Annotated in this window: 48 protein-coding genes (1 of these 48 running past the window's edge); 25 read left to right on the top strand and 23 right to left on the bottom strand. The window is 35.7% G+C overall.

Going from position 1 to position 57671, the window contains the following annotated elements; all coding sequences use genetic code 11:
* The 5 genes in view from Q0465_RS00240 to Q0465_RS00220 are tightly spaced (at most 42 nt apart) and all read left to right on the top strand, a layout consistent with a single transcriptional unit that may run on beyond the window.
* On the top strand, nt 1–722 hold the 3' portion of the coding sequence (locus tag Q0465_RS00240) for a 1-acyl-sn-glycerol-3-phosphate acyltransferase (protein WP_298611166.1). Its footprint begins 424 nt before the window's first position; only the last 722 of its 1146 coding nucleotides appear in the window; the start codon falls outside the window, past its left edge; it ends in the stop codon at nt 720–722.
* A 42-nt stretch (nt 723–764) separates the two neighbouring features.
* Nucleotides 765–947, top strand: coding sequence for a hypothetical protein (locus tag Q0465_RS00235; RefSeq protein ID WP_298611165.1), 183 nt, complete (start codon nt 765–767; stop codon nt 945–947).
* A gap of 9 nt (nt 948–956) precedes the next feature.
* A complete protein-coding gene (locus Q0465_RS00230; RefSeq protein ID WP_298611163.1) occupies nt 957–1232 on the top strand; it encodes a hypothetical protein in 276 nt (91 codons plus the stop codon).
* Nucleotides 1233–1259: 27 nt separating this feature from the next.
* Entirely contained in the window at nt 1260–2780 is a 1521-nt protein-coding gene (gene gltX, locus Q0465_RS00225) for a glutamate--tRNA ligase (RefSeq protein ID WP_298611161.1), read from the top strand.
* A 9-nt stretch (nt 2781–2789) separates the two neighbouring features.
* On the top strand, nt 2790–3140 hold the full coding sequence (locus Q0465_RS00220; RefSeq protein ID WP_298611160.1) for a DUF4870 domain-containing protein: 351 nt from the start codon (nt 2790–2792) through the stop codon (nt 3138–3140).
* A 27-nt stretch (nt 3141–3167) separates the two neighbouring features.
* Here Q0465_RS00220 and Q0465_RS00215 read toward each other — a convergent pair whose 3' ends face one another.
* Complete coding sequence (locus Q0465_RS00215; RefSeq protein ID WP_298611158.1) at nt 3168–3674, bottom strand: YdcF family protein; 507 nt, start codon at nt 3672–3674, stop codon at nt 3168–3170.
* 226 nt (nt 3675–3900) lie between these two features.
* On the opposite strand from Q0465_RS00215, the gene Q0465_RS00210 reads away from it, so the two are divergent.
* Nucleotides 3901–5094: a hypothetical protein gene (locus Q0465_RS00210; protein ID WP_298611156.1), complete on the top strand. Its 1194-nt coding sequence runs from the start codon at nt 3901–3903 to the stop codon at nt 5092–5094.
* Here the strand turns inward: Q0465_RS00210 and dusB are convergent.
* Nucleotides 5070–6059 (bottom strand): tRNA dihydrouridine synthase DusB, encoded by a 990-nt coding sequence (gene dusB / locus Q0465_RS00205; protein ID WP_298611154.1) that lies wholly within the window; start codon nt 6057–6059, stop codon nt 5070–5072. The two genes, Q0465_RS00210 and dusB, sit on opposite strands and share 25 nt — an antisense overlap.
* 205 nt (nt 6060–6264) lie before the next feature.
* Between dusB and Q0465_RS00200 the strand changes: the two genes are divergently transcribed.
* From Q0465_RS00200 to Q0465_RS00185, 4 genes are all read left to right on the top strand, one after another.
* On the top strand, nt 6265–6777 hold the full coding sequence (locus tag Q0465_RS00200) for a hypothetical protein (RefSeq protein WP_298611152.1): 513 nt from the start codon (nt 6265–6267) through the stop codon (nt 6775–6777).
* A 266-nt stretch (nt 6778–7043) separates the two neighbouring features.
* The gene (locus tag Q0465_RS00195; RefSeq protein ID WP_298611150.1) at nt 7044–7529 is read left to right on the top strand and encodes an RNA polymerase sigma factor; all 486 of its coding nucleotides are present in this window, start codon (nt 7044–7046) and stop codon (nt 7527–7529) included.
* 39 nt (nt 7530–7568) lie between these two features.
* Complete coding sequence (locus Q0465_RS00190) at nt 7569–8444, top strand: hypothetical protein (RefSeq protein WP_298611148.1); 876 nt, start codon at nt 7569–7571, stop codon at nt 8442–8444.
* 51 nt (nt 8445–8495) lie between these two features.
* Nucleotides 8496–9452, top strand: coding sequence for an outer membrane beta-barrel protein (locus tag Q0465_RS00185; protein ID WP_298611146.1), 957 nt, complete (start codon nt 8496–8498; stop codon nt 9450–9452).
* A 145-nt stretch (nt 9453–9597) separates the two neighbouring features.
* Here Q0465_RS00185 and Q0465_RS00180 read toward each other — a convergent pair whose 3' ends face one another.
* Genes Q0465_RS00180 through Q0465_RS00165 form a run of 4 tightly spaced genes read right to left on the bottom strand, consistent with a single transcriptional unit; the run spans nt 9598 to nt 13660 of the window.
* Entirely contained in the window at nt 9598–10692 is a 1095-nt protein-coding gene (locus Q0465_RS00180) for a bifunctional 3-deoxy-7-phosphoheptulonate synthase/chorismate mutase type II (RefSeq protein ID WP_298611144.1), read from the bottom strand.
* Nucleotides 10693–10726: 34 nt separating this feature from the next.
* On the bottom strand, nt 10727–11566 hold the full coding sequence (locus Q0465_RS00175) for a prephenate dehydrogenase (RefSeq protein WP_298611143.1): 840 nt from the start codon (nt 11564–11566) through the stop codon (nt 10727–10729).
* 43 nt (nt 11567–11609) lie between these two features.
* The gene (locus Q0465_RS00170; RefSeq protein ID WP_298611141.1) at nt 11610–12803 is read right to left on the bottom strand and encodes an aminotransferase class I/II-fold pyridoxal phosphate-dependent enzyme; all 1194 of its coding nucleotides are present in this window, start codon (nt 12801–12803) and stop codon (nt 11610–11612) included.
* A 32-nt stretch (nt 12804–12835) separates the two neighbouring features.
* Complete coding sequence (locus Q0465_RS00165) at nt 12836–13660, bottom strand: prephenate dehydratase (protein WP_298611139.1); 825 nt, start codon at nt 13658–13660, stop codon at nt 12836–12838.
* A 432-nt stretch (nt 13661–14092) separates the two neighbouring features.
* Here Q0465_RS00165 and polA point away from each other — a divergent pair, with 432 nt between their 5' ends.
* The 9 genes from polA to Q0465_RS00120 all read left to right on the top strand — a co-directional run bounded on the left by polA (nt 14093) and on the right by Q0465_RS00120 (nt 28017).
* Nucleotides 14093–16780, top strand: a complete 2688-nt coding sequence (polA, locus tag Q0465_RS00160) for a DNA polymerase I (RefSeq protein WP_298611137.1) — start codon at nt 14093–14095, stop codon at nt 16778–16780.
* Nucleotides 16781–16813: 33 nt separating this feature from the next.
* On the top strand, nt 16814–17578 hold the full coding sequence (locus Q0465_RS00155) for a DUF4271 domain-containing protein (RefSeq protein ID WP_298611135.1): 765 nt from the start codon (nt 16814–16816) through the stop codon (nt 17576–17578).
* 32 nt (nt 17579–17610) lie between these two features.
* The gene (locus Q0465_RS00150) at nt 17611–18372 is read left to right on the top strand and encodes a uroporphyrinogen-III synthase (protein ID WP_298611133.1); all 762 of its coding nucleotides are present in this window, start codon (nt 17611–17613) and stop codon (nt 18370–18372) included.
* 93 nt (nt 18373–18465) lie between these two features.
* Nucleotides 18466–18858 (top strand): ribonuclease P protein component, encoded by a 393-nt coding sequence (gene rnpA, locus Q0465_RS00145; protein WP_298611131.1) that lies wholly within the window; start codon nt 18466–18468, stop codon nt 18856–18858.
* Between the two features lie 55 nt (nt 18859–18913).
* Nucleotides 18914–19114: a membrane protein insertion efficiency factor YidD gene (gene yidD / locus Q0465_RS00140; RefSeq protein WP_298611129.1), complete on the top strand. Its 201-nt coding sequence runs from the start codon at nt 18914–18916 to the stop codon at nt 19112–19114.
* 140 nt (nt 19115–19254) lie between these two features.
* The gene (locus Q0465_RS00135; RefSeq protein WP_298611127.1) at nt 19255–20904 is read left to right on the top strand and encodes a S41 family peptidase; all 1650 of its coding nucleotides are present in this window, start codon (nt 19255–19257) and stop codon (nt 20902–20904) included.
* A 301-nt stretch (nt 20905–21205) separates the two neighbouring features.
* Complete coding sequence (locus Q0465_RS00130) at nt 21206–24190, top strand: glycoside hydrolase domain-containing protein (protein WP_298611125.1); 2985 nt, start codon at nt 21206–21208, stop codon at nt 24188–24190.
* 24 nt (nt 24191–24214) lie between these two features.
* Nucleotides 24215–26173, top strand: coding sequence for a DUF3857 and transglutaminase domain-containing protein (locus Q0465_RS00125; RefSeq protein WP_298611123.1), 1959 nt, complete (start codon nt 24215–24217; stop codon nt 26171–26173).
* 50 nt (nt 26174–26223) lie between these two features.
* Nucleotides 26224–28017: a DUF3857 domain-containing protein gene (locus Q0465_RS00120; RefSeq protein ID WP_298611121.1), complete on the top strand. Its 1794-nt coding sequence runs from the start codon at nt 26224–26226 to the stop codon at nt 28015–28017.
* Nucleotides 28018–28132: 115 nt separating this feature from the next.
* Here the strand turns inward: Q0465_RS00120 and uvrC are convergent, their stop codons facing one another.
* From uvrC to argR, 13 genes are all read right to left on the bottom strand, one after another.
* Nucleotides 28133–29944, bottom strand: a complete 1812-nt coding sequence (gene uvrC / locus Q0465_RS00115) for an excinuclease ABC subunit UvrC (RefSeq protein WP_298611119.1) — start codon at nt 29942–29944, stop codon at nt 28133–28135.
* Nucleotides 29945–29977: 33 nt separating this feature from the next.
* Complete coding sequence (ade, locus tag Q0465_RS00110; protein ID WP_298611117.1) at nt 29978–31618, bottom strand: adenine deaminase; 1641 nt, start codon at nt 31616–31618, stop codon at nt 29978–29980.
* Nucleotides 31619–31697: 79 nt separating this feature from the next.
* Nucleotides 31698–33581: a tRNA uridine-5-carboxymethylaminomethyl(34) synthesis enzyme MnmG gene (mnmG, locus tag Q0465_RS00105; protein ID WP_298611115.1), complete on the bottom strand. Its 1884-nt coding sequence runs from the start codon at nt 33579–33581 to the stop codon at nt 31698–31700.
* Nucleotides 33556–34011, bottom strand: a complete 456-nt coding sequence (ybeY, locus tag Q0465_RS00100) for an rRNA maturation RNase YbeY (protein ID WP_298611112.1) — start codon at nt 34009–34011, stop codon at nt 33556–33558. The genes mnmG and ybeY overlap by 26 nt, the downstream gene beginning before the upstream one ends.
* A 10-nt stretch (nt 34012–34021) precedes the next feature.
* Nucleotides 34022–34420 (bottom strand): ATP-binding protein, encoded by a 399-nt coding sequence (locus Q0465_RS00095; protein WP_298611110.1) that lies wholly within the window; start codon nt 34418–34420, stop codon nt 34022–34024.
* A 984-nt stretch (nt 34421–35404) separates the two neighbouring features.
* Nucleotides 35405–36595 (bottom strand): peptidoglycan DD-metalloendopeptidase family protein, encoded by a 1191-nt coding sequence (locus Q0465_RS00090; RefSeq protein ID WP_298611108.1) that lies wholly within the window; start codon nt 36593–36595, stop codon nt 35405–35407.
* 13 nt (nt 36596–36608) lie between these two features.
* On the bottom strand, nt 36609–37469 hold the full coding sequence (locus Q0465_RS00085; RefSeq protein ID WP_298611106.1) for a DUF4292 domain-containing protein: 861 nt from the start codon (nt 37467–37469) through the stop codon (nt 36609–36611).
* A gap of 19 nt (nt 37470–37488) precedes the next feature.
* Complete coding sequence (locus Q0465_RS00080) at nt 37489–39216, bottom strand: tetratricopeptide repeat protein (RefSeq protein ID WP_298611104.1); 1728 nt, start codon at nt 39214–39216, stop codon at nt 37489–37491.
* 33 nt (nt 39217–39249) lie between these two features.
* Complete coding sequence (gene dut / locus Q0465_RS00075; RefSeq protein WP_298611102.1) at nt 39250–39684, bottom strand: dUTP diphosphatase; 435 nt, start codon at nt 39682–39684, stop codon at nt 39250–39252.
* A gap of 34 nt (nt 39685–39718) precedes the next feature.
* Complete coding sequence (locus Q0465_RS00070; RefSeq protein ID WP_298611099.1) at nt 39719–41212, bottom strand: polysaccharide biosynthesis C-terminal domain-containing protein; 1494 nt, start codon at nt 41210–41212, stop codon at nt 39719–39721.
* Nucleotides 41213–41750: 538 nt separating this feature from the next.
* Nucleotides 41751–42101: an aspartate 1-decarboxylase gene (gene panD, locus Q0465_RS00065; RefSeq protein ID WP_298611097.1), complete on the bottom strand. Its 351-nt coding sequence runs from the start codon at nt 42099–42101 to the stop codon at nt 41751–41753.
* A gap of 15 nt (nt 42102–42116) precedes the next feature.
* Complete coding sequence (panC, locus tag Q0465_RS00060) at nt 42117–42956, bottom strand: pantoate--beta-alanine ligase (protein ID WP_298611095.1); 840 nt, start codon at nt 42954–42956, stop codon at nt 42117–42119.
* Nucleotides 42957–43093: 137 nt separating this feature from the next.
* Entirely contained in the window at nt 43094–43570 is a 477-nt protein-coding gene (gene argR, locus Q0465_RS00055) for an arginine repressor (protein WP_040611428.1), read from the bottom strand.
* Between the two features lie 190 nt (nt 43571–43760).
* Between argR and carA the strand changes: the two genes are divergently transcribed.
* The 6 genes from carA to Q0465_RS00025 all read left to right on the top strand — a co-directional run bounded on the left by carA (nt 43761) and on the right by Q0465_RS00025 (nt 53433).
* Nucleotides 43761–44849: a glutamine-hydrolyzing carbamoyl-phosphate synthase small subunit gene (gene carA / locus Q0465_RS00050; RefSeq protein WP_298611090.1), complete on the top strand. Its 1089-nt coding sequence runs from the start codon at nt 43761–43763 to the stop codon at nt 44847–44849.
* 48 nt (nt 44850–44897) lie between these two features.
* Nucleotides 44898–48113, top strand: a complete 3216-nt coding sequence (gene carB, locus Q0465_RS00045; RefSeq protein WP_298611088.1) for a carbamoyl-phosphate synthase (glutamine-hydrolyzing) large subunit — start codon at nt 44898–44900, stop codon at nt 48111–48113.
* Nucleotides 48114–48189: 76 nt separating this feature from the next.
* Complete coding sequence (locus Q0465_RS00040; RefSeq protein WP_298611086.1) at nt 48190–50415, top strand: TIM-barrel domain-containing protein; 2226 nt, start codon at nt 48190–48192, stop codon at nt 50413–50415.
* Between the two features lie 603 nt (nt 50416–51018).
* Nucleotides 51019–51645, top strand: coding sequence for a hypothetical protein (locus tag Q0465_RS00035; RefSeq protein ID WP_298611085.1), 627 nt, complete (start codon nt 51019–51021; stop codon nt 51643–51645).
* A gap of 77 nt (nt 51646–51722) precedes the next feature.
* The gene (locus Q0465_RS00030) at nt 51723–52055 is read left to right on the top strand and encodes a DUF1904 family protein (RefSeq protein ID WP_298611083.1); all 333 of its coding nucleotides are present in this window, start codon (nt 51723–51725) and stop codon (nt 52053–52055) included.
* Nucleotides 52056–52161: 106 nt separating this feature from the next.
* Complete coding sequence (locus Q0465_RS00025) at nt 52162–53433, top strand: MFS transporter (RefSeq protein ID WP_298611081.1); 1272 nt, start codon at nt 52162–52164, stop codon at nt 53431–53433.
* Nucleotides 53434–53498: 65 nt separating this feature from the next.
* Here Q0465_RS00025 and Q0465_RS00020 read toward each other — a convergent pair whose 3' ends face one another.
* The 4 genes from Q0465_RS00020 to Q0465_RS00005 form a co-directional block, all read right to left on the bottom strand.
* Complete coding sequence (locus tag Q0465_RS00020; RefSeq protein WP_298611079.1) at nt 53499–54524, bottom strand: BACON domain-containing carbohydrate-binding protein; 1026 nt, start codon at nt 54522–54524, stop codon at nt 53499–53501.
* Nucleotides 54525–54550: 26 nt separating this feature from the next.
* Nucleotides 54551–55840, bottom strand: coding sequence for a DUF4302 domain-containing protein (locus tag Q0465_RS00015; RefSeq protein WP_298611077.1), 1290 nt, complete (start codon nt 55838–55840; stop codon nt 54551–54553).
* A 13-nt stretch (nt 55841–55853) separates the two neighbouring features.
* Nucleotides 55854–56756, bottom strand: coding sequence for a putative zinc-binding metallopeptidase (locus tag Q0465_RS00010; RefSeq protein WP_298611075.1), 903 nt, complete (start codon nt 56754–56756; stop codon nt 55854–55856).
* Between the two features lie 31 nt (nt 56757–56787).
* On the bottom strand, nt 56788–57671 hold an 884-nt coding region (locus Q0465_RS00005; RefSeq protein ID WP_298611073.1), incomplete at its 5' end, for a RagB/SusD family nutrient uptake outer membrane protein.

The raw sequence follows: 57671 nt of genomic DNA, 5'->3' as shown, positions 1-57671 counted from the left end.
ACTCCTGTTTTATAATTGAAAGGGATATCCCTGTAAGAGAAATGATCGTCAGTTCTGCACTCCGTTCCAAATATATACGGACAACGATAGAAGAAGGAAAAAATTCGATATGGATTGCCCAAAAAGAAGGAAGGACGAAAAACGGAGACGATAAAACACAACCCAGTTTACTGAAAATGTTTAAAATGAGCGGCCCTAAAGATTTCGCAGAAAATTTCCGGCAGCTCCGGATTGTGCCCTTATCTATCTCTTATGAATGGGAACCTTGTGATGATCTGAAAACCAGCGAATTATACACAAAAACAGTCAGCGAATACATCAAAACTCCTGAAGAAGATATGAAAAGTATGCAAACCGGACTGGCGATGTATAAAGGAAGAATTAGTTTTGTTATAGACAAACCCATTGATGACGAACTGGATGCAATAGCCAGTTTGCCATCCAATGGGGAACGCTTAGAAGCCCTTGCCCTGCTGATTGATTCAAAAATCCATAAAAATTTTAAATTGTGGCCGAATAATTATATCGCTTACGACCTTTTGCATTCCGTCAACAAATTTTCTAATTTCTACAATGAAGCGGAAAAAGAAAAATTTATTTATACGATGACCCAGAAAATTGACAAAATTGAAGGAAATCGTTCCCTGTTAAATAATATTTATCTGGAAATCTACGCTAACCCTGTCAAAAACTGTCTACAGCTCACAGACGTAGAGAAATAAAATTCATGCTGTGTTTAAAACTTAAACGAAAAACGAAAATCTATGAAAACAGCCCGTTTACTGATTATTCTTGGTGCATTTTTAATCATGATTTCCAGTGTATTCAGTCTAATGACAACGACAGACCGGACTCCGGTATATATCAATATCTTTGCGATGCTAAGTTTAGCAATTGCCGTTTCAGTCATGAATTTCCAAAAAAACAACAAAAAAGACCGAAGATAAAACTTTGAGATGTATAAAGTAAAACGTACGATATACCTGAAAGATCGTAATGTAGATATTTGGTTAGGATTGGTAAGCAAAACGAAAAATGGAAAAAACGGGAAGTATACAGTTTATCTGCTTACAGACAACCCGGACAATCCTTTTAATCATGCAGAACCGATCCTAAGCGGCATTACATCGAAAGAAACAGCAATCCGGAAAGGAATCGAATTTACTAAAAATTTATTGCAGAATATTTCAGATAATACCCTCACTTCCGGTAAAAACGAACGGAAATTATAAAGTGATTTTACATCAAAATTTGCCATAATGGAAAGAAAAGTAAGAGTCAGATTTGCTCCCAGTCCGACAGGGGCCCTTCACTTAGGCGGGGTAAGAACAGCCCTTTTCAATTATTTATTCGCCCGTCACCATAAAGGGGATTTTCTTTTGCGTATAGAAGACACCGACCAGACAAGATATGTACCCGGGGCAGAGGAATACATCATAAAATCCTTAGAATGGTGTGGTTTAAAGGTGGATGAAGGGGTCGGAGCCGGGGGAGAATATGGTCCTTACCGCCAAAGTGAAAGAAAAAACTTATATAAACAATATGCATTACAATTGGTAGCATCCGGTCATGCATACTATTCTTTCGATACGGCAGAAGAGTTGGATAATTACCGGAAATCTTGTGAAGCCCAAAAAGAAACGTTTATTTACAATGCCGCTACACGGGTAAAACTCCGGAATTCCTTAACCATGGATACAGATAAGGTCCAAAAATTGCTGGAAGCAGGAGAGCCTTATGTAATTCGTTTTAAAATGCCTGAAAACGAAGAGCTTCATTTAAAAGATATTATCCGGGGAGAAGTACGCTTCAACACGGCCTTATTAGATGATAAGGTTTTGTTTAAATCCGATGGAATGCCTACATATCATTTAGCCAATGTAGTAGACGATTACTTAATGAAAATTACTCATGTCATCCGGGGTGAGGAATGGCTTCCTTCCCTTCCGCTGCATGTCCTCTTATACAGAAGTTTCGGCTGGACAGAAGTAATGCCTGAATTTGCCCATCTTCCGTTAATCCTGAAACCGGTAGGAAATGGAAAATTGAGTAAAAGAGACGGAAATAAAATGGGCTTTCCTGTATTCCCCATGCAGTGGACAGACCCTGAAACCGGAGAAATATGGCACGGATATAAAGAAGACGGATATTTTCCGGAAGCCTTTCTCAATATGCTTGCCCTACTCGGCTGGAATGACGGAACGGATAAGGAAATTTTTTCCATGGAAGAATTGTGTCAGGCCTTCTCATTGGAAAGAGTTCACAAAGCCGGCTCCCGATTTGATCCGGAAAAAGCGAAATGGTTCAATCATAAATACCTGATCAATAAACCGGATTCAGAACTTGCCAGCCAATTAAAAGAGATACTGAAAAGGAACGGAATTTTTACAGACGATACCAAAATAGAAAAGGTATGTGGTTTGATGAAAGAACGGGCAGACTTTGTAAAAGATATTTACAAGGATAGTTTATTTTTCTTTGTTACTCCGGAAGAATACAATGAAAAAGACGTAAAAAAATACTGGAAAGAAGAATCGTTACCCCTTATGCAGGAGTTATACAACCTGCTCAGCAATATTGAAGATTTTTCTTTTGCCAATACAGAAAGAATTATATCTGAATGGATTACGACAAAAGAAATCGGTTTTGGTAAAGTCATGAACCCCTTTAGAGTTGCTATTGTAGGAGCTGCAAAAGGACCACATATGTTTGATATTATCGAAATTATTGGTAAAGCTGAAACATTAAAACGACTGGAAAAAGCATTAAATACACTTTAACAAACAAATATGGAAAATACAATCTCTGATGCTGAAAAACAATATGCGATGTTCATTCATATTTCACAATTTGCAGGAGTAATTATTCCTGGATTAGGATGGATTTTGCCCTTAGTACTGTGGTTGACAAGGAAAGATACTTCTTCCTATATTGACGCTAACGGGAAAATAGTAATGAATTGGATCATTTCTTGTTTTCTTTATGCGATAGGAGCCTCTATTCTGATATTTATACTCATTGGAATACCTTTGTTAATTGCCTTGGGAGTATGTAGCCTCGTATTTACAATTATTGGTGCAATACGCGCTAATGAAGGTATACTCTGGGCATACCCTTTAAGCATTAAATTTATAAATTAAAGGATTATATCTTGTATTGACGTTTCGTTAATACAAGATATAATTATTCGCCTGTAATTCCCGGAGGGCTTGTTGTTCATGCTGTAAAAAAGGAAGCAGTTCCTGAGCAGTCAAACTGGAAAGAGCAGGAATAAAGATGGTAGCCGGGTAGTGCATTATAATATCGTGTAAAATTTTCACCCGCTTCATATGAAAATCGGAAGTAACAATTAATAAAACATCAGGCTGTTCCTTTTCAATTATTTGTTTTGACATCCTGAGGTCTTCCACCGTATTAGAAGACAATACAAACTCAAGAAAAGCTTCTTCTTTCACCCCTTTACGTAAAAGATACTGTTTACTGTAATAACCATGCGGAAAAGAAGTCGTATTGAATTGTTCTCCAAATCCGCCGGTACAGATGAAACGAACATTTTCGTTATAAGTATACAGATTCAAAGCACAATCCAAACGATCTAAAGCCATTGGACTTAAATTTCCGTTTTCATCATTAGGTGCTCCTAATACCAAAATAATATTCTTCTTTGTTATCATTTCATCCCTTTCATTTATATGTCCAGAAGGAAATCCCATTCCGGATGTTTATACAAAAATAATTATAAATAAATGGTTCATTACCGATAGTCTGTTTAAATATCAAAAGAAAACCTATAAAATCATCTTTTTTAAGTTATCAAAAAATTACCCGTTTAAACAGTTACTTTCTATTTTATTTGTAACTTTTCTGCCCGTTTGTACGTCATTTATAAAATGAATTTTTATGAAAAATCTTTTTCTTTGCTTTGTGTGTCTGTTTTTAACCCTGTACTCTCTTACTTTTGCTCAGGCTGGTGAATACCGAATATACGGATATATCTCTACAGTAGAAAACAATGTACTTTCCGGTTATATTACCTGGGGAAATAATCAATTATACTGGACAGATCTTTTTCAAGCTCAAAAACCTGTAAATCCCTATGCACATTACTTCAGCCCGGAAGATGGTGTGACATTCTTCAATGAAGGCTCGATCTCTACTGTACCTCCCCAGCATCTGTTTGCTTGCAGATTCGGAAATATCAAGTCTATAATATTGAGCGGTTTTAATCAAATAACTCTTCAAACGCAGAAAGGTTATGAATTTTTTTTGGAAAAGGGGCATTTTAACGATATAAACATACCGCTCATTGTTCAAATATCAGAACAAGAAACAGTAAAAATCCCCTGGGAAAAAATAGCCAAAATTGAATTTACTTCCTCTCCTGATTCTTTTTGCCCGCCGCTCTCCGTTCCGATAACCGGAATCCTCCAAACCAAACAAGGAATTTATAAGGGACTTATCAGCTGGAATAATAAAAAGACGATCACAGACGTATTTAAAGCCAAAACGAAGCAGGGAGAAATCAATATACCTTTCGCCCAAATCAAAAAAATAGCCAAAATCCCGGATCATTATCAACTTATTTTAAAAAACGGAAAAGAATTTGATTTACAGACAATAGACAATTTAAAAAAAATTACAGTGAATATGCCCAATACAGGTATGGTAACCATTTCTGCCACCCAATTAGAGGCATTGACTATAGAAGAAATACAGTTGCCTTCCTATTCTGATTTTTCCGAACAAACGCTTCTTTCTGGAGAAATTTTAACTCGTAAAGGAGAAAAAGTAAAAGGACAAATGGTTTATGATCTGGATGAAGGGATGAATTTTGAATTATTGGACGGAGAAAACGACAATATCGAATATAAGATTCCATTCAAATATTTAAAATCCATCGAACCGAAAAATTATAAATATTCTTATATCACTCTTACGAACGGAGCTGCCCTTAGCTTGGGAGACTCAGCGGATGTAAATTCAGAAAACAGCGGTGTTTTAATAATTCCGGAAAAAAGTATACCCGTTTATATTCCCTGGAAAGAAATCAGTAGAATTACGTTTGAACATCAGCATTTTTCACCCTCCAGATAGCGTTGCCGGATCAATTCAAAAATACGCCAAAGTTCTGATATCGATTCGGCCCTCAGCATTTGTATCCGTAAATCCCGGAAATGAGGCAAACCCTTAAACATGGCAGCCATGTGCCTGCGCATATGAAGAATACCTCTTACTTCATCTATCCAGTCAACGGATAATAATATTTGTTCTTTCAAAATGTCAATTTGCTCCGATACGGATAAATCCGGTAGTATTTCTCCGGTCTGAAAATAGTGTTTTATCTGTTTAAAAATCCATGGATGTCCTATAGCTGCCCGCCCGATCATCACAGCATCCACTCCGTATTTCTCAAAAGCTTCTTTAGCTTTTTGTGGAGAAACGATATCCCCGTTTCCAATAATCGGAATCCGGATTCTCGGATTATTCTTCACTCTCCCAATAGGCTCCCAATCCGCCTCTCCCGAATACATCTGGGAACGGGTACGTCCGTGTATGGCCAAAGCTTGTATTCCCACATCCTGCAAACGTTCGGCAATGTCTTCTATAATAATATGTTCACAATCCCATCCCAAACGGGTCTTAGCCGTAACCGGAATCTTCACAGCTTTTACAATCTGTTCAGCCATCTCTATCAAAAGGGGAATATCTTTCAACAAACCCGCACCCGCTCCCTTCTGAGCCACCCTTTTCACAGGGCAACCAAAATTTAAATCAATAAAATCCGGTTGCACTTCCTCAACAATCCGGGCAGCTTCAACCATAGAATCAATATAGCGTCCGTAAATCTGAATCGTCACAGGACGTTCCGCTTTTTCTATAGTCAATTTCTTCAAAGACTTATTGACCGAACGTACCAATGCATCCGCAGAAACAAACTCTGAATATAACCAATCTGCCCCAAACTCCTTACAAAACTTCCGGAACGGAGGGTTGGTCACATCTTCCATGGGTGCCAACACCAAAGGATATTCTCCCATTTCTTTTCCCGCTATCTGCATATATAAATGAATGTATTGGATTAAATATTATCTTTCAATTCTTAACCTTTAAACATTTTCCCGGTAAAGATGCTCTTTGCAAAGCAAAGAATAAATATGTTAAAGCATCATAAAATCAATAATTTATAGGCTTAGAGTATTTGAATACATCTGATTATTAAATAAGTTTGCTGCAAAAATAACAAATTATACTATTCCGAAAATCATGCTTATAATAAAATTACTTTTGTTTTTTCTCAGCCTTTTGCCTACGGATGCCCGTTGGCAAAGAATTCAAACAGATCAGCATATCTCTTTTCTATTCCCCAATAATGTACAGAAATTACACAAAGAAACAAATGAAATTCATTCTTACATCTATCAAACCAAAGACCTGACTTGTGTTTTCGGAGTGGTATGTTCTGATTTTTCAAATCAAAAAATTTCTTTTTCAGATCCGGATAACACATTGGCCATATATGAACAACTGAGAAAAGGATCTATAGATATGGAGACAGCTATTTTAAAAAATGAACAAACAGTTCCATACGAAAATATGCTGATTAAAGAAATTGAATACTCCATTATTAAAGACAAATATGAGATGACTTACTTTAAACGATTTATATTCAGGAATAATATGGTCTATCAAATTACAATCGGAGCTAAAACCCGGCATCTTGATATATTAAAAGAAGAAAGGGAAATCTTTTTTAATTCCCTCTCTTTTACAGACTGAATAAAATGTCCTCAACTACCTGTCTATGAAAAAACTTCAGTATTCCAGGCAATCTTACATTTGCAAGGAGCCGGAATTATCAATTTATATTTACACCTATAAAGGAAACCGATATTCAGAAGTAGGGAAATACCTTTCCCCTTTAACATTTTCATGGGTCGCCTTATTCTTGTAATGTATTATCAATATTTTTTCCCTTTTTAAATCCCTTAAAAACGCAAAATAATCTGTAACTTTTCCTTATATTCGTTCGTCTCATACATGTTATGACAAGGAATGAATATAACCTAAGTGTAGATAAATTTTCGGACGATGTATTTCGCTTCATTTATAAAACCTGCCGTAATAAAGAGTTAGCTGAAGATATCATCCAGGATAGCTATATGGTGTTGTGGGAACATGTCAGGGAAATTACATTCGAAAAAGCAAAAGCTTTTCTTTTTACTACTTCTTATCACAAAATGATTGATACATTCCGTCGTGAAAAAAAGAGTGAAGATATCGAGAATATAAATCCAGAACAGTATTTATCCACCACACAATCTCCCGATTTACAAGAAATTTTAGAAATTGCATTAAATAAATTATCTCCGGTTCAGAAAACTGTTATTTTATTGAGAGATTACGAGGATTATTCTTATCAGGAAATTGCAGACATCACTCATCTATCTGAAAGTCAAGTAAAAGTTTATATTTTCAGAGCCCGTAATTATATGAAAAAATTCATACGAAAACCGGATTTAATACTGTAAAGAAGAAATATGTCTATTGAATCGCCTAATTGATTTAAAATGATTACTCAAGAAAATTATGAAGTATATTTTACCGATTATCTGGACGGTATATTGAAAGAAACGGAAATAGCAGAATTAAAAGCTTTTCTGTTGGCACATCCCGAATTATCAGAACTTTTAGAGGATATTGAAAATATAAAACTTCAAAAACCCGCTCTTACTTATTCACATAAAGAATTACTGAAAAAAACAGAAATCCAGGAATGTCCTGATTATTATGCTATCGCAGCTGCCGAAAAGGTATTGACCAAAAGTGAAAAACAACAATTGGGAAAACGATTAACTGAAAAAAGTTTCCGTACGTCTGTTCTCTTTTACCAAAAGCTACGCCTGAAACCGAATTTAGATATTCAGTTTAATCACAAAAACAAACTTTACCGGAAGAAAAACAAACATTTTATTTTTATCCGGTTAAGTTCTATAGCAGCTCTGTTAATCGTATTTTTCCTCATTCGTTTATACACCCCTCAATCCATAGAAAAGAGTTCTGTTATCAGTAATAAACGGGTAACAATACTTCCTTTAGTCGTTTCACCCGCTTACACCACCTCTTTACCTATAGTATGTCACAAACAAACATTTGAATTAGCTGACGTAAGAACGGTAAAAAGGATAAGGCCAGGAATCCCTCCCATTCCTTCCTCTACGGAAATTCCCGCCCTTCTTCCCCTCCCGGCAGAGGCAAAACTTCAAGAAATAGCAATGAACAATTCTCCGGAAATGATCCTTACAGAATCTGCCAAAGCCTGGAAATCTTCTTCCAACAATGTCGAAACCAAAAATATATTTACGTCAGTCGTTCACGCCGGCCGAAACCTCACCCAAAAGATCAAAAAAACAGGTAAAAATAGAGATACCTCTGTAACAAATTAAAATCTCCATCCGTCCTATATTAAAATAATAGAATTTAAGAAATATAATAAGATGAAAACACTTTTATCCTTTTTTACAATTTTTCTGACATTAAACGTAATGGCTGCTAAAATTCAAGATTCTGTCATCCTTGAAGAAGTAAGACAAACAAAAAAAACAATTAAAACGACAGCTGATCTTCAGGATTCCCTGAGATCGGACAGGGAAATGCAAATTACTGATACTTCAACTTCATTAAAAAAATCTAAAATACGGATCCTTTCTTCTTCCCATAACGGTCTGTCTATTATTAGTTCAGGGAATGACACAGAAATTGAGATTCTGGGAAATCACAAATATAAAAACAGAAAATCCAAAAGTCATCAAAAATTTAACGGTCACTGGTGTGGCTTCAATTTTGGATTTGTAAACTTTACCCATACAGATTACTCTGATTATCCTGTGGGAGAACAAAATTTTATGGAACTGGATTATGCAAATTCCTTTGTCATGCAATTCAATATTTTGCAACAGAGCATCAATTTAGTTCCCCGTAATAATTTTGGATTAATTACAGGATTAGGGCTTGAATATCAGCGTTTGCGTTTTGAAAATAAACACCAGTCTATTACATTGGATGAAAACAAAAGAGTTGTACCTTATGCTATTCATCCGGACTGGAAAGTAAAAAGAAATTCTTTTAAAACACTTTATCTGACTGTTCCCCTCTTAATGGAAGTACAATTTCCGGCAAGAATCAGAAAAAAGATACATATTTCCGCTGGTTTTATGGGAGGAATCCGACTTCACTCCAAAACAAAAATCGTGTACAATAATCTCAATGGCAATAAGAAAAAAGAAAAAAATTCCGGCAGTTTTAATATGGTACCTGTAAAAGCAGATGTAGTTGCACGAATCGGTTATCACAATTTAAATATCTGGGGAAGTTATACGCTGACCCGTATGTTCCAATCCAACAAAGGACCAGAATTGCATCCTTACAGCTTAGGGTTAGGAATTAGTTTTTAAGGCATTGATTTTTTGCGAAATATCCCAAGGGATATTTCGCAAAAAATTAAATTAGAAAGAACGGCTGAAAGAAAAAAAGAAGAAGAATACAAAAAAGAAAACTGACCGAAAATTTTACTTTTCGGTCAGCCTCTTTTTTCGTAATTTATTGATTCATAATTTCTGTTTGACGGTCGATAGAAGCCTGGTGAATTGCTTTAAAGACTTTTTCCAGAAATTCTTCATTTAATCCTTTTTCTTTTCCTTTTTGGAACACTTTCTCCAAAATTTTATCCCAACGTCCGGGCTGTAGAATAGTGATATTATTTTGTTTTTTATATTTTCCGATTTCAGCAGATACACTCATACGACTTGCTAAAATCTGCAGTAATTCATCATCCAGTTCATCAATACGGGCCCGTAATTCGTCAATATTTTCTTTATATTCCATATTTTCACTATCTATATTCCGAATAATCAAACGGGATAAAATTTCCGAAAGGGAAGAGGGTGTAACTTGCTGCGCTGCATCACTCAGAGCAATTTCCGGACAAATATGCGATTCTATAATTAAGCCGTCAAAACCTAAATCCATAGCTTGCTGGGAAACTTCCTGTATATATTCCCTTTTACCGGAAATATGACTCGGATCACAAATCATAACGATATCCTTATAACGACGTTTAATCTCTATCGGGATCTGCCACTGAGGAGTATTTCTGTATTTTGCTTTTGTATAAGTAGAAAAACCCCGGTGTATGATTCCAATTTTCTTTAACCCTGCCAGATTCAAGCGTTCCAGAGCTCCGATCCAAAGTTCTACATCAGGATTTACCGGATTTTTAACTAAAACAGGAATATCTGTCCCTTTCAGCGCATCAGCAATTTCTTGCATAGCAAAAGGATTTGCCGTTGTACGGGCTCCGATCCACAACAAATCGACCCCTGCCTTCAATGCTTCATATACATGCTTTACATTCGCTACTTCGGTTGACGTTTTCATTCCCAATTCCCGCTGTACACGGCGCATCCATCCTAAGCCATCTGATCCAACACCTTCGAAACAATTCGGACGGGTCCGGGGTTTCCAGATACCGGCCCGCAAAACATTTACCCCTCCGTTTTTTAATGCCTTTGCTGTTTCAAACAATTGCTGTTCGCTCTCTGCACTACAAGGTCCTGCAATGATCAAGGGTTTTTTCGTATCCGGAAAAATTCCCCATTCATTTACTTTTACTAAATCCAATTGAATAGCTGCCATAAAATTTATTGTTATATGTTTTTAATTTATATTCTTAACGGATAATTCTCTTTATCTTATTAGCTTTATGTATCAACTCTCTTACTCCTCCTTCATTATAATCGGATATATTTTTTTTAAATTCCTGCAATTTTTCAATATAAGTATCCAATACTGTCAATACATTCTCTTTGTTTTGAGAAAATATGGGAGCCCACATATCAGCATTGCTTTTGGCCAAACGTACTGTGGAAGAAAAACCTCCTGAAGCCAAATCAAAAATGTTCTTTTCATTTTTTTCCTTCTCCAAAACCGTCAAAGCCAGAGCAAACGAAGAAATATGAGAAATATGAGAAATATAAGCTGTATGCACATCGTGATGAGCTGCCCGCATATATATAATTCTCATATTCAGACAATCATACATACTTTTTACTAATTCTACAGCCCGCATATCGGAATCCTCCGCATTACAAATGATCCCTGCACGCCCATCGAAAAGTCCGGACAAAGCCGCCCAGGGGCCCGAATACTCAGTACCAGCCATAGGATGAGCAGCTACGAAATTTTTACGGTTCGGATGATAATGGACCATCTCATTGATTTTTTCTTTCGTAGAACAAACATCGGTAACAATTTGTTTCTCAACTTTATCCAGAATCTGTGGGATCAAACGGATAGCAGCACTGACCGGGGTCGCAACGACAATAATATCACTTTTTCCGATACAATCGTCCAAATCTACTATTTCATCTACTAATCCGATCTCCTTAGCTGCTGCTGCATGTAAATGATCGTTTTCTACCCCCACTATCTTATCTGCAAATTTTCTCTTTTTTAAATCGATGGCCATAGAACCTCCGATCAAACCTATTCCTATTATTCCTACTTGCATAAATTTTTTCTTTAATTTTTATGATTTATACCGCTTCATAAAACTAACACCAGGAACCGTGGCATAATTCTGCATGGTATAAATTATTTTTTATCCGTTCATATGCCTCTTTCAAAACAGGACGCTTGGCACAAAGAGAAATACGAATGTAGCGTTCTCCGTTACTTCCAAATATAAAACCAGGAGTAATAAACACCTTTGCTTTTTGCAATATAAAATCCGTCAATTTTTCTCCACTTTCCCATTTTTCTCCTATTTTCCCCCATAAAAACATGCCGCTGCTATTTTTGTCGTATGTTGCACCCAATAGATCTAAAATATCGCCTGCAAGCTGTTTACGCGCCTTATATTCTTCATTTAAAGCCGTATACCAGCTGGCATCCAGAGACAAGGCCTTCACTGCCGCTAATTGCATCGGCTTAAACATACCTGAATCCATATTGCTTTTTACTTTCAATACGTTGGCAATAACTGCCGGATCCCCTGCAATCATTCCAATTCTCCAACCGGCCATATTATGGGCTTTACTCAAAGAATTTAATTCAATACAACATTCTTTAGCCCGGGGTACACTTAAAATACTCAGTTGTTCCTCATTGAGAATAAAACTGTAAGGATTGTCATTACAAATTAAAATTTTATGTTTTAAGCCAAATTCCACCAACCGGCGATACAAAGCTTCCGTTGCCCTCGCTCCAGTCGGCATATTCGGATAATTTACCCACATCATTTTTACTCCGCTTAAATCCATCCGTTCCAAATTTTCGAAATCAGGCATCCAATCGTGCTCTTCTTTCAAATCAAAAGGAATAATTTCAGCTTCTGTCAATAAAGAAGCGGAAGAATACGTCGGATATCCCGGATTAGGCACTAAAACTTTATCTCCCTTATTTAAAAAAGCCAGGGATAATAACAAAATACCTTCTTTAGAACCCGCTAACGGCTGAATTTCTTTTTCAGGGTCTAATTCTACACCATAATATTTTTGATACCATTCTGCAAAAGCTCTCCGAAGCTCCGGAATACCTTTATAACTTTGATAAGCGTGATTGTCGGGATTCTCTGCCCCATGTATCAAGGAATGAATAACCTCATATGCCGGAGCCATATCAGGCGATCCTATTCCCAAACTGATTACTTTTTCTCCCCGCCGGTTCATCTCATCTATTTCCCGGAGTTTACGGGAAAAATAATATTCACTTACGTTATTTGTTCTGTTTGCTGGCTGAATAATCATATCCTAAAGTATTATATTTTACAATTCCATTTTTATCCATTACAACTTTTATACTCTCCCATAATTTTTACATCTTCCATCAAAGGCTGTACCGCATTCATGGCTTCCTGATAACGGTTATATTCTTCAAATTTAAGATCCACATAGAAAAAATACTGCCATTCCTTACCCGGAATAGGTAAAGATTGAATTTTTGTCAGGTTCAGATCGTAAAAAGAAAAAATTGACAAAATCTGCGAGAGCCTTCCTTTTACATGAGGAATAGTAAAACAAATCGAAGATTTATCAATATCTTCTTTTTCCACACTCAATTTATCATCTAAAATTAAAAAACGGGTAAAATTCTGCTTATGCGTTTCTATACTCTCCCTGAGAATTTCCAAACCAAATAATTCCGCTGCCAGACTGGAAGCGATCGCTCCGACCCCCATCTGACGGTTAACTGCTATTTCAGCAGCACTTTTTGCCGTATCTTCCGATTCTATTAAACGGATATACGGATACTCCTGAAAAAAATTCCGGGTCTGGGCAATAGCCATATAATGAGAATGAACCTCCCGTATCTCTTCTATCTTTTGCCCCGGCAAAGCCATAAGATTTTGTTTTATACGCAAAAAAACCTCTCCCTTTATCTGTCTCCCGTATTTATGTAAAAGAGAATAATTCGGTAAAAGTCCCCCCGAAACTGTATTTTCAATAGCCATGACAGCTCCATCCGCTTTTTTCTTTTCTAAACTGGTAAACAAATCTTCAAAATTCAGGCATTCTACCACCTCAATTTCTTCTCCGTAATACAGACGGGCTGCCTGTTCATGAAAACATCCGTGTACCCCTTGAATCGCAATTTTCTTTTTCATTTTATTTTTGTTTCGTGTGTATCAGCTAAAAACCCCCGACTGTAAGCCGGGGGTTTATATAATCTTTCTTTTAAATCCAAGACAATTACAGGGCTACCGGCTACTCTTCATACAATAAAAGTAGAAATGAAAATAATAACCGTTGCTAAATCGAAATTCTATCATCTTGTTTTAATAAAAAAGCCCTGAAAAATCAGGGCTCTGTTTTATATTTATTATAATATTTATCACACCAAAGCCCTCTTACCTTTTGCTAAAAAAGTAATAATAGAAAAAAGAACAGGCAAAAGAAAAAGACTTTATCATATCGCTACTTATCTTATATGTATTGGCTGCAAAAGTAAAAACATTTTCCTTAAGTCCAAAACATTCGGTCTTTTTTCTCCATTTTATTTTTAACTTTGCCGATATAAACACACAAAAAACAATTTCATGTCAGAAAACAACACTTTATATCTTTTAGATGCTTACGCTCTTATATACAGATCCTATTATGCATTTGTCAATAATCCCCGTATCACCACGACCGGTATAAACACATCTGCAACTTTTGGTTTTTGTAACTTTCTGCTGGAATTACTGGAACTTGAAAAACCCACCCATATTGCAGTCGTATTTGATCCGGAAGGGCCTACATTCCGGCATGAAATGTATGCACCCTATAAAGCCCAGCGTCCAAAAATGCCAGAAGACCTGCGAAAATCTATTCCTTATATTAAAGAAATTATTAAAGGTTTAGGAATAAAATGTGTTGAAATTCAGGGTTTTGAAGCAGATGACGTAATCGGGACCATTGCCCGCAAAGCCGAAAAAGCCGGATATACCGTATATATGATCACTCCGGATAAAGATTATGCTCAATTAGTAAGCGAAAAAGTATTTATGTATAAACCCGGACGCTCCGGAAATAAATCAGAGGTATGGGGTATCCCGGAAGTATTGGATCATTTCGGGATTGAAAAAATCAGTCAGGTAATAGACATACTCGGATTAATGGGAGATGCAGCGGATAATGTACCCGGCTGTTCAGGAATCGGTCCTAAAAGCGCAGCTAATCTGGTATACAAATATGGAAATATCGACGGTATATACGCGCATATTGACGAATTAAAAGGGAAACAAAGAGAAAACCTTCTCGCCTGCCAACCTACAGTACACCTCTCCAGGACTTTAGTAACAATAAATGCTGACGTTCCCCTGGAATGTACAGTCGATGATCTGAAAAAAGAGCATATTCATGTTCGGGTACTGGAACCTATTTTCAAAGAACTGGAGTTATTCTCTCTCTCCAGAAGATTAATTGAAACGGACCGGGAAGAAGAAAAAACAGAAAAATTATCGGATGTAAAGGTAAAATACAGGGACCGCAGCAAAGACATAGAAAATTTGATTAAGGAATTGGAAAAAACCAGAGAATTTGTTTTTCACTCTGTTTTCACTTCCGGTACAATTTATGATTCCTACCCAACATGGATTTGTTTTTCCGTAGAAAAACACTGTGTAGATTTTATCAAACTACCGAAATCCAAAGAAGAAGTAAAAGAAATAATTCACTTATTCCAACCTTTACTGGAGAACCCGGAAAAAACCCTGATTTCTCCGGATGTAAAGGACGATATCATCTGGCTTAAAAGAGCAGGTATTTTATTAAAAAATACTATTTTTGATATAAAAATTGCTCATTATGTGTTACACCCGGACATGTCGCACGAACTGACACGCATTGCTTTACAATATCTCCATTACACTTTAGCAGAACCTCAGAAATCAAACCGTCAACTTTCTCTTTTCTTCGAAGAAGAAGCCCCGGAAGATCATGACTTTGCAGAAAAAGCCGATGTTTTATTCCGTTTAAAAGAAGCTTTGAATGCAGCCCTTATGGAAACAGGATTAATCCGGCTCTTCAACGATATAGAAATGCCGCTGGTGTTTGTTCTGGCAGATATGGAATACGAAGGAGTCAGTATCGATACTGCAGAACTACAACGTATTTCAGACGGGTTAAAAATCCGGATAGAAAATTTAGAAAAAGAAATTTATGATATCGCCGGACATCCCTTCAATATTGGTTCTCCCAAACAACTAGGGGAAGTTCTCTTTGATGAAATGAATGTCGACGGGGGAAATAAAAAGACCAAAACCGGTCAATACAGTACTTCTGAACAAGTATTGGTAAAATTAGAAAGCGAACACCCTATCGTGGGTAAAATTCTCGATTACCGGGGCTTAAAAAAACTTTTAAGCACCTATGCCGAAGCTCTACCTACCTATATCGATGCGGAGACAGGCAAAATACATACCCATTTCAATCAAGCTGAAGCCGCAACAGGCAGGCTAAGCAGCCTGAATCCCAATCTCCAGAATATTCCTATCCGGACCGAAGAAGGGAGAGAAATCCGTAAAGCTTTTATAACCGGGGATGATCATTATTTATTCTTTTCTGCAGACTATTCCCAGGTAGAATTACGCCTTATGGCCCACCTCAGTCAAACCCCTCAATTAATCGAGGCATTCCGGCACGGAGAAGACGTACATACAGCAACCGCTGCCAAAATATACCATATTCCGGTAGAAGAAGTTACTCCGGAAATGAGACGCAGAGCAAAAACAGCCAACTTCGGGATTATATACGGAATTTCTGCATGGGGACTGGCGGAAAGACTTCATATCAGCCGCAAAGAAGGGAAAGAACTCATAGAAGGGTATTTCAGACTCTACCCTGGAGTAAAACAATACATGGAAGAATCTATAGAAAAAGCCCGGAAAAAACAATACGTGGAAACCATTATGGGAAGAAGGCGTTACCTGCGGGACATAAACTCCAGAAACGCAGTAATCCGGGGTATGGCAGAAAGAAATGCCATAAATGCTCCGATTCAGGGATCTGCTGCAGATATCATCAAAATGGCAATGATCTGCATTCATAAACAATTACAGGAAAGAAAAATGAAATCTAAAATGATCCTCCAGGTACACGACGAATTGAATTTTAAATGTTATAAAGAAGAACAAGAAGAATTGTGGCAACTGGTAACAGAGTGCATGGAAAATGTTGTGAAACTTTCCGTACCTTTAACTGTTAGTACCGGATTCGGAGAAAATTGGTATGAAGCTCATTAAAGAAATGATCTGTTAATTTTACATTAAAGATATATGGATACTTCCGATACAATCTTTATCGCTACACCAATATTTACAGACCAAAATAATTCTTGCTTTATTTCTCAAAAAGAAATACAGGATACAGTTATCTACCTTCCACTCAAAACCTTTAATCCGATTCTCCCTTTGAACAAACCGGGGCATGTTGCAGGTAGCCTTATATATACCTTGGTTTTCCTCAGTATCTTTGCCTTTTTACGTATACGTAGCAAAGGCTTATTTTCACTTATGCTAAATGTTTTAGTCAAGAGAAAGAAATACGAGCTCATTTTAAATGAAGGAATCAGCTCTAACTTAGGTTATTATATTTTAGCGCTCTTTCTTTCTTTTTCTATACTAGCTACCGGAATAGAATATTTTTCCTTTCATGATTTTTACCTCAAACCTATTTTCTCTATATTTTGTTTTTTACTCCTTTATCACTTATGCATTTTATGTATTGTACATTTGTTGGCCTGGACATTCAATATTCGAAATATTAAAGAAGAAGTGATTGTAAATCTTTGGACCTTTAATATCCTGATCGGATTATTTATTTCTCCTCTTGTGCTGTCCCTTTTCTTCGTCAAATTATTTGCTCTTCCCTTACTGGTAAAAATTATTACAATCTGTTTAGTAATGTTTTATCTTGTTAAATTAGTACGGTGGTTGGAAATATTATTTGCTTATAAGGTTTCAATTTTGTATATGATTTTGTACCTTTGTGCCCTCGAAGTAATACCTATACTTATGCTATATAAGTATGTGGCATTATAATAAGTGAGTATTAATATTTAAAACTTACAAAGTTGAAGATCAAAAAGGTACTTGTTTCACAACCTAAGCCGGCAACAGAAAAATCTCCTTATTTTGATTTAGCAGAAAAATACAATCTGAAATTAGAATTCAGGCCTTTTATAAAAGTAGAAGGAGTTACGGTTAAAGAGTTCAGACAGGAGAAAGTCAACATTCTGGATCATACTGCTATTATTTTTACTAGTCGCACTGCTATTGATCATTTTTTCAGAATTTGTGGAGAATTAAGGATCACAGTACCCGACACGATGAAATATTTTTGTATATCCGAAGCAACAGCCTTCTATTTACAAAAATATATTGTTTACCGGAAAAGAAAGATCTTTTATGGAGATAAGAAAGTTGATGATATGACCAAGATTCTGTTAAAACACAAAACAGAAAATTTTTTGGTACCTCTTTCAGATATCCATAAAGAAAATATTCCCGGCCTTCTGGATAAATTGCGTTTGAAATATACAAAAGCCATTTTATATAAGACGGTTGCCAGCGATTTAAGCGATATCAAAAATCTGAAAGAATATGATATCATTGCATTTTATACACCTTCCGGAATTAAATCTCTCTTTCAAAATTTTCCGGATTTTGTACAGGATACAACTATTATCGCAGCATTCGGACCCGCTACAGCTGAAGCAGTAGAAGAAGCCGGATTGCGTCTGGATATACAGGCTCCGACTTCCAAATGTCCCTCCATGACAATGGCCATAGAGGAATTCATCAAGAAGTATAATAAAGACAATAAGATTAAATGAAAAGTCTTTAGAAAACTTTTACGCGAACCGGATATTGAAATTTTTCCTATTAAATTAAAAGAGGCCGTCCGCAGGGACAGCCTCTTCCATAGTATGAATACATTTTGTAAATCTGAACACCTCTGCAATAAAATTCTATTTGAAGAATTACTCCATTCAGATTTTAGTTTTGTAAAATTTCCCTTCCGGGTTCTTGTCAAAAAATCTTCTGTACAAGGAGAATTTCCGGCAAGGATTGCTATCAGTGTCAGTAAAAAAAAGTTTAAACGAGCTGTTAAAAGGAACCGGATCAAGCGCTTGACACGGGAAACATATCGTTGTCACAAACAAGAACTTTATCGCTATAGCCAAGACTCCGGAACATTGGATATTCTGTTTATTTATATGGATCACACCGTACTGGATTATAATAGGATTGAAAAAGCCATGCAAACAGCAATACAAAAAATTATTACACATTTCTACCGTGTTCCTGAAAAAATGTAAAATATCCCGTTTCTATTTTTCTTTCAGCGTCTGCTTCAGACGTAGTATTATTTTTATGCTTTTACTACCTATTCGTTTCTATCAATATTGTATTTCTCCTTTAAAACCTCCCACTTGCCGATACACTCCGACCTGTTCACAATATGCAATCGAAGCGCTCCGGAAACACGGACCGCTGAAAGGATTATGGCTGACAGTGAAACGAATTCTTTCCTGCCATCCCTGGGGGGGTAGCGGCTATGATCCTGTCCCCTGAATTCCAATCGTGAAAAGTGAAAAAAACTTCTTTAAAACAGTAAAAGACATTGATTATAATGGGTAATAATTTTCAACTTTCCTGAGAAAAGTGTACTTTCGCTTAATTAAAGGAGAATTTACAATTGTAACTTATTAGTAATGAAAACGAGAAAATTCCTAATTATCATTTTCGGGATAATCACTATCGGGCTGGGAATTGTTGCACTTAAAAGTGATGACCGCAATTTTGAAATCAGCAAACAACTTAATATTTATGCAACATTGTTCCGGGATATTAATATGCTTTATGTAGATGATACCGAACCTGAAAAGTTAGTTACTGAAAGTATCAATGCTATGCTCAATTCGTTAGATCCCTATACTGTCTATTATCCTGAATCTCAGACTGAGGATGTCAAATTGATGACTACAGGAGAATACGCAGGCATTGGTTCTGTAATCAGTAAAAAAGGAGATGAAATAATCATCCGCGAACCCTATAAGAATTCACCCGCAGACAAAGCTGGACTTCTGCCCGGAGATATCATTGTGTCAATAGATGGGAAATCCGTAAAAGGTAAAAATACTCAGGAAGTGAGTGAATTACTAAAAGGCCAGCCGGGAAAAGAAATTCTGATTAAAGTTAAAAGAGAAGGCTTTGAAAAACCATTGGAGAAAAAAGCCATACGCGAAAAAATACAATTGCCGAGTGTCCCCTATTATGGATTGATCACAGACAGTATCGGTTATATTTATCTAAACAGTTTTACAGATAAAGCTGCAGCAGACGTACGCAAAGCGATCATTGATCTCAAAAACCGGGGAGCAAAATCCCTTGTTTTTGATTTAAGAGGAAATTCAGGAGGACTTTTGGACCAAGCGGTAGAAATCAGCAATTTCTTTCTTCCCAGAGGTTCTAAAATACTTGAGACGAAAGGAAAAGTAAAACAATGGGACAAAGAATATATAGCCAACAAAAATCCGATTGTACCGGATATGCCTCTTGCCGTATTAATCGACCGGGGCACCGCCTCTGCAGCAGAAATTGTTTCCGGGGCTTTTCAGGATTATGACCGGGGAGTATTGATCGGAGAACGTTCTTTCGGGAAAGGTTTAGTACAAAATGTAAGGGATTTAGCTTATAACACAAAAGTAAAAATTACAACTGCCAAATATTATATTCCAAGCGGACGCTGTATACAGGCTTTGGACTATTCCCACAGAAATCCGGACGGAAGCGTCGGTAAAGTACCCGATTCTTTGATTACAGCTTACACAACAAAAGGAGGACGTACGGTATATGACGGAGGAGGTATCAGTCCGGATATTCAGATGGAAGCTGAAAATTTTGCTCGTATTACTCAAGAATTGGTCCTCAGAGATTTATGTTTCGATTTTGTAAATTCTTATGCACTTAAAAATCCGGAAATTCCTTCTATTCAGGATTTTGTCATTACTGACGATATTTATTCTCAATTTAAGAACTATTTAAAAGAAAGAAATTTCTCTTATGAAACGGAATCTCAACGCACATTAGAAAAACTGATTAAAATAGCAAAAGCTGAAAAATACTACGATATTGCTAAAAGCCAATTGGATAGCCTTCAAAAAGACTTTACACATTCTATCGATCGTGATATGGAAGCTTTCCGGAATGAGATATCTTCTTTTCTGGCTGAACAATTTATGCAACGTTATTATTATTTAGGAGGAATCATTGAATATAAAGTATTGCACGATAAGGAAGTAAAAAAAGCAATTGAAATTTTGGAAAATCCGATAGAATACGAAAATTTGCTAAAAAAGTAAAACCCTATTGGCATTTTAAAATAAATGTCGTAAAAGCCACTTTTCAGACAACCAATGAATATTTCCCTGGGAAGTGGTTTTATATTTGTATATAAAGGATCCAAGCTTCAGGTTCGGTAGTCAGAAACGGAGATGTATTGACTGAGGCGATTCTCTGAAAATAGGAATCAGATATAAAGTGTTGCTGAAAGAAAAAATAGTTTTTAAGATTCCCTTTTTTATTAAAATATATTTATTTGTGTTTGTTTTTGTGCTAATGAATTCCCAAATTCGTGGGCTATAAAAATTTAATCCCTCATATATGAAAAAGTTTTTCCTTTTTTTGACTGTATGTTTTAGTTTGCCTGTCATAGCTCAAGATATCCGGCCAGACGAGTCATTATACGGCACAGCTTTCTGGGAAGCTGATACCTTGGGAAATCACAGAGCTGTAGTACGTGTAAATACTTCTGCTGACATTGCTAAAATTTATCTTCCCTGGAGGAGAAGAGATCATCAACCTGACCAAAAAGGATTGATTATTGTCGATGCCCAAACAGGAAAACAAGTTGTAAATTTCTACAGAAAAGAAATCAACCGGGAATTTGGCATTATATTTTTTCAACCTCAAACTGTACCCGGAAATTACTATATTTATTATTTACCTTATCATTCTTCCGGCGGCCCTTATCCAAAAGTCTTTTATACCCGGGAACAAACGATTCCGGATTCAAATTGGGTAACAATGGCAAAGGTCCAGGAAACAACAGCCATAGAAGCAAATCTGGTTCAATTTCAATCCAGAGGCTCGTTTAATAATTTCTATCCAATGGAAATTATAGCAACAGCCAAAGAAAAAGAAAAGCTGATTCAAAATAATCCGGATAAAAAATACCTCATCTTTGCTGAGGACCGTATGCATCCCATAAAAATGTTCCATGATATACCCTATCGTTGGACCACAAAAGGAGCGGGTAATCTTTTCTTTGCAGAAGCCGACCAAAACGAATATTTTGTATTTCAAATCGGATTATGGGCCGTTCAGCAAGATATAAAAAATATAAAAGTAAAATTCAGTGATTTAACCGGAGCTCAAAATACCATTCCGGCTACTGCTTTTACCTGTTTTAACACCGAAGGCAAAGACTGGTTACAACGTCCCATGCAAATTGATTATCAGATTCCTCAAAATCAGGTAAGACCTTTATGGGTAGGGATTCAAATGCCTAATGGAATTCATGCAGGATTATATACAGGAGAAATCACCATTTCTGGAGATAATGCAGAAACTCAGAAATTGAACTTACATATTTTAGTCAGCGACAGAATATTAACAGATAAAGGAGACAGTGATATTTACCGCTTGTCCCGTCTGCGCTGGTTAAATTCAGACATCGCTTTCAATGATAATATAGTAAAACCGTTTATTCCTCTTTCCCTTTCGGATCATACGATAAATTGTCTGGGACGTTCAGTTACTTTAAATACTTTCGGCTTTCCTGCTTCCATACAAAGTTTCTTTACGGATGAAGTGACGGAAATAGGGGAAGACCCCGTAGAAATCTTAAATGCTCCTTTCCGTTTTATTATTGAACAAAATAGAAAAAGCCTGCCTTGGAAAAATAAATCTTTCCAATTCACCAAAAAAGGGAAAGGAAGGATCAGCTGGGAATCATTTAATACAGCCGGAAATTTTGATATCTACTGTGAAGCTTTTATGGAATTTGACGGATTTATAGAATATAAAATTAAAGTAAAAGCTCTTACCAATACAGTTGTAAATGATATGCGTCTGGAGATACCGATGAATGGTTCAGTGGCGACTTATTGGTTAGGAATGGGAGAAAAAGGTTCCCGTCTTCCCAAAGAATACAGCTGGAAATGGGATATTCAGAAAAACCAAGAAGGATTTTGGATGGGAACAGTCAATGCAGGCTTGCATTGTGTGTTCAGGGATGAAAATTATATCCGTCCGCTCAACACTAATTTTTACCATTCCAAGCCTTTAGTTATTCCCGAATGTTGGAATAATAAAGGAAAAGGCGGTATAAAATTTAACCGGAAAGGGAAAGAGATGCTTATCAAAACGTATAGCGGGTCCAGAAGCATAAAAGCGGGAGAAGAACTGACATTTATTTTTAAAACCTCTGTAACCCCTTTTAAACCAATAGATACCGAAAAACAATGGACAGATCGTTATTTACACAGCTATGAGCCTGTTGACAGCGTTATTGCCCAAGGCGCAAATACCATAAATATCCATCATGGAACACCGATTAACCCGCATATTAACTATCCTTTTTTCCGGCCGGATTTTATGAAAGCATATATAGATGAAGCTCACACCAAGGGATGCAAAGTAAAAATTTATTATACTGTACGGGAACTGGCAAACCGGGCTCCGGAATTATGGGCACTTCGTTCTTTGGGACACGAGATTTTTTCTGCTGGAAAAGGAAACGGCTTTTCCTGGTTACAGGAACATCTGGAGGAAGACTATATAGCTGCCTGGTTTGTCGAAAAATACACCGATGCAGCCATTGTCAATTCAGGAGTTTCCCGCTGGCATAATTTTTATGTTGAAGGTCTGAACTGGCTGGTTCAAAATGTCGGAATAGACGGACTGTATATTGATGACTTGGCATTTGACCGTACTACGATGAAACGTATCCGGAAAGTGTTGGATGCAGGATGTGCTGCACCTCGTATAGATCTTCATTCTGCTAATCAATTTAACGCAAAAGACGGTTATATCAATAGCGCATGCCTTTATATGGAACACATGCCTTATTTGGACCGTTTATGGTTAGGGGAATATTTTGATTATAATGCCGGGCCTGATTACTGGTTGACAGAAGTTTCAGGAATCCCTTACGGTATGATGGGCGAAATGCTTCAGGACTGTGGAAATCCCTGGAGAGGAATGATTTATGGGATGACCTCCCGACTCCATTGGGAAGGATGTGAAGTTGCCCAATACTTATGGAAAGCCTGGGATGAATTTGGAATTAAAGGCAGTCGGATGATTGGTTATTGGTCTTCTCATAATCCGGTCCAAACAAACCGGAAAGATATCCTGACAACGTGTTATATCCAGAAAAATAAAATTATGATTGCTATCGCCAGCTGGGCAGAAAAGGATAGTTCCGTAAGTCTGGAAATCGATTGGGAAAAATTAGGTCTTTCTCCTGAAAAAGCAAGATTATATGCTCCTGAAATTCCATTATACCAGGAAGCGAATGAATTTGACCCTTTGCAACCGATAAAAATAGAAAAAGGGAAAGGTTTCCTTTTAATTTTAGAATAATAATCATCCTAAAAATAAAATTATATGTATCGTTTTTTTCTACTTTTAATTTCCTTCTTCCTGATCGCTCAAACACAAGGTCAGGAATGGAAAAAACTTTTAAAATTTGCTGACGACCAGCCAGATCTAACCAAATATGACGTTATCAATTTACTGGATAGCACAGGAGTAAATGTTTCCGAACAAGGATCCGGTTCTTTTACTATTCACCGGATTGTAAAAATACAGAATCCTTCAGGAGCTTTAAAATACAGAATTATTAAATACGATTACGATCCTCTTACCGCTTTTGCAAAATTTGAAAGTGTAAAAATCCACAAAACCGATGGGAGTACGAAAGAAATAGATGTAAAAAAAGCTTGCGATTATGCAGCTCCCGCTCGGGCTATCTATTGGGGAGCCCGCCAAATTATGCTGGAACTGGGACGCCTGGAACCAGGAGATATTGTCGATTATAAAATTGATAAAAAAGGTTTTACTTATGCACTACTCGCTTCCGACGAAAACGAGGATCGTTTTGTCCCTCCCATGCGCGGACAATTTTATGACATTGTCCCTTTCTGGAGTAATGATCCGACAATAACTAAAATTTATAAAGTATCTATTCCCAAAGAGAAAGACATGCAATACCAATTTTACCAGGGTGAATGTGCCTCTTCCTTACGTTTTGAAGGGAATAAAAAAGTCTATACTTTTAGCATGCATAATATGAAACCCTTTGAAAAAGAACCCAATATGGTGGATTTATTTGACGTTGCTCCCAAGTTGATGATGTCTACCACTCCTGATTGGGAAGCGAAATCCAAATGGTTTTACCAGGTCAATGAAGGTTATGGGAGCTTTGAACCTACCCCTGAAGCCCAAAAAAAAGTAAACGAACTGATTAAAGGGTGCAAAACGGAAATGGAAAAGATTTCCGTATTAACCCATTGGGTAGCCGATAATATGCGGTATTCCGGTATCTCTATGGGAGAGGGAGAAGGCTATACGTTACACAATACCCAAATGAATTTTACAGATCGTTGCGGAGTTTGCAAAGATAAAGCTGCTCTTCTGATTTCCATGCTTCGGATGGCAGGTTTTAAAGCTTATCCTGCAATGACGATGGCGGGTTCAAGGGTTGAATCTATCCCTGCGGATCATTTTAATCACAGTGTAGCTGTTGTAAAATTATCCGATGGAAATTATATGCCTTTGGATCCTACCTGGGTACCTTTCCTCCGCGAACTATGGTCTAGCGCTGAACAACAACAAAATTATCTCCCCGGCATTCCTGAAGGTTCTGATCTTCTTTTGACTCCTGTATCTGCTCCTGAAAATCACTATTTTAAAATAAATGCACAAACGAATCTTAGCCCGGATGGGACGTTGAACGGTAAATTTATTGTTGAAGCAGAAGGACAATCCGACGGGAATATCAGACGTACTTTTACTACCGGGTTTATGAACGACTGGAAAAACGCTTTAGAAAAAGAATTATTAGCAATCTCTCCCCGGGCACGTTTAATAAGCGTAGATTACGGCAAAGATCCTAAAAACTATACTGCTGCTCCTATTAAAATAGAAATGAAATTCAGTATTCCCAACTATGCCCTAAGCGGCGAAGGCGTCTTAATATTCAAACCGCTAGTTATGAACAATTTATATAATAGAGTCCGTTCTTATCTACGTATCAATACCGACATAGCAGAGAGAGAATACGGGTTTAAAGATGCTTGTTCACGACTGGTCTTACTGAAAGAAACCATACAGCTTCCTTCCGGTTACCATATGCTTGGGGAAAACAGAGCTGACGAATACAGTAGTAAGGTAGCTGATTTTACTGGATCATTAAAACAGGAAAATAATCGTCTCCTCTTAAATCAAAAATTAGCGTTGAAAAAAAGAGTATACGAAGCAGAAGATTGGAATGACTTCAGAACGGCAGTTAATATGCATAAATCTTATGGAACAGAAGCTATCGTTCTAGAAAAAAATAAATAAATGCATGTTTCAACAGAATGAATTAATGATCATAAGTAAATAGAAAAAAAATGAAACAGATCAGATATATCTTATTTTTACTCATCAGCACACTTTATTTCCTAAATAATGGATATGCACAGTCAGAGGCAGAATTTATTAAACTGGTGAAAGAATATACCTATAAGCCCGGCGGAGAATTAGAATTTCATTATAATAAAATTTTAAAATTACATACACATAAAGCTTTTAATAATCTTTACGGAGAAACCTTTATTGTATACAATCCGGATTTTCAACAATTAAAAATCAATGATTGTTATACCATCCAGGCGGACGGAACAACTATTAAGGCGCCTCAAAATGCCTTTAATGAAGTTTTACCTTCAGCTGCAGCAGATGCACCGGCATTTAACCAAATAAAAGAAATGGTCATCACGCATACGGGTCTCGAAATTGGAGCAACTGAATATTTAGATTATACTCTAAAGAGTAAACGCTCGTCTCTAAATAGACTTGATATAGATGAAGTTTTACAAGAACTTAGTCCCGTAAAGGAATATATCGTTATCGTCAATATTCCGGAGAATCAGGAATTTAGTTATAAGCTGACAGCCAGTAAAATAAAACCCGAAATCAGTATAAAGGACGGAATGAAAAGCTATCGCTGGAACTTCAAAAATATTTCTGCCGCAGTAAATGAACCGTATCAATCTGTCAATCTCTATGATGTACCTCGACTGACGGCCTGTACTTATACTTCGACTGAGCAAGCTCTTAACTTTTTTCAGAAATATTTGTCTGCCCCGGTAGATACAGAAATCCAAAAATTTACTCAACAACTCGTTCAAAATACGACTACGGAAAAAGAAAAAGTAATCGCTATATATAATTATATTACTAAAAATATTTCTTCCATTGGACTCAGTTTAGAAGATATAGATTTTGTTTCCCGCAACCCTCTGCAAGTACTGGAAAGTGCTTACGGAACAAAAATTGAAAAAGCAGATTTGCTTATTTCCATGCTTAAAAGTGTTGGACTTAAACCGGCTTTCGTAATTGTTTATCCGGAAACCCTGAAAAATACAATGAAAGGTTTAAAACCGATACAAGATTTTTTTGTAAAAGTGGATGCCGATCATCAAAGCTATTATTTGTCTCCGGTTTTGCCAATAGCTGCTTCTTTTGAGAAAATTGCTCAGTATAAAGATTTATGGCTCATTAGCCAAGCCCGTATTGAACCGATTCCTTCTGTTACTCCTGCAGAAATGGTATTGAATTGTAATACACATATTCATTTTACCGGGGATTCAGCTTATTTAACAGCAACGATCAATACTTCAGGAAATACGATGAACGATTTAATGCCTGTTTTTTTTAACAATTATAAATCGGCTCTTACGCGTAACTTCGGAACCCTTACTTCTTCAGAAATAATTCATTCACATCCGGATCAAACCGAAATAAAAATTTCAGCTGAAAAAAACCTTCAAAAAGCAAATGATTACTTTGTTTATCATTTGCCGGTCCTTTCTGCAGGTATTGCTTCCTGGCAATTAAATGCCCTCAATACCAGTAGAAAAACAAAAATGGAAATACCTTATCTGTTACAAGAAAACTACGAATATACTATTCAACTTCCTGTAAATAAAGCTTTAAAAAATAAAAATACAGAGATTCACCTAAAGAATACAGCAGGTTCGGTTGATATATCTTTACAGCAAAAAGATCAAACCCTACTTATAAGAAAGCATCTCGCATTAATTAAAGGGATTTATAAACCTTCTTCTGCTGAATACGGGAATTTAAGAGAATTAATCAATTTATGGCTTTCTAACGGAACAGAGAACTTAATTCTTCGTTAAATATTATCATATGGTCTGCCTGACAAGATTCAGGCAGACTTTTATGTTTAAAACAGACAGACTCTTCTGCCGAAAATTTGCCCCGGAATATAGCATTTGTATATATTCCGAAATTTTATTCAAACTGTTGATCCGGATGAAAATATTCGTAAACAATCCGTGCTTTTGCTAAACCGACTGCTGCTATTAATTGATCTAAATTAGCAGTTTTAATATTTTCAACCGATTTAAAATGTATCATTAATTGTGTTTCACTTTTCATTCCTATTCCCTTTATGTCATTTAATACACTTTTCGTAAGAGGTTTTTCCCTTAATTGCCGGTGAAAAGTAATTCCAAAACGGTGAGCTTCATCCCGAATATGCATCAATGTTTTTAAAGTTACCGAATTTTTAGCTAATAAATAAGGATCTTTATCACCCGGATAATATATTTCTTCCATTCGTTTGGCTAATCCAATGACCGGAATTTTCCCATATAAATCCAGTTTTTTTAAACTATTTACTGCTGAATGTAACTGCCCTTTCCCTCCGTCAATAATTATTAGATCAGGTAATTCTTTTCCCTCATCTATCATTCTTGTATATCTTCTGAGAATAATTTCTTCCATGGAAGCGAAATCATCGGGCCCGGTTACTGTTTTCACGTGAAACTTTCTATATTCTCTCTTTGCAGGTTTTCCATCAATAAAAACGACACAGGAAGCAACCGGATTAGTCCCTTGTGTATTGGAATTATCAAAACATTCCATCCGATGCGGAATTGTAGGTAATTTCAATTCTGCCTTTATTGTTTTTAACAGATTAAACTTTGAATCTTCTTTTATTATTGCTCTTTGCCGATCTTTATCCAGTTTAAAATAAGCAACATTTCTTTCTGATAATTCCAATAGCTGTTTTTTATCTCCTATTTTAGGTACGACATATTGTATACCATTTAATTGAATATCAGGATAAAAAGGTACAATTATTTCTTTGGAATGACTATTTACCAGCTGTCGTATTTCCAGTATGGCAAACGAAAGTAATGCTTCCTTTTCTTCTTCTACCTTTTTTTCCAGAGCAATTGTATGAACTTGATTTACAGCCCCATATATTATTCTCAAATAGTTGACATAAGCATAGTGTTCATCCTCTAAATAAGAAAATACATCTATATTATTTAACGTTGAATTTACGATAGTAGATTTAGCCTGATAATTTTTCAAAGCAACCAATGCCTCTTTCATTTCATTTGCTTTCTCAAACTCCAGTTCTTCAGCAAATTCGTTCATCCTCTGTGTCATCATTTCAATAACGAGAGACACATTTCCCTTTAATATATTGCGAATATGTAATATATACTCATTATAGTCCTGTTCAGTTATTTTTCCTACACAAGGACCTAAACAGTTTCCAATATGATATTCTAAACATACTCTGAATTTACCAGCCAAAATAGCCGGAGTTGTCAAAGGGAGATTACAAGTACGTAATTTGTATAAGCTATTTATCAGGGTCATGAGCGTATTGGCAAAACGGGCCGAAGTATAAGGACCGAAATATTCTGATCCGTCCCGAACTACGCGTCTGGTGGTATATACTTTTGGGAAAGGCTCCTTTTTTATACAAATCCAGGGATATGTTTTATCATCTTTTAAAAGAATATTATAGCGGGGTTTATATTTCTTTATCAAATTGTTCTCTAATAAAAGAGCATCTTGTTCCGTTTGAACCACAATATAACGCAAATCAGCTATATTCCGGACCAATATTCGTGTTTTATTTGATTGATTAGTTTTATTTAAATAAGATAGAACTCTATTTTTCAGATTCTTAGCTTTACCTATATATATAATATTTCCCGATGAATCAAAATACTGGTAAACTCCCGGAAGGGTAGGAAGTTTACTTACTTTCTCTCTCAATTCATCATCATATAAAGCCATATTATTTTATTATTGTTTTAAACCTAATCCATTTTACGGAATAAATGAAAACTGATCGTAATCAAACAAGCCTTTTTCCCCTATTTTCAGTTCGGGAATAACAATTAATGACAAAAACGCCAAAGTCATAAACGGCGAACTCAACTTTATTCCGTTTTCAGAAAGTTTATAGTTCAAATCCTTATAATTTTTGATTACAAAATTTGACGGTTGATCACTCATTATTCCCGCTATAGGCAGTGGCAAAGAAAATATTCCTTCCTTATTTTTTACTACAAGTCCTCCTTTATATTTTATAATTTCATTTATGCATTCCACCAAATCCTCATCTTTACATCCGATTGCTAAAATATTATGGGAATCATGAGAAATACTGCTTCCAAAAGCCCCTTCTTTCAAACCTGTCCCTTTTACAAAAGCTATTTGCGGCTCTCCGTTTTGATATCTATTGAGATATACTATTTTTAAAATATCTTCTTTTACGTCCGACTCAAAATTTATTATATCCCTTTCAATAGGTATTATTCTTTTCTTGGTCCATATCATTCCGTCTTTTACTTCAATTACAGGTAAACTTCCCTTTTTTAAAGTATAATGTAACTGTTCTACTGAAACTAATTGATGGCAGAAGTTATTAATAATACATCTTCTTTTATATTCTCTATCTATTGCTTTAAAAACAGATTTTTTATAATTATATTTTTCTATTCCATCAATATAAACTGACAAAATTCGGAATGATTCTAAGTCTTTTACTTCTATAAAATCTGCCTTATCTTTTTCCCGCAGGCATCCTACTGTTAATTGATAATGCTCTATCGCATTTACAGAAGCAGCTTTTAGTACATCAAACAGATCGTATCCTTTATTTAGAGCCAAACGTACAATTTTATCAATATGTCCTTTTTCAAAAATATCATCGGGATGTGCATCATCTGTACAAAACATTATTTGTTGCGGATGTAAGGCTATCAATGGATGCAATGCATCAAAATTTCTAGCAGCACTTCCTTCCCTTATAATAATTTTCATCCCCTTTTCTATTTTTTCCAAAGCTTCTTCCAAGGTTATGCACTCATGATCTGTCGTAATTCCTGATTCTATATATTTTTTCAAATCTTCTCCTTTTAAACCGGGAGCATGACCATCAATTTTTAAATGATTTTCTTTTGCAATTTCCAATTTTCTTACTACTTCTTTATCTCTTTTCAATACTCCGGGTATATTCATCATTTCTGATAAAACTACAAATGACTTTTTTCTAGCTAATTTTTCAATCTTCTTTGCATTTATAATTCTACCCGCTACATCAAACGGAGTGGCCGGTACACAAGATGGGATACCAAAAAATATCTTTATATCTGCTTCTTGAGCATTGTTTATCATAAATTCTATTCCTTCTTCTCCTAATACATTAGCTATTTCATGAGGATCATTTACAATAGCGACTGTTCCCTTTGTCAGGATCAGACGTGAAAATTCTTCCGGTATTAGCATTGAGCTTTCAATGTGTACATGAGCATCAATTAAAGGCGGGCAGATATAGGTATTATATGTTTGGCTTTTCCGGATTATTTTATCTATTCTTCCTTCTTCTGTAATCCAGATTTCTCCGGGATATATTTCTCTTTTATAAACATCTACAATATTGCCTTCTACCTTTTTCTGAATCATTTCTATTTGCACTTATAGGTTGAGAACTTATATGTTCCACGTGAAACAATACCTTTTCTTCATTCAAATCCGGATCAGATTATCTTCCCAATAAAATCAAAAGAACATTTATATCAGCAGGAGAAACTCCACTTATACGGGAAGCCTGACCTATTGTACGGGGTTGAATTTTAGAAAGTTTTTGTCGCGCCTCAATAGATAAATTAGTCAATTCTTCGTAATCAAATTTTCCACTTATCACTAAATTTTCCAGGCGGGATAGTTTATCGGCTATCATTTTTTCCCTGTCAATATAACCTGCATATTTTATCAATATCTCTGCCGATTCTACAATTTCATCCCGGATTTTATTTTCCTCAATAAATGTTTTAAGAGGAGAAAAATGAGAAATAATTTCAGCTAAACTGACTTGAGGACGCACTATAACATCAATAAGCTTAATGCTTTGTTTTAAAGGAGCAGAACCAACGGAAATAAGAAAATCATTTATGTTTTCAGGTCTTACACTAGAATCACGAATAAAACCTACCAACAAATCCCGTAGTCTTATTTTATCCAAATATATATTATGTCTATTACTATCTACCAATCCTATATGTACTCCTTTCGGAGTCAAACGGGCATCAGCATTATCTTGACGTAATAAAATACGGTATTCCGCCCTTGAAGTAAACATACGGTATGGTTCATCGACACCTTTCGTTACCAGATCATCAATTAAAACACCTATATAAGCCTCATCTCTTTGTAAAATAAAGTCTTTTTGTGAATGCAAAGATAAATGTGCATTGATACCTGCCATCAATCCCTGAGCCGCAGCTTCTTCATAACCTGTAGTCCCATTGATTTGGCCAGCAAAATAAAGTCCTTTAATCCGTTTTGTTTCTAAAGTATGATATAATTGTGTAGGCGGAAAAAAATCATATTCAATAGCATAACCTGGCCGGAATATTTTTACATTTTCAAAACCATCAACTAACCGAAGTCCTTTTAACTGTACATCCCAGGGTAAAGAAGACGAAAAACCATTTAAATAATATTCTATAGTAGATTCTCCTTCCGGTTCTAAAAACAAATGATGACTGTTCCGTTCTGCAAAAGTAAAGAGTTTTGTTTCAATACTAGGACAATAACGGGGGCCTATACTCTGAATTGTACCATTAAATAACGGGCTATCTGCAAAACCTTCGCGCAAGGCATTATGCACCTTTTCATTAGTATAAGCAATATAACAGGATCGTTGTTTAAGCGTATTTTTATAATCAATATCTATATAAGAAAAACGATGAAAATCATCATCCCCTTTCTGTTCATTCAATTTAGAAAAATTGATACTACGCCCATCAATCCGGACAGGCGTACCAGTTTTCATTTGACCCACTTCAAACCCAGCTTGTTCCAACTGAGCAGATAAACCGAAAGAAGCAGGTTCTCCTATCCTTCCCCCAGAAAAATGAACTTTACCAACATGCATTAATCCATTCAAAAAAGTGCCGCTTGTCAAGATCACACGGGGAGCTTTAAATTCCACCCCTAAAGAAGTATAAACACCTTCCACTCTACCATCTTTCAATAAAAGACGAAGTACATCATCTTGCCATAAATCAAGTAAAAAAGTATTTTCTAAAGTAAACCGCCAATTTTGAGAGAATTTCATCCGGTCGCATTGGGCACGAGGGCTCCACATCGCAGGCCCTTTAGAACTATTTAACATCCTAAATTGAATGGAACTTTGATCCGTAATCAAACCGGTCTTACCACCTAATGCATCTATTTCTCTGACAATCTGACCTTTAGCAACACCACCGATAGCTGGATTACAAGACATTTGGGCAATCTTGTTCATATCCAAGGTAATTAACAATGTTTTTGAGCCCAGATTTGCCGCCGCACAAGCAGCTTCACAACCTGCATGACCAGCACCGACAACTATAACATCATAATTGGGTAACAGGTTTGTCATTTTGAAGTGTTTTAAGAAGTTCTAAGCAAAGATTTTCATTTTTACGCATCACAATACTGTCAGCTTCTGTTTTATCCTTAAATCCGATTAAATGAAGTATAGAATGACAAAAGACTCTATAAAATTCCTCCATAAAAGAGGTATGGAATTGAAGGGAATTTGATTGAACAGTATCCAGGCTTATAAAAATATCTCCGGAAAGAAGCATACCTTCGCAATAATCAAAGGTAATTACATCTGTAAAATAATCATGATTCAAATATTTCTGATTAATATTCAATATATAAGAATCATTACAAAAAATAAAAGATAAGGAACCAATTTTTTTAGAATAGTAATGAGCAATATTATCCAACCATTTATTCAATAATTCCTCAGAAAAGAAATCAGGAAAAGTTATTCCCTCCACATAAAACAACACTTCTCTCATAAAAGTGAGTTTATAAATAAAATACTAAGATCACTTTAGCTCCGTTTTTTTCAAAAATGAGCTCGTCGGTCAAGGTTTTCATTATATACAGACCCCGTCCCGCATCTTTCAAAATATTATCAGGCAAAGTAGGATCCGGAATGTGATTAAAATCAAATCCTTCTCCTTCATCCTCAACTGAAACATAAAATTTATTATTTTCTTCCCAAGCTTCTAAATGGACTTGTTTACTTGCATCCAATTTATTTCCTGATAAAATAGCATTATTTACAGCTTCTATAATCGATAAGCTTATTTTACCAAAAAGATCAGGAAATAAATGGAAAGTTTCAGTAAAACTCTCAATAAAATTTTCGACTTTTATAATGTTTCCGACTTCGGAAGAAATTGACAAAACTGCTTTATTCATCACCAAGCTTAATATAATAATTGTTATACATTATTTTCAATCAGAAGTTACACACAAAGACATTTAATCTACCAAACTAGTCTATACAAAGTGATCTATATCCCATTTTTCTATAGATTACTTTAGATAGATATAAAATATTTATTTATCCCATAAGAAATTTATCCACTCCTCTTTTAACCTTAAGCGTAAATTATATTAACGAACACACTAATTTCAATTCAAAAATCTTATCAGTCACCGATTATATTAAATTTACGCAGTTATTCATCGTTCCTTTAAAATCCGAAACTATCTGCTTAAAGCAATCATAAATATTATTTATGCCTCTACTTTAAATCGTCTTAATTCAGTTTACAAACAAAATAAATATCCATACAAATATATTTATTCTCTGTAATTTTTCCTACTTTAGAATAAATACAAAAATAAAGCCGTTATATATTCAGACGTACACAAATTATGTCAAACTGCTTCTCTACATCAGCATTCATTCTTATAAAACGGCTTCATTATGCTTCTACACTCTATTTTTCAAGTAAAACTATTATTATACTTTTACCAACCAAAATGAACCTGAATTATCTAATAAACTAAATCATTTAAATAAAATTTTCTACGATAACGAAATTAGTAAATAATTTTGAATTACCAATTCCTAAAATTTTGCAGGAAAAAATATTTATGTAAAGATATTTTCATTTTTCCATATTATTTACCAATATTAATGACCTGCTTATCTTATTCCCTTATAAACAAATGATCCAATAAATAAATAAATCATTATTAATCAAAATATTAAATAGAAAAAAAAACAAGAAAATTCAATATCTTTCCGGCTCACTACTGAAAGTTTGCCTTTTTCAAAATTTATATTTTATAAATTTACATAAGTATTTTTAATACTTCAAAACACCGTTTGAAAGTTTAATATTAAAAAATATAGGATCAAACATTTCAAATAAAATAAGTATTTTTGAAGTATTAATGAGCCAGCCAACTTTCTGGATCCAGTTTATCCATGTTCTTCCATACCTGAAAATTTAATACACTGCCATTTTCATTATCATAAGCGATCTTTCCGATAATTTGTTTCGTACTGACTTTCTGGCCTTTTTTTACAACAATATCTGCTAAATTAGAATATACGGTAAAATAATTTCCATGCTGGATAATTATGACATTATTAAAACCAGGCATAAACAAAATTTCGGAAATTACACCATTGAAAACTGTACGAATTTCCGCATTCTTTAAAGTAGAAATATTTATCCCATTATTCAGCATTTCTACTCTCTTATAAATCGGATGTACATTCACACCAAATTTTTCAGAAATTACACCTTGATTTACTGGCCAGGGTAATTTACCTTTATTTTTGGCGAAATCTTCTGAAACCAGTTTTTCTTCCGGAGTCATTTTATAAGCAGATGTAGAACTACCTGATTTTTTGGTCTGTGAAGCAATTAATTTATTCAGCTCTTTTGCCAAGCGATTCCTGTTCTTTTGTTCGTTTTGAAGTTTACGAATAATATTCTTCTCTTTGCTTTGGAGTTCCCGGACAAATTGTCTTTCATTTTTTTGCTGCACCAATAAATCAGCATTCTTTAAATCAATTTCTTTTAAAGCTGCATTTTTTTGATTCACATATTCTTTTAACTGCATATTACGTACATATAAAGAATCATTTAAACGCGATATTTGAACCAATTGCCGCTTAGAATAAGATTGAATCTGTTCAAAATATTTATATCTGTAATAAGCCTGATTAAAATCGGAAGATGAAAAAATAAACATCAGTTTAGTTGTGTTATCTTTTTTCTTCCAAAGATTGTAAATAAGCTTGCTATATAAGTCCAACATAGATTCGCGGGTACGGGTCAATTCAGTAAGCCTGATTTCATTTTCTTTCATTTGTCCTTCAAAAAAAAGTACTTCTTTCTCCAAAGATGAAATTATTTCCTTACTTTGAATAATCTTTTTTTGAATGATATTCAAACGAGTTAAAGAAACATTTTTATTGTTTCTGGCTTCGTTCAACAATTTATTTAAATAAGCTATTTCTTTTTCACTCTTTTCTTTTTCTTTTTTTATATCCTGTATAGACTGAGCAAAACCAGAACCAGTAAAAGAAAAAAAACATACTGCCAATACGAAAATATACTGAATTTTCATTCTTATCTGGATATTAATTCTCAGGTAAAATATTTTTATACTTAGACGGTATCCGCAAGTTTGAATTCACCTTTATATTAAATTCTAAGCGAGTAAATCCCAATTCTAATTTTATCTTGTTTTCTTCAAAAAATAATTCAAAAACTAATTTTTCGGGAAAAATTTTATTTTCATAAGCTTTAAAATGACTATAATCAGCACTGATTTTCATATCCTCATCTAAATCTTCTACCGTTAATTTGTATGGCCTAAAATAATCAGGCTCAATATGTAGTTTTTGTAACACCAAAGCGAAATCTTTATTTTTACTTTTCTTCTTGAAAAACTTTTTCAATTTCCGATTTAATGTCCTTTTCTGTACATTCGAAAGTACATAATCCCTGTCTGTTTTTTCAAATTTGAATTTTCCGGACTTCAAGTTATTTTGATTACAATCATCTAAGTTCAAATAAGCATTTGTCAGAATACGCTGTATACAGTTAAAACCTAAGTTAATACCAAACTCGTTATAAAAAAAACCGTAATCTGTCAGTAAATATTTTTTATTATAAGAATCTACAAATTTAACGCTATCCTGGGTCAATAATACTCTTGCTATTTCAATACCTAAGGGAGCAGTAACGGACATCCAAATGAAACTGTCTCTTTCTATTTTCAGTATTCCTTTTAAATTATTTCTTTTCCCGTTAATGTCTATGGAAACGTCAACTTTCTTAGCGTATAATGTACTGTAATCCAATTCGTTTAACTCTAAATTTTTATAAAGTTTCCCTTCCGATATATTCATCACTTCCTTCTCAACGACAGTCTCTTTTATTGAACGGCAGGAAGAAAGAAAAACGACTAAAAGACCAAACAAAAAATATTTAAACATGAAGCTACTATTCAGAATTTTAATTTTCAAATTCGTATTCCCCGGAAATTTTTGACTTTAAATCTACTGAGACTTCATCTCCCGCTTCCAGCGCTTTTTTCCACATCTCCAGCGCTTTCTCTTTTTCACCATTTTTATATAAAATATCCCCGTAATGCTCATAGAGAACTCCAGAGGCATCCGGACTATATTGAATAGCTAATTTCATATAGTATAAAGCTTGAGAATAATCTTTACGCATGTATAAGACCCAAGCATAAGTATCCAAATAAGTTCCGTTTTCAGGTTCTAATAATACAGCCTGGGAACTCATTTGTTCCGCTTTACTCAAATTTTCATTCCTTAAAGAAAGATAATATGCATAATTATTTAAAACCAATGCATCATTCGGATTAATCTTCAACACCTCATCAAACATATGAAAAGCTGTTTTCATACTATCCAAATTATAATAACAATCGCCTAAATAAGAATAAAATTGTGCTTTCAACTGTAAATTATCCTCTACCAGCTTCAATCCCTCTCTGAAAAATCCCATGGCGTTTTTATAATTTTTTCTCAGCATTTCAGATACTCCCGCCAGTGCATAAGGTAAAGGTTGCTCAGGAAAATATTTAATTGCTTCCACACTTTTATCATACATACAAGTTGTATCCATTGCCTCGTTACATAATAAAAGTAATTCTTCCCAAATCATGTAATTATTCTTATCCTGGGAAATAATATATTCCAATTCATTTTTAGCTTCATCAATTTTATTTTCTTTTTTCAAAAAATCAGAATGCAATGCCCGGACTGTTAAATCATTACTATATTTACTCATTAATAAATCCATGTAATTATTCAATTGCTCATCAGAAACCCTTGTACTATCTTTCGTCAAAATAAGTCTGAGAATATACTGTACTTTGAAAGAATTATCTAATTCATCACTTAATAATGCTTTTTTAGTATGAATTTCAGCGTCTTCCTGATTATCCTTTTCTCTATAATAGTCTGCCAGATAAAGATGGACATATCCATTCTGAGGATCCGCATTTAAAAGTTTATTCAATATTTTAAGGCCTTTCTTATCTTCATTATAGTTGAAATAAAGTTCTGCCAGCAAACTTAAATATTCGCTCTTTTCCGGATACTTATTGATCAGTTTTGTAGCTTCTTCGGAAGCTCCTTTCAAATTATTTAATTTTGTATAAAGTTTAATTTTCTCAACGGAAACAGGTTCAGTAATTCCATATTGTTTTTCATAACGATTATAAACGTCAATCGCTTTTTCCCATTTTTCAACAGAAGCATATAGACTGGCCTCCAATAAATAAAATTCTTCTTTTTCCGGATATTTGGCAATGATATCTGCATACACATTACAAGCTTCCTCTATCATAGACTTTTTCTGTAAAACATGCGCTAAAAGTAATTTATACCATAAATTTCCTGAATTACCTGCAACTGCTTCCCTGGCTAATTGAAGAGCTCCATTATAGTCTTCATTTATCATTAAAAGATTGCCTAATTCATATTTCACCACAGGACTTTCCGGATAAATTTGAAGACATCGGTCAAAGTAGGCCACAGCTTGTTGAAAATCGCCTACAATTTTATATTTTACCCCTTCCATAAAGGAATATTCAAAATCCATTTTGGATTTTTCATCCAGACTTTCATAACCATCTGTTTTCTTCTTTTCGTCCGCAAAAACACTGATAACCAGAAAAGAAGCAAAAATCAAAACAACCCACTTTTTCATATTCCTTTATATTTCAAACCTATCTCTAAATTTTTAATTTTTACCCGTATGTCCAAAACCACCGTTTCCCCTTTCCGTCTCAACTAAATCTTCTACTTTCACCCATTCCGCCTGCTCAACCTTGTTAATAACCATTTGACAAATACGCTCTCCATCTGTAATTGTTATAGGACTATTTGACAGATTTATTACAATGACTCCTATCTCGCCTCTATAATCTGCATCAATTGTACCGGGACTATTCAATAAACCCAATCCTTCCTTTAACGCTAATCCACTCCGGGGACGTACTTGTGCTTCGTATCCTTCAGGCAATTCAATAAAAAGACCCGTAGGAATCAACTGCCTTTCTAAAGGCTGTAATACTACTATTTCGCTTAAATTAGCCCGAATATCCATACCTGCAGACATCTTAGTTTTATACTCAGGCAAAGGATGCTTGGATTTATTAACTATTCTCATTTTCATGACTACCTTTTCAATTTTAGTTTAAACAAAGATACTACTTTTTATGAAACATCTTATGTATAAAATCCTTGCTAAATATAAACCTCATCTCCCTCATTAAAAAGATACAAATAAATAATATCAATAAAGGAGTCCGCGCAATGCAAGTTAACCATGGATTATCAAACGTAATACATTTACCCAGAAAATAAAAAACAACAGTTAATAAAAAATAAAAAATAATCTTACGTATGTCATAGTGAATTACATAAAATCTTTTTCCTAAAATCAAAGAAAGAATGCACATTACTAAAAAACAAGTAAAAACAGCATAAGCGGATCCCATATATCCTATTTTAGGTAATAATAGTACATTCATTGATATAGTTATTACACATCCTATAACAGCCATATAAGCGCCATAAATCGTTTTATCCGTCAATTTATACCATAAAGAAAGAGAATAATACATTCCCTGAAAAAGATTAGCCATCAGAACCCAAGGTACAATAACTATACCTGCAAAATATTCAGGACGCCGGACAAACAGTTTTATGATATCGATCCAGTACATCATTCCTAAAAATATAATTAATCCAAAACCGGTAAAATAGAGAAAAACATCTCTGTAGACTTTTTTAGAATCTTCCTGTTTTGAGTAATTGAAAAAAAAGGGTTCGAAAGCAAAGCGAAAACCTTGAGTAAAAATATACATTACTAAGGCCAGTTTATAATTAGCCCCATATATTCCAGTCATTGACAAAGCTTCCTCCTGACTCATCACTTTTCCTAATATTTTTGGCATCATTATTTTATCTCCCTGGAGATTGATCATGCCTGCCAGACTAACAATTAGTAAAGGAAAAGAGTATTTAAGTATATTTTTCAAAAGTGAAAAAGAAAAATAAAATCGGAATTTCAGCATATAGGGAAGCAATAAAAAGAAAGTAGAAACAGCAGCTATCAGATAAGAAATAAAAATATAAAGGATCCCTCCATCCGGATTATAAAAAGGAATACTAATCCCTTTTTTCTCTAAAAAAGGACAAAGCAATAAAAAGAATAGATTCAATCCGATATTGATACCGATATTAATTAATTTAATTATGCCAAAACGGACAGGACGGCACTCTAACCGCAATAAAGCAAAGGGAATAGAACTAACGACATCTATACTGACAGTAACAATGAGCAGAATTAAATACTCTTTATGTTCTGCTATATTTAAAAAGTTGGCAATATCTTTTAAAAAGAACAAAGTTAAAACGATAAATAAAGACGTAGTAACGGACAAGGACGTCATCAGAGTAGAGAATACATTATTTTTACTATCGGTTGTAGCAAAACGGAAAAATCCTGTTTCCGTTCCGTAAGTTAGTAAAACCATTAATAAAGCCGTATAAGACATTAAGTTTATTACAATTCCATACTCCTGTGTAGCAAATATTCCTGCATAAAGAGGAACTAATAACCAATTGACGAAACGTCCCAGAATAGTAGTAAAACCATATATAACAGTTTCTCCGGCTAATTTTTTTATCGGATTCATAATAGTAATTTATATCAATAATGCAGGACAAAGGTACACATTGGAGTTTTTATACAAACAGATTATAATTATTTATATTTTTATTTTTTAAAATAATATGAGTATGATAATAGCTTGTTAGTTTATTGAAGAAATGTTTTACCTATAATTTGTTTTTTATTTTATTAATGAAAGAGAATAAGTTATACACATTTTATTTAAGAATAAACAATTGATTTATAATTTATTATCTTTATTATCAACAGCGGTTAGGAAAGATAGAAAATGAAAAATATTCTTTTATTTATCTTTTATGGTTGTTAATAAATAGTAGAAATGTTTTGGGATAAAAATTGTTTTAAGATTTGTAGAATACGGAAAAAAACATATCAGGACAGAAAAATTGAAAATCCAAAGAAAGTTATTATTCTCTTTTATTTTTTATCAACATTCAATTCACAAAGCCGTTCAAATTGCTAACATAAACGTAGTGATACAATTGTAAAAAGCCTTGGATAGTTTTAGAATCCAAGGCTTTGATATGAAAAGTTGAATTAGTTTAAATCAATTGATTGGTGTTGGTATCAGGAAAAACTAAGGTGGGAGTGTGCTTTTTAGCTTCTTCAAAAGCCATAGAAGCATAAGAGATTATAATAACGATATCTCCTACAGCACATTTGCGTGCAGCCGGTCCATTTAAACAGACGATACCTGAATCTCTCTCTCCTTTAATGACGTAAGTTTCGATTCTTTCCCCATTGTTTACATTGACGATCTGCACTTTTTCGTTTTCAATGATGTTAGCTGCTTCCATCAGGGCTACATCAATGGTTACACTTCCCACATACTGAAGATTCGCTTCAGTAACTTTTACCTTATGGATTTTTGATTTTACAACTTCAATGAACATAATGGTAATGTTAAATTAAAGGATAATGTTATCAATTAACCGGATTTTACCAGCATGAACTGCGACGCAAACTACTTTATTATTTTTTTCCCTCCAGTCTTCTATAAGCTGTAAAGTAGTATCATCGACAATTTCAACATATTCTGTTTTCAAATAAGGATTACTATCGATCTGGTCTGTAATCCATTTCTTTAAATCATTGACACTCATTCGGGCTACTAAGTTACGAGCTTTTTTTAATGTAGCGTATATGTGCGGAGCATTTTTTCTATGATCTTCGTCAAGTAAGGTATTTCTGGAACTTAATGCTAATCCGCTCTCTTCACGAATGATAGGACAGGAAACAATGTCTATTTTGTAATTTAATTGCTTTACCATGTTTTTAATGATTGCAATTTGTTGAAAATCTTTCATTCCAAAATAGGCTTTATCAGGAGATACAATGTCAAAAAGACGGCTTACAACTTGACCTACACCATTAAAATGGCCGGGTCTCCTTGCACCTTCCATAATGGTTTCTAAGTATCCGAAATTGAATTTACGGGTGTCTTTTTCCGGATATACTTCTTCTACAGTTGGCAAAAAAATTAAATCGCAACCAATTGTATCTAGTAAAGAAGTGTCTTTTTCCGGGGTCCTTGGATAACGTTTAAGATCTTCCGGATCATTAAACTGAGTAGGATTTACAAATATACTGACAACAGCAATATCAGTATTTTTTTTACATTCTTTTACCAAAGATAGATGTCCTTCGTGAAGAGCACCCATAGTAGGTACAAGTCCAATTGTTTTGCCTTCTTTCCTAAAATCATTGATCCATGAGATCAATTCTTTTTTAGTAGTAACAACTTTCATGATACTTATTTAAAATCCGGGGTGCAAGTTTACAAACTATTTTTGATATAACATCCAATATTTTAAAAAAGATAGTCCGTAAATTATTTTTAAGGACAGCAAAAAGATTTTACATAAAGCATATTCTTTTGGAGTTTTCACTTGTAGAGAGAGCGGATATCCGGGTGAACGGAAGTCAATACTTCGACTAATTGACTTCGGCTTACTCCTTCCCGCATAACAATAAAAATGGTATCGTCTCCCGCTACAGTACCTAAAATTTCAAAGTAATTTTCACTGTCAATTAATACTGTTACGGCGTTAGCATAGCCCGGGAGTGTTTTAATAACGGCCATATTTCCGGAAAAATCGACACTTAATATGGCATCAGTAATAATAGAAGAAATTTTTTCTTCCCTTTGTTCATTGGCGTTCTCAGGTATAATGTAAATATAGCCTTTTTCCTTGTGGGGAATTTTGGCTACTTTCATGAATTTAAGGTCTCTTGAAAGTGTACTCTGCGTTGCTTCTACTCCAAGTTCTTTTAAACGAAATAACAATTCTTCTTGAGAAGATATTAATTCTGACTCTATCAATTTACGGATAGTTAGCAGTCTTTTGGTTTTATTTCTCATACTTGAAAGTAGTTTTCAGCAAAGATAAAAAGAAAGTTGATAAATGCTAAATGAATTCTAAGAATTGTAATTTATGCCATTTAAATTTCTGAATGCATAAATATAAGAAATTATTACATATTTATCCTTTGCAAAAGCGGAAAAAGATGACTACTTTTGTCCCAATTTGGACATAAGGTATTTAATGAATATGCAAAATTTGAAAAAAGCGCATTTGGTTCTTGAAGATGGAACCACATTTGAAGGAACCTCTTTCGGATACGAAAAGTCAGTATCGGGAGAGGTTGTTTTTTATACAGCAATGACGGGTTATCCTGAAAGTTTGACAGATCCTTCTTATAAAGGACAGATTTTAGTACCGACTTATCCGATGATTGGAAACTACGGTGTACCTCAGAGCTCTTATCAAGAAGGTTTACCTCAGTTTTTCGAGTCGGATAAAATACATTGTACAGCGCTTATCATTTCCGATTATTCATTTGAATACAGTCATTGGAATTCTCAGAAAAGTCTCGGACAATGGTTGAAAGATCAGAAAATACCGGGACTTTTTGGTATAGATACACGAGCTTTAACAAAGAAATTGAGAGAGTACGGAGCAATGTTGGGAAAAATAGTTTTTGCAGATCAGGAAACAGATTTTTATGATCCTAATTCAGAAAATATTGTAGCTCAAGTTTCTACTCCGGAAATTAAAGAATACGGAAAAGGCAAATATAGAGTGGTATTAGTGGACTGTGGGGTTAAATACAATATTATTCGGTGTTTGTTGAGGAGGGATATTACTGTGAAAAGAGTCCCCTGGAATTATGATTTCAGTAAAGAAGAATGTGATGGTATTTTTTTATCCAACGGACCCGGAGATCCTGCACAATGCGGAGAGACAATAGAGAATATCAAAAAAGTATTGGAAGGGGATATTCCGGTAATGGGAATTTGTCTGGGAAATCAATTGATGGCCAGAGCTGCCGGGGCGGATACCTATAAATTAAAATATGGACATAGGAGTCACAATCAACCTGTTATGCGACCAGGCCAATCACGTTGTTACATTACTTCACAAAATCATGGATTTGCTATTGATGATAAAACATTACCCGCAGACTGGGAACCTCTTTTTGTCAATGTAAACGATGGTACCAATGAAGGTATATGTCATAAATATAAACCTTTCTTTTCTGCCCAGTTTCATCCGGAGGCTTGCAGTGGACCGGTAGATACAGAGTATCTTTTTGACCTTTTTGTAGAAAAGATGAAAGAGAGAAAAGCAGGTAAATGAGTGAATTAGGAGAAAGGTTTGATTTTATCATTTAAAGTTCGAATGGAAATGAAAGAAATAAATAAAATATTATTACTGGGATCGGGTGCATTGAAAATAGGAGAAGCCGGAGAGTTTGATTATTCCGGTTCACAAGCGTTGAAAGCGATCAGGGAAGAAGGCAAATATAGTGTGCTCATTAATCCGAATATTGCCACTGTCCAAACGTCGGAAGGAATAGCCGATAAAATTTATTATTTGCCAGTTACTCCGGAATTTGTTGAGAAAGTGATTGAAAAAGAACGTCCTGATGGGATTCTTCTGTCTTTTGGAGGCCAGACAGCTTTAAATTGTGGAGTTGCTTTATATAAGAGTGGGGTGCTTGAAAAGTATGGAGTAGAGGTTTTAGGAACTCCTGTTCAGGCTATTATTGACACCGAAGACCGGGAGATATTTGCTGGAAAATTACATGAAATAGAAGTAAAGACTCCACGTAGTATAGCTGCTAATAATATGCATGATGCTATAGAAGCAGCCGGGGAATTGGGATTTCCTTTGATTATACGTGCGGCTTATACCTTAGGGGGGTTGGGCTCCGGGTTTTGCTCTGATATGGAAGAATTAAAAAAATTAGCTGGTAGTGCTTTCTCTTATTCTCCTCAAATATTGGTGGAAGAATCCTTAAAAGGATGGAAGGAAATAGAATATGAAGTCGTAAGGGATCAATATGACAATTGTATTACTGTATGTAATATGGAAAATTTTGATCCTTTAGGGATACATACCGGAGAAAGTATTGTGGTGGCTCCTTCACAGACGTTAAGCAACAGTGAATATCATAAACTCAGGCAAATCGCGATAAAAATAATCCGGCATATCGGTATTGTAGGAGAATGTAATGTTCAATATACATTGGATCCTAATTCTGAAGATTACCGGGTAATAGAAGTAAATGCTCGCTTGTCACGTTCCAGTGCTCTGGCCTCTAAAGCAACAGGATATCCTTTGGCTTTCGTTGCGGCAAAACTAGCGATGGGTTATGGATTACATGAAATAAAAAATTCAGTTACGAAAGTTACGACTGCCTGCTTTGAGCCTGCTTTGGATTATATTGTCTGTAAGATTCCGCGTTGGGACTTAAATAAATTTGAGGGGGTATCGAAGTTAATTGGTTCTTCGATGAAGAGTGTAGGTGAAATTATGGCCATTGGAAGAACATTTGAAGAAGTAATTCAAAAAGGGCTTCGTATGGTAGGCCAAGGAATGCATGGATTTGTGGGTAATAATAAGAAAGTAAAAAATATAGATGAAGAGTTAGTACATCCTACAGATGCCCGTATTTTTGCTATAGCTGCAGCTTTCGATCAAGGTTATTCCGTAGAGAAAATTCACGAAATGACGAAAATTGATAAATGGTTCCTGGTACGGTTGGAAAATATTCATAAATTGAAAAATGAATTAAATAAATATACAACAGTGAGGGGAGTAACTCCTGCTATGCTCAAAAAGGCAAAACAGATGGGTTTTTCAGATTTCCAGATAGGACGCTTTACGATTAAAGACGATACTTTAACTGCTCATCAGAAAATGTTAAAGGTTAGAGAATATAGAAAAGAACTGGAAATTACTCCTTGTATTAAGCAAATTGATACTTTAGCAGGTGAATATCCGGCGAAGACAAATTATTTGTATGCTACTTATAATGGAAACGAAACGGATATCACATATGAACGGGACGGGCGCTCTGTGATTGTACTGGGGTCAGGCGCATACCGGATCGGGAGTAGCGTGGAGTTCGACTGGTGTTGTGTAAGTGCGGTAAATGCGATCAAAAAAGCAGGATATCGTTCTGTTATGATTAATTATAATCCGGAAACTGTAAGTACTGATTATGACACCTGCGACCGGCTGTATTTTGATGAATTATCTTTTGAACGGGTGATGGATATCGTGGATTTGGAAGAACCGAAAGGAGTTATCGTTTCCACTGGAGGTCAGATCCCGAATAATTTAGCTATGAGGCTTTACGGGCAACATGTAAATATTTTAGGAACTTCTGCTTTATCTATAGACAGAGCTGAGGATCGTCAGAAATTTTCTTTTATGTGCGATCAGCTGGGGATCGACCAGCCCCGTTGGAGAGAATTAACCAGTATTGAAGACATTTACAAATTTATTGACGAAGTGGGCTTTCCTTTGTTAATTCGTCCTTCCTATGTTCTTTCGGGAGCAGCCATGAATGTCGTTTCTAACAAAGAAGAATTACTTCATTTTTTGGAATTGGCAGCAGAAGTTTCTAAGGATCACCCTGTTGTTGTAACAGAATTTGTTCAACAGGCTAAAGAAGTAGAAATTGATGCAGTGGCTCAGGAAGGCGTAATAAAGGCTTATGCTATTAGCGAACATGTTGAATTTGCAGGAGTGCATTCCGGAGATGCAACTATCGTATTTCCGGCTCAGAAACTTTATATTGAAACGATCAGACGCATTAAAAAAATTGCCCGTGCTATAGCAAAAGAATTAAATATTTCGGGTCCTTTTAATATGCAATTTTTAGCTAAAGACAATGATATCAAGGTAATTGAATGTAATCTGAGAGCATCCCGTAGTTTTCCGTTTGTCTCTAAAGTATTGAAGTATAATTTTGTGGAAATGGCTACCCGTATCATGCTGGGAGAACACATGGAAGAATTACACAAATCTGTATTTGATCTGGATTATGTGGGAGTAAAAGCTTCTCAGTTTTCTTTCGCCCGTTTGTTAAAAGCTGATCCTGTATTGGGGGTGGATATGTCTTCTACAGGGGAAGTAGGGTGTATAGGTGAAAATTATTATGAGGCAATATTAAAAAGTATGTTGTCTGTAGGACACCGTATCCCTGAAAAAAATATATTGATTTCTTCCGGTCCGACTCGTTCGAAAGTGGAATTATTGGAATCTACCCGTATGTTGATAGCTAAAGGGTATAACATATTTGCTACAGCTGGAACTGCTAAATTTTTTGCTGATAATGGAATAGAAGTTTCTATTTTATATTGGCCGGATGAAGCCAAAGAGCCTAATATTATGGATTATTTGAAAAATAAAAAAATTGATATGGTTATTAATATTCCCAAGAATTTAACGAAAAGGGAATTGGATAATGGCTATAAAATTCGTAGGGCAGCAGTAGATTATAATATACCGCTACTTACCAACGCCCGTCTGGCAAGCGCTTTTATTTATGCTATTTGCAAAGTGGATAAAAAAGATATTGCCATTAAAAGCTGGGATGAATACCGGTAGAAATTTTTAGAATTAGGAAATATCCGAAAAGTTTCTTTTAGGGGACTTTTCGGATATTTGTTTAAAAGGATTTTTTATGAAAGGGTATTTTTTACTGATTATTTTAATTGTTTTAAATTTTGCGGGTATAAAAGGGGAAAACCCCGTAATTATAGGGAATAGCCGGTTCACTTTTATTAATCCGGGACTGGTTCGTTTGGAATATGCTCAGGGGGGACATTTTGTAGATGAACCTACTTTATTTGCTCAGAATCGTTCTTATGATTTTAAAGAGATAAGGATAGAAAAGAAAGAAAAAAATCATTATATTCTTTCTACTTCTTTGATGCGTATAGAATATTTTAACGATGGATTTCCTTTTGGACAAATGAATTTACGGGTGTATTATAAACATGAAGGAAAAGAGCAGAGGTGGTATATGGCTAGTACGCAGAAACGTAATTTAGGAGGTACTTTAACAACCCTGGATGCTGTTGGGAAACCGGTAAAATTGCAGGAGGGATTGCTTAGCCGGGATGGGTGGTATGCTATTCATGATACGGGAAATGAAATCCTGAAAGATGGTTGGATACAGCGTCGGCCGGCTGATCATATACAGGATATTTATTTGTTTATTTACGGAAACGATTTCAAATTTGCTCTTAGAAGTCTGCAAGATATCAGTGGTCCTGTACCCATGACCCGGAAATATGTACATGGCTCCTGGTATTGTCGTTGGTGGAATTATACTTCTGAGGATTATAGGGATCTTGTAAATGAATATCACAAGCATGATTTTCCATTGGATATATTAGTCTTTGATATGGGCTGGCATACCCAGAAAGAGGCGGTTTCCGGTACAGGTCATGCCGGTAATCGGGGATGGACAGGATACACCTGGAATAAAGCCCTTATCCCAGACCCCGGAGAATTATTGAATGATTTAAAGAAAGAAGGTATTCAAGTTGTATTAAATGAACATCCTCATGACGGAATACGGGCTCATGAAGCTGTTTACAATGATTTTATGCAGGCTATGGGAGTGGATACGAATGAAAGGAAAGAATTAATATTTGATGCGGGTAATCGCAATTATATGAAGAATTTTATGAAATACGCCCATACTGAATCCGATCGTTTAGGTATCGCTTTTTGGTGGCTCGATTGGCAACAAGATTATGTTTATCCTAAAGTAAGAGGTACGGACATGAAACATCTGCCTTGGCTCAATTATATTTATTACAATTATTCTTGCAAAAATAATTTACGTGGAGCTGGTTTTAGCCGGTGGGGAGGTTGGGGAGATCATCGTCATCCGATTCAATTTTCTGGAGATGCTGTTGGAAATTGGGAGATGTTGAAATTTGAAATTGAGTTGACGGCCAGTAGTGGGAATGCCGGCTGTTTTTTCTGGGCACATGATATAGGTGGATTTTATGAGGGAAACGATCCTGAATTATATACCCGTTGGACACAATTCGGATTACTGAATTCTTCTTTACGTATTCATTCTGTATACGATAAAAAATTAGATCGCAGACCTTGGTTGTGGGGAGAACAAGCAGAAAAAGCTGTGCATAGGATTTATCACATACGTTCTCAGATGTTTCCTTATCTCTATACTTCTGTTTGGCAGTGTCATAAAGATATGTTACCTCTTATCCGGCCTATGTATATTGAATATCCGGAGAAGGAAGAGGCTTATCGGAATCCCCAGCAGTTTTTATTTGGAGATTTAGTATTGGGAGCTCCGATAACAACTCCTGGACTCGGTGAAAAAAAGCGGGCACAGCAACAAGTTTGGTTACCGGGAGGAGAGGTATGGTATAATTTTTTTACAGGTAAAAGAGAAGAAGGAGGTAAAACTATTATAGAATCTTGTGAACTGGATTGTTTTCCTCTTTATATAAAAGGGGGATATCCTTTTCCAATGCAGCCTTATCGGGAAAGGATGGCTTCTGAACCTTTAACAGAGTTAATCATCCGCTGTTACCCTGGTCAAGATGGGGATCGGCATGTTTATACCTTATATGAAGATGACGGACTTACTCTGGATTATCAGAAAGGAGAGCAGGCTTTTACAAAAATGGAGTATGAGAGGCAAAACGGACAGACCGTAATGATCATTTATCCGGCGGAGGGAAGTTATAAAGGGCAGATAGCAAAGAGGAAATATCGTATAGAACTGGCTGCAGAAAAAAGAGATATACAGCCGGTCTTGAATGGACGGAAAGTTAAAGCAATATGGAATGAAGATATAAAAGGTTATATGATTGATATAAATTTCCAAAATATCCGTAAGAAATTAGTTTTGAGTTATTAAAATTCTTTTATTTGTAGTGCGAAAATTATTGAATTCTATTTTACTCTTTGCTAAAAAGGTGTATTTCTAAAATATATACAGAAATAGGAAGGAAGCAGAAGATTGATTAGTGGGAAAAGAGGTGTGGTATGTTTTTTTATAGAAAAATAGGTATATATTTTATATGCCTGGGATTTGCTTTGTTCATTACAGAAGAGGGAAAAGGGGAAGAAAAAAGAGTGAAAGGATGGTTCCCTGAAGGATTTTTTAAAATAACTGAAAGAGATTATATTCCCGGGGTTTGTCGTTTTATGTTCTGGGATCATGAATCTCCGAAAGTGTTGTTCGATCATGAGGCGCGGAGTTTTTATGTAAATAGACCTTTGCAGGTTCAGCTTACAAGAAGAAAAGAATTATTATTGCGTTTTTATTCGCCTCGTCCTATTCAAAATGTGACGGTATGGGCTTATCATACAGGTATAAGGGAACGAATTCGATTAATGGAATTTGAAATAATTTGGCCTTTTCTGGAGTTCCGCCGTCTTTTACCTTTTTGGAAAAAAGATTGTAAATATTACACAAAAGAAGGTAAGGCAGTAATATTGAATTCCAAAATAAGGCCTGATGAATTACAATTGGAGATTGAATGCAATGATCCATTTGCAAATGACAAATTCTCTTTGCCATTGGAAGATTGCTTTTGGGGATTATTATGGAGAAAATTGGACGCCTTTGTTACCGTCACATGCGAGGGAAGCTGTCGCTATATCATTGAACTTGTCGGCTTTGTTTAGTTCCTGTGAATTTTTACAGGAGATAGATAAATACAGGGGAAAATTATATTTGGATAATTCTAAAACGGTTGTAAATATCGATGATCTTTTAACGCAAATTTTTTCATTGAAAACTTTGATTTATGGGCATGTTGTAGGGAAAAATGGAATAGGAGGAAATAGTATTATGGGACTGAATGAATGGTGTTATTTAGAACATTATGCAGATGACGAAAGCAAAACCCATACGATTTTTCATGAATTTGCCCATTGTATCGGATATGACCATTTGGGTAATATGACTTATGAAAATGGATTGGGAAAGGGTTGGGTTGCTTTGTGCAGTAAATTATATGCTCAGTTGTGTATTGATAAAAAATTGCCCATATATTCCCGGTATTTTTTATCTACCAAGGAATGTGGTTACTGCTATGGGGAAAATTCAGTTGTACAGGAAAAATCCAGGAGAAAGAAATAAGTTTTTTCTGGAATTAAATACCTTTGTATGCCTATCTTTTTGTAAAAAGATACGTATGATTGAAAAAAACACATATTATGCCCTTTTTGAGATTTCATACTACTGATCCGGTAAAGTTAGCGGAAATTAGCCGGGAGATGACAGACCATCTTCAGGAGACGATTGGTTGTCCCCGTGAACATATTGTACTGGAAGTTATTCATTCTGAGATAGTAAGAGATGGACAGATCGGACAAGGAGACTGGCCTTTTATAGAGGTAGCCTATTTTGAACGGAGTTTAGAGGTACAAGATGAAGTAGCCGGTATTATTTGCCGGTATTTAAAGCAAGTAGGATATGAAAATGTAGATATTCATTTTTCTTATTTAAATAACCGGAATTATTATGAAAATGGAAATTGTTCTCAATAAAGGGAAGTATTTTTAAAGAATTTTCCATACGATAAGAATTAACTATCTATTCTTTTAACTATCTTTTTTTCTGTAATTGCGTTTATAAACCAGAAATATTTCTGTTATGAATGCAATGGAAGGAGATATAAGAGGAAAAATGGCAGCATTTATTTTAATGCTGTTTCTTTATTTTATAGTGGGATTGTTTACAACTATAAACCAGCAATTACAAATTCCCCTGCAAGTAGCAATGTTACCCCATACAGGTAATGTTACGAATGCATTGGTTACTTTATTGAATTTTACATGGTTTTTAGCATATCCATTATCTGAAGGATTTGCAACGCGTTGGGTAAATCAAATTGGTTATCGGAGAACATCTCTCTATGCCTTACTTATTTTTTTATTGGGACTTGGAATCTATGAACTGGCTGTTTTACTTCATATTTATGTTCCTTCTTTTCTCTTTCTTTTGGGTAATCGGATTTCTACAGGATTTTTTATTTTTTTACTCGGTTCTTTTGTAATTGGGGTAGCTGTTACGATTTTGCAAGTTGTGACAGGACTTTATTTACAAGTCTATCCTATGAAAAAAACGACTGCTGTTCAGCGGCAAATGATAGGAGGGACTACTAATTCTGTTGGTATGGCCATAGGGCCTCTAGTGGTCAGTTATGTTATTTTTTCAGGGATCCCTTTGCATCAGGTACAAACCCATCAATTTATCTGGCCTCTAGTTGGTTTAATGACAGGGGTTGCAGTAATTACATTTGTTACTGGAAAAATAAAATTACCTTCCGTTTTTATACCGGATAAAAAGCACATTAAATTGAATAGAAATGTCTGGTCTTTTTCACACTTAAAGTTGGGAGTGGTTGGCATTTTTTGTTATGTTGGTGTAGAAGTTGCCGTTGGAGCAAACATAAATTTTTATGCTACACAATTGGGTCACAATTTTGCATTAATGGCAACTAAAATGGCAGCTTTGTACTGGACAGGTATATTGATCGGACGTTTTTGGGGATCGGTGTATACGCGTATTTCCGGACAAACACAATTGATTTTTGCCTCTTTAGGGGCCATATTGTTATTAATTTTAGCGATGTTATTGAAAAATCCTTGGATATTAGTGGGAATTGGATTGTTTCATTCTGTGATGTGGCCGGCTATTTATGCATTGGCACTTGCTAAATTGGGTCCTTATACGGCAAAGGCGTCAGGAATTCTCATGATAGGAGTAGTAGGGGGAGGTGTTATTCCTTTCTTGCAGGGCATTTTAGCTGATATTCTTGGAGGAAACTGGAGAGAAACATGGTGGTTGGTTGTTGCGGGAGAATTCTATATTTTGTATTATGGATGTATAGGCTATAAAGTAAAACAAAGCATTGAAGATTAGTGCTGCTTAGTTAAAAAGAGGTTGGCTATATTGTAAAATACAGCCAACCTTTTTAATTCCGAATTTTATTTGTGTTTTTCCATAGAAATATAGGTATAACGAGAAGTACCTCCCTTGTATTCTCCTGCACTTGTGCCATTACTGTCAAACATCCACAGGATAAACCCTTTCATCTCTTTTTCACCGTATACGCCATTGTCTACAAAAGTATAGACTAAATCGTTCCGCGTTCCGCTGATTTCACTGATCAGGCCTACACCGTCTGCCCAGGTAAGTGTTCCCTCTCCGCTTACTTCCCAGGGACAAAGCCTTACTGTATTGGCCCCTGACGTCCCGATATCCTGCGGTAATATTTCCATATTTCCGTTCGTATAGAATTTCATTTCAAATTTCATACTTAAACCGGTCACTGTAAAGCTTTCATTCCTGACTTTAGTAGCCAGCGTTACTTTAGTCGTTTTGCCATTGTCGTAGTTGAAATCCCATTCTCCCAGCAAGTCATTGTAAGTGATGGGTTGTGCCGGATCCTGAGAAACGGAAATAACAGCATAAACATTTTCAGTAACACTTAGTTTAATGGTACCTTTACGGGTTTTTATTGCTTCGTTTGCTCCGGCTTTTACAGTCAGGGTATCCCCTGTCTGGGTAGCACTTATCCAGGAATCAAGGGTTTCTACAGTAACCGGGATATCGCAAACAATTTCTACCTGCTGTTCATCCCCGGCTCCGGCCAGAATAATTTCTGACGGACTGGTTTTAATGGTAAGTCCATACTGGGTTACGGGAACAGTACGTTTCAACCCTCCTGAAGTGAGGATCACCTGTCCGGTCCGTCCGTTAACATCGCGGTTTTCAGAAGCTACTACTTTTACCACATTTCCGGACACAGATACGGTAAACCAATCCTGGTCCGCTTTGGCTGCTATGTTGGGGACAGCAACGGTTATTGTTCCTTCTCCTCCTCCTGCGCCAAAGATCACCTCAGAGCTTTCTATACCCAGCTCTGGTATGTTACTGTTATTTTCGTTGTCTGAGCACCCTGCCAGAAAGAGGCAGAGTGTCATGATCAATAAACTGAATATTTTTTTCATATGTAATTTTTTTAATTCTATTACTTTTATCTTTCCATAGAGATATAGGTGAAGCGACTTTCTCCGCCTCCTTTGTATTCTCCTCCGGAAGTCCATAAAATGAAACCCTTCACTTCATATTTCCATGTACCTCTGTCTACCCAGTTCAGTACCATTGGATTTTCTTTTTTATTCCAGGAAGTTACCATTCCATAACTTGCACTGGCATCCAGGTATCCGGGAGATGTTACTTGCCATGAGGCAGCCTCTACATCTTCGGCTACTTTTTGTCCATAGAATACCAAACGTCCCAGGAGAGCATCATAATTCATCAAAATGTCAAATGTTAAGCCTGTCAACCGTACGGATTTATTTTCAACTTCTTTCACAACGTTTACTTTAACAGATTTTCCATTACCATATTTAAATGTCCATTCTCCCAAATAATCTTCATAAAAAAGTTCAAAATTGGGATCTACATATCCCTTAAAGATTACATTTACTCCCGGATCTGTACAGATAAAAGCTTTTTGTTCATTGTTCCAATCGAAGTTTTCAATTGTCACACTTTGTTTCATATCCATTGCAATATACTCGAAAGGTTCGTATAATTTAAAACCGGTAGGAGTATAAGTAAAAGCCAGACTTTCACTTTTTACAATGGTATCCCCATTTTCATCCCGGTCTTCATAGGAAATCTGCATTGTCCTGTCTACAACCTCTGCAATACATAAAGTGTCCTCATTTACGATAAAATAAAAACCACCAAAAACCGCAGACTCTCTTATTTTATCCGAAATACTTTTATAATATGTTTTTGGATTAGTTGGTTCTTCCAAACGGGTCATGACCAGTTTATTGTCATATTTCTTTCCTTTTAATATGATCTTATCCGGCTTCACATCCATAAACACGAATTCATAATCCCCGGCCATACCGTCTACATCAGCGGAGCCGTTCGGTTCTGTGAAATGATGCAGAATTTCATTATAGGCATTGAACGTCAGCACCGGTCCCATATCAGAGATGATCTCATACTGGGAAGTTACGGTATCTCCGGCTGCATAATTCCGGGTAGCTACTTCTGAGGAAAGGGTAACATAACCGTCGGCTGTAAACTTAGCCATCATGTTATATCCCCCCACAGAGTGATTTTTCTCGGGATAGTAAGCCAGCAACCAGCCGTTTTCAGCAGCGGCCAGGGTAGCCCTGTATTCCTTCATGGCAGCCGCGATTCTTTCGGCAGCAGAAGCATCAAATATGTCTTTCTCGTCCTCTACGCAGGATTGCAGGGAGAAGAACGGGAGAAGAAGGAGTAAATATAGTATTTTCTTCATAACAGACTATGTATTAAATTTTTGTTAAATCCAATTGGTCCAGACTATTTCCACGTCTCTGAACGACACTGCGCAATTCATAGATGTCGATATTCCAGGAATTTTTCAGGTAATCCTTTACGATCTCGAATTTTTGTTCAAGCAGGGCTTTACCTGTTTCCGTGTTTCCGTCAGCTACGGTATTGGAAGCTTCAAGTAATGCCTCCCATGCGTCCTGATCCCGGGTAACGAAAATAGAGATCATTTCCACGAAATCTTCATCTGCACTGTAACGGGCATAACGGCTGATAAATCCTTTTGCACGGGCCAGTGCTTCTGTCTGGGAGCCGGAGCTCCATTGATCTCCGATATAATCTTTACCGGTAATGTTCTGGTATTCTGTAGAATAATTCTTTGTCTGATGCAGGATGTGAGCGAACTCATGGTGCATTGTTTTCAGGTAGTCACTGTTGAGTTGAGCCGCCGTCACTGTTTCCGGATCGATGTCATTTACTTTGTAAAGCGTGATCTTTAATCCGCCTTCGGCTGTACCCAGAACGACTGTATTGTTTGTATTATAGGCACCGGAACCGATCATGTGGATTACACGGGGAGTATAGGTGCGGGTAAAAGTCAGTCCTGCCACTTCGTCGTAAGCTTCGAGCCATAGGTATTTGATTACTTTAGACAAAGCCACGCATTTATCAGGTAAAGCCGGAGCCAGGGTATACTTCATATCCGACTCGATATCCTCCATTTTGTATTTTACCTCGATATTATAAGGATATACATAGTTATACAGCAGCCACTGGTCAAATTCACTTCCCTCTTCACCATCCGTAGGGAAGATACTGTGACCGCTGGGTTTGTCATCATCGCAGGAGCAGAGGCATCCTGTCAATGTAAGAGCTAACAGATATATTATTATTTTTTTCATATTCATACTTTATTAATAAGTTATGTAAGTACTATCTCGGATTCGGAGCCAGTCCTGCACTGATTACATCATTTGGTATCTGAACGGCGCGGCGCAGGTCATTCACTTCCAGGGAATCCTGACGGGTAACTTTATAGTTTTCATCCAGGAAACGGCGGTATATCTTGATGCCGAATCGTTTAATGTCGAACCAGCGCAATCCTTCGTGAATGGTTTCAATGCGGCGGAAATGCAGCAGGCAGTAAACAAAGTTTTTCTGTTCGTCAGACAATGTAAACTCCGGGTTGATCTCTTTCTTTACGGTCGCATTTTCAGGTGTATAAAAAGCCAGTCCTGAATAATAGCTATTGATCAGCTCTCTTGTTAAAGTTACAGAAGAGGAAGTATGCTGGGACATCCATAAAGCCAGGTCAGCTGTAGCATTTGTAAAATCATTTTTCATGATATAGGCTTCAGCCCGGCAAAGGAGTACTTCATCCGTCTGGAAAATCGGAACTACCGTACGGCTATAGCCTACCCCTGCCTCACGGTCGGTATATTCAAATAAAGCCGGCATTTTAGGAGTAGCTACGTAACCACTATTGTAATTTAAAGGCGGTAAATAGAATAATTTAGCCGCATAAATACCCCACGGACCATCACTCTGGGTGGTTTCTTTAGTTGCTAATTTGTCTGAATGCATAAATCTTTTACCCGTAGGATAGTTTCCATATACATAAGCCAGCTGGGAGTACCCCGTCATCAAAAGCAGGTTAGCCGGGTATTCAACGCGGATATAATCCTCTGCAATCGGACCGTATTCCTGAGTAAGGTTGGAAATTGTTTTCAGGTCCCTCAGCATTGCTTTGGGATTCGCAGTGAGTACTTCATTGGCATATTCAATCACCTTATCGTAATTGCGGGTATACAGATAAA

The sequence above is a fragment of the uncultured Odoribacter sp. genome (assembly GCF_937966165.1).
In the GTDB taxonomy this organism is placed as follows: domain Bacteria; phylum Bacteroidota; class Bacteroidia; order Bacteroidales; family Marinifilaceae; genus Culturomica.
This window is presented reverse-complemented; position numbering and strand designations above follow the sequence as displayed.

What these genes read in the sequence shown, in the direction of transcription:
- ade (WP_298611117.1), bottom strand. Translation starts at nt 31,618, where the DNA reads ATGATTCAGAAAAAGGTAGAAGGCAATATTGTAGATGTTTATAAAAGA.
- Q0465_RS00070 (WP_298611099.1), bottom strand. Translation starts at nt 41,212, where the DNA reads ATGAATCCGATAAAAAAATTAGCCGGAGAAACTGTTATATATGGTTTT.
- dut (WP_298611102.1), bottom strand. Translation starts at nt 39,684, where the DNA reads ATGAAAATGAGAATAGTTAATAAATCCAAGCATCCTTTGCCTGAGTAT.
- Q0465_RS00210 (WP_298611156.1), top strand. Translation starts at nt 3,901, where the DNA reads ATGAAAAATCTTTTTCTTTGCTTTGTGTGTCTGTTTTTAACCCTGTAC.
- Q0465_RS00185 (WP_298611146.1), top strand. Translation starts at nt 8,496, where the DNA reads ATGAAAACACTTTTATCCTTTTTTACAATTTTTCTGACATTAAACGTA.
- ybeY (WP_298611112.1), bottom strand. Translation starts at nt 34,011, where the DNA reads ATGAGAGAAGTGTTGTTTTATGTGGAGGGAATAACTTTTCCTGATTTC.
- Q0465_RS00180 (WP_298611144.1), bottom strand. Translation starts at nt 10,692, where the DNA reads ATGGCAGCTATTCAATTGGATTTAGTAAAAGTAAATGAATGGGGAATT.
- polA (WP_298611137.1), top strand. Translation starts at nt 14,093, where the DNA reads ATGTCAGAAAACAACACTTTATATCTTTTAGATGCTTACGCTCTTATA.
- Q0465_RS00030 (WP_298611083.1), top strand. Translation starts at nt 51,723, where the DNA reads ATGCCCTTTTTGAGATTTCATACTACTGATCCGGTAAAGTTAGCGGAA.
- Q0465_RS00165 (WP_298611139.1), bottom strand. Translation starts at nt 13,660, where the DNA reads ATGAAAAAGAAAATTGCGATTCAAGGGGTACACGGATGTTTTCATGAA.
- dusB (WP_298611154.1), bottom strand. Translation starts at nt 6,059, where the DNA reads ATGCAGATAGCGGGAAAAGAAATGGGAGAATATCCTTTGGTGTTGGCA.
- panD (WP_298611097.1), bottom strand. Translation starts at nt 42,101, where the DNA reads ATGTTCATTGAAGTTGTAAAATCAAAAATCCATAAGGTAAAAGTTACT.
- Q0465_RS00155 (WP_298611135.1), top strand. Translation starts at nt 16,814, where the DNA reads ATGGATACTTCCGATACAATCTTTATCGCTACACCAATATTTACAGAC.
- Q0465_RS00125 (WP_298611123.1), top strand. Translation starts at nt 24,215, where the DNA reads ATGTATCGTTTTTTTCTACTTTTAATTTCCTTCTTCCTGATCGCTCAA.
- Q0465_RS00120 (WP_298611121.1), top strand. Translation starts at nt 26,224, where the DNA reads ATGAAACAGATCAGATATATCTTATTTTTACTCATCAGCACACTTTAT.
- Q0465_RS00230 (WP_298611163.1), top strand. Translation starts at nt 957, where the DNA reads ATGTATAAAGTAAAACGTACGATATACCTGAAAGATCGTAATGTAGAT.
- Q0465_RS00095 (WP_298611110.1), bottom strand. Translation starts at nt 34,420, where the DNA reads ATGAATAAAGCAGTTTTGTCAATTTCTTCCGAAGTCGGAAACATTATA.
- Q0465_RS00085 (WP_298611106.1), bottom strand. Translation starts at nt 37,469, where the DNA reads ATGTTTAAATATTTTTTGTTTGGTCTTTTAGTCGTTTTTCTTTCTTCC.
- carA (WP_298611090.1), top strand. Translation starts at nt 43,761, where the DNA reads ATGCAAAATTTGAAAAAAGCGCATTTGGTTCTTGAAGATGGAACCACA.
- uvrC (WP_298611119.1), bottom strand. Translation starts at nt 29,944, where the DNA reads ATGGCTTTATATGATGATGAATTGAGAGAGAAAGTAAGTAAACTTCCT.
- Q0465_RS00015 (WP_298611077.1), bottom strand. Translation starts at nt 55,840, where the DNA reads ATGAAGAAAATACTATATTTACTCCTTCTTCTCCCGTTCTTCTCCCTG.
- carB (WP_298611088.1), top strand. Translation starts at nt 44,898, where the DNA reads ATGAAAGAAATAAATAAAATATTATTACTGGGATCGGGTGCATTGAAA.
- Q0465_RS00010 (WP_298611075.1), bottom strand. Translation starts at nt 56,756, where the DNA reads ATGAAAAAAATAATAATATATCTGTTAGCTCTTACATTGACAGGATGC.
- Q0465_RS00170 (WP_298611141.1), bottom strand. Translation starts at nt 12,803, where the DNA reads ATGATTATTCAGCCAGCAAACAGAACAAATAACGTAAGTGAATATTAT.
- Q0465_RS00135 (WP_298611127.1), top strand. Translation starts at nt 19,255, where the DNA reads ATGAAAACGAGAAAATTCCTAATTATCATTTTCGGGATAATCACTATC.
- Q0465_RS00130 (WP_298611125.1), top strand. Translation starts at nt 21,206, where the DNA reads ATGAAAAAGTTTTTCCTTTTTTTGACTGTATGTTTTAGTTTGCCTGTC.
- argR (WP_040611428.1), bottom strand. Translation starts at nt 43,570, where the DNA reads ATGAGAAATAAAACCAAAAGACTGCTAACTATCCGTAAATTGATAGAG.
- panC (WP_298611095.1), bottom strand. Translation starts at nt 42,956, where the DNA reads ATGAAAGTTGTTACTACTAAAAAAGAATTGATCTCATGGATCAATGAT.
- Q0465_RS00040 (WP_298611086.1), top strand. Translation starts at nt 48,190, where the DNA reads ATGAAAGGGTATTTTTTACTGATTATTTTAATTGTTTTAAATTTTGCG.
- yidD (WP_298611129.1), top strand. Translation starts at nt 18,914, where the DNA reads ATGCTTTTACTACCTATTCGTTTCTATCAATATTGTATTTCTCCTTTA.
- Q0465_RS00195 (WP_298611150.1), top strand. Translation starts at nt 7,044, where the DNA reads ATGACAAGGAATGAATATAACCTAAGTGTAGATAAATTTTCGGACGAT.
- Q0465_RS00090 (WP_298611108.1), bottom strand. Translation starts at nt 36,595, where the DNA reads ATGAAAATTCAGTATATTTTCGTATTGGCAGTATGTTTTTTTTCTTTT.
- Q0465_RS00215 (WP_298611158.1), bottom strand. Translation starts at nt 3,674, where the DNA reads ATGATAACAAAGAAGAATATTATTTTGGTATTAGGAGCACCTAATGAT.
- Q0465_RS00235 (WP_298611165.1), top strand. Translation starts at nt 765, where the DNA reads ATGAAAACAGCCCGTTTACTGATTATTCTTGGTGCATTTTTAATCATG.
- rnpA (WP_298611131.1), top strand. Translation starts at nt 18,466, where the DNA reads ATGAATACATTTTGTAAATCTGAACACCTCTGCAATAAAATTCTATTT.
- Q0465_RS00200 (WP_298611152.1), top strand. Translation starts at nt 6,265, where the DNA reads ATGCTTATAATAAAATTACTTTTGTTTTTTCTCAGCCTTTTGCCTACG.
- Q0465_RS00080 (WP_298611104.1), bottom strand. Translation starts at nt 39,216, where the DNA reads ATGAAAAAGTGGGTTGTTTTGATTTTTGCTTCTTTTCTGGTTATCAGT.
- Q0465_RS00175 (WP_298611143.1), bottom strand. Translation starts at nt 11,566, where the DNA reads ATGCAAGTAGGAATAATAGGAATAGGTTTGATCGGAGGTTCTATGGCC.
- Q0465_RS00220 (WP_298611160.1), top strand. Translation starts at nt 2,790, where the DNA reads ATGGAAAATACAATCTCTGATGCTGAAAAACAATATGCGATGTTCATT.
- Q0465_RS00035 (WP_298611085.1), top strand. Translation starts at nt 51,019, where the DNA reads ATGAATTACAATTGGAGATTGAATGCAATGATCCATTTGCAAATGACA.
- Q0465_RS00025 (WP_298611081.1), top strand. Translation starts at nt 52,162, where the DNA reads ATGAATGCAATGGAAGGAGATATAAGAGGAAAAATGGCAGCATTTATT.
- Q0465_RS00190 (WP_298611148.1), top strand. Translation starts at nt 7,569, where the DNA reads ATGATTACTCAAGAAAATTATGAAGTATATTTTACCGATTATCTGGAC.
- Q0465_RS00020 (WP_298611079.1), bottom strand. Translation starts at nt 54,524, where the DNA reads ATGAAAAAAATATTCAGTTTATTGATCATGACACTCTGCCTCTTTCTG.
- gltX (WP_298611161.1), top strand. Translation starts at nt 1,260, where the DNA reads ATGGAAAGAAAAGTAAGAGTCAGATTTGCTCCCAGTCCGACAGGGGCC.
- mnmG (WP_298611115.1), bottom strand. Translation starts at nt 33,581, where the DNA reads ATGACAAACCTGTTACCCAATTATGATGTTATAGTTGTCGGTGCTGGT.